The 57,671-nt window shown below is 40.5% G+C and carries 55 protein-coding genes, 4 pseudogenes and 2 riboswitches (1 of these 61 only partly in view); of the genes and pseudogenes, 15 read left to right on the forward strand and 44 right to left on the reverse strand.

All coding sequences use genetic code 11. The features are described 5' to 3' along the window. Positions 1 to 864, reverse strand: an 864-nt coding sequence (locus tag PG766_RS12070; protein ID WP_270590873.1) for a PucR family transcriptional regulator ligand-binding domain-containing protein, incomplete at its 3' end; no start/stop codon positions are given. A gap of 299 nt (positions 865 to 1,163) precedes the next feature. Then, positions 1,164 to 2,039, reverse strand: a complete 876-nt coding sequence (locus tag PG766_RS12075; RefSeq protein WP_243014487.1) for a tyrosine-type recombinase/integrase — start codon at positions 2,037 to 2,039, stop codon at positions 1,164 to 1,166. A gap of 234 nt (positions 2,040 to 2,273) precedes the next feature. Between PG766_RS12075 and PG766_RS12080 the strand changes: the two genes are divergently transcribed. Then, complete coding sequence (locus PG766_RS12080; protein WP_330428640.1) at positions 2,274 to 2,591, forward strand: helix-turn-helix domain-containing protein; 318 nt, start codon at positions 2,274 to 2,276, stop codon at positions 2,589 to 2,591. 329 nt (positions 2,592 to 2,920) lie between these two features. Here the strand turns inward: PG766_RS12080 and PG766_RS12085 are convergent, their stop codons facing one another. From PG766_RS12085 to PG766_RS12270, 38 genes and pseudogenes are all read right to left on the reverse strand, one after another. After that, a complete protein-coding gene (locus tag PG766_RS12085; RefSeq protein WP_270590874.1) occupies positions 2,921 to 4,843 on the reverse strand; it encodes a hybrid sensor histidine kinase/response regulator in 1,923 nt (640 codons plus the stop codon). 224 nt (positions 4,844 to 5,067) lie between these two features. Then, complete coding sequence (locus PG766_RS12090) at positions 5,068 to 8,274, reverse strand: hybrid sensor histidine kinase/response regulator (protein ID WP_118199246.1); 3,207 nt, start codon at positions 8,272 to 8,274, stop codon at positions 5,068 to 5,070. Positions 8,275 to 8,507: 233 nt separating this feature from the next. After that, positions 8,508 to 8,598: riboswitch (cyclic di-GMP riboswitch) on the reverse strand. A gap of 191 nt (positions 8,599 to 8,789) precedes the next feature. Next, positions 8,790 to 9,980: a site-specific integrase gene (locus PG766_RS12095; RefSeq protein WP_003062094.1), complete on the reverse strand. Its 1,191-nt coding sequence runs from the start codon at positions 9,978 to 9,980 to the stop codon at positions 8,790 to 8,792. Between the two features lie 77 nt (positions 9,981 to 10,057). Continuing rightward, positions 10,058 to 10,261 carry an excisionase gene (locus tag PG766_RS12100; protein WP_002322728.1) on the reverse strand — a complete coding sequence of 68 codons (204 nt, stop codon included), beginning with the start codon at positions 10,259 to 10,261 and terminating at the stop codon, positions 10,058 to 10,060. 373 nt (positions 10,262 to 10,634) lie between these two features. Next, positions 10,635 to 10,889: pseudogene (locus PG766_RS12105) on the reverse strand (helix-turn-helix domain-containing protein). 3 nt (positions 10,890 to 10,892) lie between these two features. Next, complete coding sequence (locus PG766_RS12110) at positions 10,893 to 11,312, reverse strand: RNA polymerase sigma factor (protein ID WP_003061815.1); 420 nt, start codon at positions 11,310 to 11,312, stop codon at positions 10,893 to 10,895. Between the two features lie 294 nt (positions 11,313 to 11,606). Continuing rightward, positions 11,607 to 11,891 carry a topoisomerase C-terminal repeat-containing protein gene (locus PG766_RS12115; RefSeq protein ID WP_002326770.1) on the reverse strand — a complete coding sequence of 95 codons (285 nt, stop codon included), beginning with the start codon at positions 11,889 to 11,891 and terminating at the stop codon, positions 11,607 to 11,609. A gap of 145 nt (positions 11,892 to 12,036) precedes the next feature. Next, positions 12,037 to 12,774 (reverse strand): 23S rRNA (adenine(2058)-N(6))-methyltransferase Erm(B), encoded by a 738-nt coding sequence (gene erm(B) / locus PG766_RS12120; protein WP_008687088.1) that lies wholly within the window; start codon positions 12,772 to 12,774, stop codon positions 12,037 to 12,039. Positions 12,775 to 12,898: 124 nt separating this feature from the next. After that, a complete protein-coding gene (locus PG766_RS12125; RefSeq protein WP_001814874.1) occupies positions 12,899 to 12,982 on the reverse strand; it encodes a 23S rRNA methyltransferase attenuation leader peptide in 84 nt (27 codons plus the stop codon). A gap of 20 nt (positions 12,983 to 13,002) precedes the next feature. Continuing rightward, positions 13,003 to 13,845 (reverse strand): FtsX-like permease family protein, encoded by an 843-nt coding sequence (locus tag PG766_RS12130; protein WP_003060411.1) that lies wholly within the window; start codon positions 13,843 to 13,845, stop codon positions 13,003 to 13,005. After that, positions 13,835 to 14,605 (reverse strand): ABC transporter ATP-binding protein, encoded by a 771-nt coding sequence (locus tag PG766_RS12135; protein WP_003061398.1) that lies wholly within the window; start codon positions 14,603 to 14,605, stop codon positions 13,835 to 13,837. Before PG766_RS12135 ends, PG766_RS12130 begins: the two co-directional genes overlap by 11 nt. Before the next feature lie 166 nt (positions 14,606 to 14,771). Then, a complete protein-coding gene (locus PG766_RS12140) occupies positions 14,772 to 15,002 on the reverse strand; it encodes a hypothetical protein (protein ID WP_003060191.1) in 231 nt (76 codons plus the stop codon). 15 nt (positions 15,003 to 15,017) lie between these two features. Then, on the reverse strand, positions 15,018 to 15,347 hold the full coding sequence (locus tag PG766_RS12145; protein WP_003061243.1) for a DUF3784 domain-containing protein: 330 nt from the start codon (positions 15,345 to 15,347) through the stop codon (positions 15,018 to 15,020). A 14-nt stretch (positions 15,348 to 15,361) separates the two neighbouring features. Then, positions 15,362 to 15,571, reverse strand: coding sequence for a helix-turn-helix transcriptional regulator (locus PG766_RS12150; RefSeq protein WP_007286202.1), 210 nt, complete (start codon positions 15,569 to 15,571; stop codon positions 15,362 to 15,364). A 1-nt stretch (position 15,572) separates the two neighbouring features. Continuing rightward, complete coding sequence (locus PG766_RS12155) at positions 15,573 to 15,887, reverse strand: DUF6442 family protein (RefSeq protein ID WP_003061887.1); 315 nt, start codon at positions 15,885 to 15,887, stop codon at positions 15,573 to 15,575. 144 nt (positions 15,888 to 16,031) lie between these two features. Beyond that, the gene (locus PG766_RS12160) at positions 16,032 to 16,943 is read right to left on the reverse strand and encodes a conjugal transfer protein (RefSeq protein WP_003062215.1); all 912 of its coding nucleotides are present in this window, start codon (positions 16,941 to 16,943) and stop codon (positions 16,032 to 16,034) included. A gap of 16 nt (positions 16,944 to 16,959) precedes the next feature. Next, on the reverse strand, positions 16,960 to 17,967 hold the full coding sequence (locus PG766_RS12165; protein WP_003059774.1) for a bifunctional lytic transglycosylase/C40 family peptidase: 1,008 nt from the start codon (positions 17,965 to 17,967) through the stop codon (positions 16,960 to 16,962). After that, positions 17,964 to 20,174: a CD3337/EF1877 family mobilome membrane protein gene (locus PG766_RS12170; protein ID WP_003060083.1), complete on the reverse strand. Its 2,211-nt coding sequence runs from the start codon at positions 20,172 to 20,174 to the stop codon at positions 17,964 to 17,966. Before PG766_RS12170 ends, PG766_RS12165 begins: the two co-directional genes overlap by 4 nt. Further along, a complete protein-coding gene (locus PG766_RS12175) occupies positions 20,174 to 22,624 on the reverse strand; it encodes an ATP-binding protein (protein WP_003060327.1) in 2,451 nt (816 codons plus the stop codon). Before PG766_RS12175 ends, PG766_RS12170 begins: the two co-directional genes overlap by 1 nt. Continuing rightward, positions 22,602 to 23,000, reverse strand: coding sequence for a conjugal transfer protein (locus PG766_RS12180; RefSeq protein WP_003061368.1), 399 nt, complete (start codon positions 22,998 to 23,000; stop codon positions 22,602 to 22,604). Before PG766_RS12180 ends, PG766_RS12175 begins: the two co-directional genes overlap by 23 nt. 107 nt (positions 23,001 to 23,107) lie before the next feature. After that, positions 23,108 to 23,611 (reverse strand): antirestriction protein ArdA, encoded by a 504-nt coding sequence (locus tag PG766_RS12185; RefSeq protein ID WP_002323345.1) that lies wholly within the window; start codon positions 23,609 to 23,611, stop codon positions 23,108 to 23,110. Positions 23,612 to 23,628: 17 nt separating this feature from the next. Further along, positions 23,629 to 24,132 (reverse strand): antirestriction protein ArdA, encoded by a 504-nt coding sequence (locus tag PG766_RS12190; RefSeq protein WP_003062492.1) that lies wholly within the window; start codon positions 24,130 to 24,132, stop codon positions 23,629 to 23,631. Next, positions 24,051 to 24,347: a hypothetical protein gene (locus PG766_RS12195; protein ID WP_008687105.1), complete on the reverse strand. Its 297-nt coding sequence runs from the start codon at positions 24,345 to 24,347 to the stop codon at positions 24,051 to 24,053. Before PG766_RS12195 ends, PG766_RS12190 begins: the two co-directional genes overlap by 82 nt. A 90-nt stretch (positions 24,348 to 24,437) precedes the next feature. Continuing rightward, positions 24,438 to 24,857, reverse strand: a complete 420-nt coding sequence (locus PG766_RS12200; RefSeq protein ID WP_003060053.1) for a nuclear transport factor 2 family protein — start codon at positions 24,855 to 24,857, stop codon at positions 24,438 to 24,440. A 67-nt stretch (positions 24,858 to 24,924) separates the two neighbouring features. Continuing rightward, entirely contained in the window at positions 24,925 to 25,146 is a 222-nt protein-coding gene (locus PG766_RS12205) for a hypothetical protein (protein WP_003060793.1), read from the reverse strand. Position 25,147: 1 nt separating this feature from the next. Continuing rightward, positions 25,148 to 25,282, reverse strand: a complete 135-nt coding sequence (locus PG766_RS12210) for a DUF3789 domain-containing protein (protein WP_003061156.1) — start codon at positions 25,280 to 25,282, stop codon at positions 25,148 to 25,150. A 13-nt stretch (positions 25,283 to 25,295) separates the two neighbouring features. Then, the gene (gene mobT / locus PG766_RS12215; protein WP_003062030.1) at positions 25,296 to 26,492 is read right to left on the reverse strand and encodes a MobT family relaxase; all 1,197 of its coding nucleotides are present in this window, start codon (positions 26,490 to 26,492) and stop codon (positions 25,296 to 25,298) included. Positions 26,493 to 26,675: 183 nt separating this feature from the next. Next, complete coding sequence (locus PG766_RS12220; protein WP_008687115.1) at positions 26,676 to 28,070, reverse strand: FtsK/SpoIIIE domain-containing protein; 1,395 nt, start codon at positions 28,068 to 28,070, stop codon at positions 26,676 to 26,678. A 98-nt stretch (positions 28,071 to 28,168) separates the two neighbouring features. Beyond that, positions 28,169 to 28,933 carry an MBL fold metallo-hydrolase gene (locus PG766_RS12225; RefSeq protein WP_008687118.1) on the reverse strand — a complete coding sequence of 255 codons (765 nt, stop codon included), beginning with the start codon at positions 28,931 to 28,933 and terminating at the stop codon, positions 28,169 to 28,171. 101 nt (positions 28,934 to 29,034) lie between these two features. Continuing rightward, the gene (locus tag PG766_RS12230; protein WP_008687119.1) at positions 29,035 to 29,418 is read right to left on the reverse strand and encodes a YdcP family protein; all 384 of its coding nucleotides are present in this window, start codon (positions 29,416 to 29,418) and stop codon (positions 29,035 to 29,037) included. A 15-nt stretch (positions 29,419 to 29,433) separates the two neighbouring features. Next, positions 29,434 to 29,760: a YdcP family protein gene (locus tag PG766_RS12235; protein WP_008687121.1), complete on the reverse strand. Its 327-nt coding sequence runs from the start codon at positions 29,758 to 29,760 to the stop codon at positions 29,434 to 29,436. A gap of 244 nt (positions 29,761 to 30,004) precedes the next feature. Continuing rightward, the gene (locus tag PG766_RS12240; protein ID WP_113655961.1) at positions 30,005 to 33,049 is read right to left on the reverse strand and encodes an SrtB-anchored collagen-binding adhesin; all 3,045 of its coding nucleotides are present in this window, start codon (positions 33,047 to 33,049) and stop codon (positions 30,005 to 30,007) included. Between the two features lie 420 nt (positions 33,050 to 33,469). Next, the gene (locus PG766_RS12245; protein WP_270590878.1) at positions 33,470 to 36,328 is read right to left on the reverse strand and encodes a response regulator; all 2,859 of its coding nucleotides are present in this window, start codon (positions 36,326 to 36,328) and stop codon (positions 33,470 to 33,472) included. Positions 36,329 to 36,554: 226 nt separating this feature from the next. After that, positions 36,555 to 38,045 (reverse strand): HD-GYP domain-containing protein, encoded by a 1,491-nt coding sequence (locus PG766_RS12250; protein ID WP_270590879.1) that lies wholly within the window; start codon positions 38,043 to 38,045, stop codon positions 36,555 to 36,557. 97 nt (positions 38,046 to 38,142) lie between these two features. Next, positions 38,143 to 39,192 (reverse strand): GGDEF domain-containing protein, encoded by a 1,050-nt coding sequence (locus tag PG766_RS12255; RefSeq protein ID WP_173690397.1) that lies wholly within the window; start codon positions 39,190 to 39,192, stop codon positions 38,143 to 38,145. Positions 39,193 to 39,264: 72 nt separating this feature from the next. Continuing rightward, a complete protein-coding gene (locus PG766_RS12260; RefSeq protein ID WP_270590882.1) occupies positions 39,265 to 39,522 on the reverse strand; it encodes a hypothetical protein in 258 nt (85 codons plus the stop codon). Then, a riboswitch (cyclic di-GMP riboswitch) is annotated at positions 39,504 to 39,579 on the reverse strand. (Overlaps the previous gene by 19 nt.) A 162-nt stretch (positions 39,580 to 39,741) precedes the next feature. After that, the gene (locus tag PG766_RS12265; protein ID WP_270590883.1) at positions 39,742 to 40,506 is read right to left on the reverse strand and encodes a TIGR03915 family putative DNA repair protein; all 765 of its coding nucleotides are present in this window, start codon (positions 40,504 to 40,506) and stop codon (positions 39,742 to 39,744) included. A gap of 53 nt (positions 40,507 to 40,559) precedes the next feature. Next, positions 40,560 to 42,080 (reverse strand): putative DNA modification/repair radical SAM protein, encoded by a 1,521-nt coding sequence (locus tag PG766_RS12270; RefSeq protein WP_270590886.1) that lies wholly within the window; start codon positions 42,078 to 42,080, stop codon positions 40,560 to 40,562. Positions 42,081 to 42,329: 249 nt separating this feature from the next. On the opposite strand from PG766_RS12270, the pseudogene PG766_RS12275 reads away from it, so the two are divergent. The 14 genes and pseudogenes from PG766_RS12275 to PG766_RS12340 form a co-directional block, all read left to right on the forward strand. Then, positions 42,330 to 42,467 (forward strand): annotated as a pseudogene (locus PG766_RS12275) (helix-turn-helix domain-containing protein); the annotation flags it as partial. Positions 42,468 to 42,519: 52 nt separating this feature from the next. Beyond that, positions 42,520 to 42,889 (forward strand): annotated as a pseudogene (locus PG766_RS12280) (TnpV protein). Between the two features lie 366 nt (positions 42,890 to 43,255). Continuing rightward, on the forward strand, positions 43,256 to 45,175 hold the full coding sequence (gene tet(O) / locus PG766_RS12285; RefSeq protein ID WP_095122938.1) for a tetracycline resistance ribosomal protection protein Tet(O): 1,920 nt from the start codon (positions 43,256 to 43,258) through the stop codon (positions 45,173 to 45,175). A gap of 54 nt (positions 45,176 to 45,229) precedes the next feature. Next, positions 45,230 to 45,400 carry a cysteine-rich KTR domain-containing protein gene (locus PG766_RS12290; protein ID WP_004614788.1) on the forward strand — a complete coding sequence of 57 codons (171 nt, stop codon included), beginning with the start codon at positions 45,230 to 45,232 and terminating at the stop codon, positions 45,398 to 45,400. Positions 45,401 to 45,890: 490 nt separating this feature from the next. Then, positions 45,891 to 46,400 carry a sigma-70 family RNA polymerase sigma factor gene (locus PG766_RS12295; RefSeq protein ID WP_024376807.1) on the forward strand — a complete coding sequence of 170 codons (510 nt, stop codon included), beginning with the start codon at positions 45,891 to 45,893 and terminating at the stop codon, positions 46,398 to 46,400. A gap of 95 nt (positions 46,401 to 46,495) precedes the next feature. Next, complete coding sequence (locus tag PG766_RS12300; RefSeq protein ID WP_009265004.1) at positions 46,496 to 46,927, forward strand: sigma-70 family RNA polymerase sigma factor; 432 nt, start codon at positions 46,496 to 46,498, stop codon at positions 46,925 to 46,927. Positions 46,928 to 47,003: 76 nt separating this feature from the next. After that, positions 47,004 to 47,477 carry an RNA polymerase sigma factor gene (locus PG766_RS12305; RefSeq protein WP_009265003.1) on the forward strand — a complete coding sequence of 158 codons (474 nt, stop codon included), beginning with the start codon at positions 47,004 to 47,006 and terminating at the stop codon, positions 47,475 to 47,477. A 150-nt stretch (positions 47,478 to 47,627) separates the two neighbouring features. Further along, complete coding sequence (locus tag PG766_RS12310; protein ID WP_009265002.1) at positions 47,628 to 48,659, forward strand: AAA family ATPase; 1,032 nt, start codon at positions 47,628 to 47,630, stop codon at positions 48,657 to 48,659. A gap of 435 nt (positions 48,660 to 49,094) precedes the next feature. Continuing rightward, entirely contained in the window at positions 49,095 to 50,060 is a 966-nt protein-coding gene (mobV, locus tag PG766_RS12315; protein ID WP_009265001.1) for a MobV family relaxase, read from the forward strand. A gap of 8 nt (positions 50,061 to 50,068) precedes the next feature. Beyond that, a complete protein-coding gene (locus PG766_RS12320; RefSeq protein WP_009265000.1) occupies positions 50,069 to 50,923 on the forward strand; it encodes a ParB/RepB/Spo0J family partition protein in 855 nt (284 codons plus the stop codon). 77 nt (positions 50,924 to 51,000) lie between these two features. Beyond that, positions 51,001 to 51,231 (forward strand): YdbC family protein, encoded by a 231-nt coding sequence (locus PG766_RS12325; RefSeq protein ID WP_039862476.1) that lies wholly within the window; start codon positions 51,001 to 51,003, stop codon positions 51,229 to 51,231. A 70-nt stretch (positions 51,232 to 51,301) separates the two neighbouring features. Further along, entirely contained in the window at positions 51,302 to 51,493 is a 192-nt protein-coding gene (locus PG766_RS12330; RefSeq protein ID WP_009264998.1) for a hypothetical protein, read from the forward strand. A gap of 54 nt (positions 51,494 to 51,547) precedes the next feature. After that, entirely contained in the window at positions 51,548 to 53,491 is a 1,944-nt protein-coding gene (locus PG766_RS12335; protein WP_270590902.1) for a recombinase family protein, read from the forward strand. Continuing rightward, positions 53,404 to 54,585 (forward strand): annotated as a pseudogene (locus PG766_RS12340) (IS30 family transposase); the annotation flags it as partial. The gene PG766_RS12335 and the pseudogene PG766_RS12340, both read left to right, overlap by 88 nt. Positions 54,586 to 54,989: 404 nt before the next feature. Here the strand turns inward: PG766_RS12340 and PG766_RS12345 are convergent. The 4 genes in view from PG766_RS12345 to PG766_RS12360 are tightly spaced (at most 43 nt apart) and all read right to left on the reverse strand, a layout consistent with a single transcriptional unit that may run on beyond the window. Next, a complete protein-coding gene (locus PG766_RS12345; protein WP_270590904.1) occupies positions 54,990 to 55,730 on the reverse strand; it encodes a glycerophosphodiester phosphodiesterase in 741 nt (246 codons plus the stop codon). Between the two features lie 21 nt (positions 55,731 to 55,751). Then, entirely contained in the window at positions 55,752 to 55,949 is a 198-nt protein-coding gene (locus PG766_RS12350; RefSeq protein WP_270590905.1) for a hypothetical protein, read from the reverse strand. Positions 55,950 to 55,992: 43 nt separating this feature from the next. Beyond that, positions 55,993 to 57,405 (reverse strand): glycoside-pentoside-hexuronide (GPH):cation symporter, encoded by a 1,413-nt coding sequence (locus PG766_RS12355; RefSeq protein WP_270590906.1) that lies wholly within the window; start codon positions 57,403 to 57,405, stop codon positions 55,993 to 55,995. 16 nt (positions 57,406 to 57,421) lie between these two features. Then, positions 57,422 to 57,671, reverse strand: the end of a protein-coding gene (locus tag PG766_RS12360) for a TetR/AcrR family transcriptional regulator (RefSeq protein ID WP_270590907.1). It continues 317 nt past the right edge of the window; the window shows 250 of its 567 coding nt (coding positions 318-567); the start codon falls outside the window, past its right edge — the gene reads right to left on this strand; its stop codon occupies positions 57,422 to 57,424.

Below are 57,671 nucleotides of genomic sequence, written 5' to 3' on the forward strand. Positions count from 1 at the left end.
ATGGATAATATCTCTCTGATACTTCTTTTTCACTTCATCCTGTGCAAATTCACTCAAAAATCCATACTGCAAGTTAATAATCGCATTCTCGATTGCCATATAATCAAGTTCTGTCAGTTCTCTATTTTCTTCTGTTATTGTTATATATATTTCCACCTCACTCAATATGGCAAATTTCACTACATATTGAACACAGCTTCCTTTCATCTGCTTCATATATTGAAATTTCGTAATAATATTGGGTTTATATGGCTGAATTTCATCTGACAATATTAACTTGGAGTTGTCCAAGTTTGTTGAAACCATACAATTAAGATTACCATAATACAATACAACAGGATTCTCGATCATGATGCTTAAAAATTTGATAATATCACTTGCTGTATTGCTTGATCCATTATTTTTTAAAATAAACGTATTAAAATTATCATGTGTAATTTTAAAATACTTTAAGCGTGCAGTGTCTTTATCGAATACCTGCATCATAACATGTCGGATAATTCCCCAGTAATATAAATCTCCTGGAATTTCTACCAGAGGAATTTCATATTTTTTGCAGTGTTTTTCTAATAAACTCAATCTGCGTCCTGTAGGATCATATTCTTTTCTTTTCTTTACAATGAATCCACTTATATCACTTTTAACTAAATCTTCAAAATGCTGCTCTACTTCTCGATCACTGCATGATAAATATACCTGAAGACTGGTTATGAGTATTTCACCACCCGTCAGGTATCGCTCCATATCTTCAATTTCGATTATTCGAATGCCTTTCACTTCCAAATCTAGACCTTTTTCACCGCAAAGCAGCTTCATTTTCGGGAACTGTTCTGATTCAAGTAATTTTCTTACAGTATATGCCATCGTTACTCCTTATCCATTGCAAAATCAATACAACATAATATCTGTTATGTTGTTTATGGACAGATTACTTTTCGTACGATATAATGTTAAATAGCACCATGTTATCTGTTATGCTGTTCATATTACATAGTTCCTTTCTGATTTTTTTGGTAGCTGTGCCCTATTTAAGTACCGCTCTTGGGAAATTGGCTATAATCTTTATTATTTTTATTGTTTAAAGTTCTCTTTTTGAGGAAATGAATGACTTGCAGAAATAGGGTAGAACAGGTTAATAGAGACACTGTACAACATAACAGATATTATGTTGTACATTCCAATATTTCCTGTTCGACAATCTTATCCAGCTTCTTTTGGAATACTGTTTCTGTAGTTGCTGTATATATTCTCGTTACATTGATGCTGCTATGTCCAAGTAAATCTGCAAGACCTGTAATATCTTTTGTTACTTTATAATAAATCCTTGCAAATAGATGTCGAAAATTATGCGGGAATATTTTTGATTCTGCTACTCCTGCCTTTTCTTTTAATCGTTTCATTTCTCTCCAAATATTACTTCTGTCTTTTAACTTCCCATTTTTCGTGACAAATATCCAACCTTCTGCTATTTGGTTATTATGGCAATAGGAAAGAAGTTTCCTTTGCAATACCTTCGGCAAAAAAATCCTTCTATATTTTCCTTTATTATAAATCTCTATCTTTCCAGATTTTACACGCTCCACTGTAAAATATTTTATTTCGCTGATCCGAATTCCGGTACATGCTATTGTTTTAATACACAATGCAAGCTGTTCTTTTCCTTCTGCCATAGCTGTTGCAATCAATTTCCTGCATTCTTTTTCTGTCACTTCTTTCTGATCCTGTAAAAAAGACTGCTTCTGCACTTTTATTCTTTTCACTTTCAGATTTCCTACATTCAAAAATTCCAGGAACTGATTCAATGCGGCAAGCATCGAATTAACACTATTGACAGCATATTTTTGAACAAGCCATTCTTTATATTGCAACAATACTTTTTTATTGATCCGCTTATCATCTGCCAAAAAAAATAAAAACTTTTTTATATCTGCCATATATTTATTGATTGTTGCCTTTGCATTTTCTTTCTGGTATAAATAATCTGCAAATTTTTCTATCTCACTTTCTGATACCTCTATTGAAAAATCCATCTGTTCCATAATCATAGTCCTCCTGAAAATTCATTTTCTTTCATTATAGCTGTTCGCTTTTTCGTATTCCCATACACTACTTTTTCTACTTGTTATGCATCCACGATTTTTCAATATTTATCTCTGATAATATATCGTATTGTTGATTTTAGCGAACAGTAGACGCTTATTTTTATCATCTATTGTGGATATAATTTAACAATACGAGAGGAGAGGTTTTATACTAATGTCGGATAACGAATTATGTTTATAGGAAATTGGAAAAAGAATTATGGATCGTCGAAAAAAGCTGGGACTCACTCAAGAAGCACTTGCAGAAAAGGGGAAGTCACTACCCAGTTTGTTTCTTATGCGGAATCAGGAAAACGGGCAATGAGACCTGAAAATCTGTTAAAAATCTCCTCTGCTTTAGAAGTAAGTGCCGACTATTTGCTCACTGGTGAAATTATAGATAAGGATCTGTTGATTTTCTCAGATAAGCTCCGCAAGCTCACACCATCACAGGTACGCACAGTTGAAGCTATTATAGACGAATGTAACAATCTATTTAATCAAAAATAACTCTTCTCTCACGTCAAAAAAGGAATGAAAGCTACCAAAACAGTAACTTCCATTCCTTTTTCAATTATCTCACACAAAAATCAGCTCCTCTCTCCGGCTTATCTTTTCCCTGTTTTTCTTGAATAATCTTCTTATTGATTACAAGAATTACTGAAAAAGCAAAAGACTTGAAATATCATTCGTCAAAATTTCACTGATCTGCTTAGTGAACAAAGTTCACAGATTTACCCTTCTCAACGAGATAATGTACAACTATAAAATGTTTTTCTTTAGTCGACTGATATGTAAGAAGAACACTGACTGCAAAATCAGTGTCCTTCTTTCTTCCTTTACATATATTTCATAATAGTCGGCAATAATACATTCATATCTATTGGTTTTGCAACATGATCATTCATGCCACTTGCAAAAGCCATCTTCTTATCTTCTTCAAACGCATTTGCTGTCATTGCAATAATTGGAATCTGCGATTTGTTACCGTCTTTCAGTTCTCGAATTCTCCTGGATGCTTCATATCCGTTCATAATCGGCATCTGAATATCCATCAGAATCAGACTGTAGTAATTTTGCTTTGCTTTGTTAAGCATATCAATACATGCAACGCCGTTCTCCGCTCTTTCTATCATGATTCCCTCTTCCGTCAAAAGTTCCGTTGCAATTTCTGCGTTCAAGTCATTATCTTCTACCAGAAGAACCCTTTTTCCTTCCAGTTTTTTGATATTCAACTGACCGTCTGCATGTTTCGGATTCCTTTCTTCCTCATTTGCTATTTTTAATGGAAGCGTGATTGTAAAAGTAGAACCTGCTCCCGGTTTGCTCTGAACTGTGATCTTGCCATTCATTAAATCCACCAGTTTCTTCACGATTCCCATGCCAAGTCCGCTACCTTCTATTCCGCTGTCTGACGAAGATCGTTCCTGTGAAAATGATTCAAAAATATGTTTTTGGAATTCTTCTGACATTCCGATTCCGTTGTCTGCTATAATAAGCTCTAATACACTCCAACCTTCTTTTTCGCCGGGATATTGGTTCAATGTACAGCTTATGTTACCGCCTTCACCCGTGTATTTCACAGCATTACTCAAAATGTTAATCGTAATTTCAGATGATCTTGCATCATCCATATACAGGTATGGATATCGAATGTTCTTATTGACTTTCAGTGTTTGATGTTTTTCTTCTATCGGTTTCCTAAACATATCAATACATAAATCAAAGTTTTTAGAAACATCTGTTATTGTTTCATCCAGCGTTGCTTGGTTGTTTTCGATTCGTGCTAATTCAAGAATGTTATCAATCAAATGCAGCATTTTCTTTCCGCACAATAATATTTTTTCAAAGTAATCCTCTAATATAGTTGGCTCCTTTAAATGTTTCTCTCCCAATTCTGCATATCCAATGATTGCATTCATAGGGGTACGAATATCATGAGACATATTAAACAGAAATGTTGATTTTGCTTTATTAGCTGAATCGACCAATCTTGCAGCTTCCTGCAACAGTTTTTGCTGTTTCTGCTCATTTTCTTTTTGCTTCTTATATACAGAATATCCACAGGTACATAATATTAACAAAATACACGCTGTAATGCATCCCAGTACAATACTTAACTTATTCGTCTTCTCAACCATTCCATACGCTTTCTGCATATCCATTTCTATGCAGAAAGCACCTATTACTTCATTAGATTCATCTTCCGCTGTCACAGGATAACAGGCTGTAAAAATAGGTCCCCATGTTGTATCAACAATATCCTGAGAATATACTGTTTTTCCAGAAAGTGCTTTTTCTATATAAGGAACCATCTCCTTTTCAATCGGATCTCCTGGATGTCTGACGTCACCAGCCGATGGATCCAGTCCGTCTACAACGTAAATCAATCTACCGTCTTCATTTCTGGTTGCTGTGTAAATATATCTCGTAGAATTCAGCGTTCTGATTTCATTCATATATGTCGACATATTCTTGAATAGTTCTGTATTCTCATCAGCTTTACTTTTTATTTCATTAAAATCTTTTCGTCCCAGTCTGTGATTTACCAGCTTATGAACCGCATCTGCACTGGAAATATCTCGTTCAATTTCTGTTTTCAGAGCAGTTTGGGTATATGCTTGTTGTAAAATAAAAGTATATGCAACAACAAACAAAATCACCATTGCCAGAAGGAATACCAACCGTCCCTCAAAAATTTTCCAATGATTTACCGGATTTTGATCTTTTCTTTTTTGTTTTATATAGTTATTTTTCATCATCGTATTTCACATGTCTTTTCCCTAATTTTAGTTTAATACAAAAACGCCTCAACTCTTCACGTATTTTGCAAACATGGGTTACATTTCCAGACTCATCCCTTTTTTTACAGTAAAAAGCATCCTGTGCCAACTGCCATCACACATACGGTATTCTGTGGGTTTCTGTCATAACAAAACCCTCTCTATGTTTCCTAGCTGCTTTTCCCATGTATCCAGGAAGTCAATTACAGCCAGTTTTCCAGAACATCATTCAGCTTATTCATATCCAGCGGTTTCGCGATATGTCCATTCATGCCTGTATTTTTGGCCAGCTGTACATCTTCTGCAAAAGCATTGGCAGTCATGGCAACAATAGGCAGTTTACCCTTTTCACCCGGAAGGCTCCTGATTGCTGCAGTTGCCTCATAACCATTCATGACAGGCATTTGGATATCCATAAAAACAAGATCATACAATCCTTCCGGAGAAGCTTCCACTTTTTCAACTGCGATTTTTCCATTTTCTGCCGTTTCCACTTTTGCACCTGTCATCTGCAGAATTTCACCAGCAATTTCTCTGTTCAACTCATTATCCTCAACCAGCAGAATCTTTTTTCCCGTGTAGTCTGATTCTGACAGCTTCTCCAAATAATTTCTTGCTGTTTTTTCTTTTCTGCCTGAAGTAAACTGCCGCAGTGTAGCCGTCAGCCGGGAACGGAACAGCGGTTTTGCAATAAAAGCATCTACACCTGCAGCCTTTGCTTCTTCTTCAATTTCGCTGAATTCATAGGATGTCAGTACAATGATGGTAATCTCTTTCCCGATCCGTTTCCGGATCTGTCTGGCAGTCTCTATACCATCCATATTCGGCATCTTCCAGTCTAAAATAACAGCAAAGTAATCATCTTTCAACTCATGCCGTGCATAACAGCACTCAACGGCTTCCCTGCCAGAGAGAACCCATTCACCCATAATACCGATTTCCTTCAGTGTGGCAACTGTACTTTCACAGCATGTCTTATCATCATCCACTACCAGAACCGGCAGATTCATCAGATTTTTGTCCTGTTCTTTTTCTTGTTCCTGAAGCTCCAGATAAATTGTTACTGTGATTTTAGTTCCCTTATGTAAGGTACTGTCCACTTTAATAGTGCCATTCATCAGGTTCACAATATTTCTGCTGATTGCCATTCCAAGACCGGTTCCCTGAACTCTGGTTGTCCGTTGGTCATCTGCACGGCTGAAAGGATCAAACATGATTTTCTGGAATTCCGGTGACATACCGATTCCATTATCCTCAATCGTAAATTCATAGCATCCAAGTTCTGAAAATCCATTGGGTTTTTCCTCTATCGAAAAAGTAATATTTCCACCATCCGGTGTATACTTGATCGCATTACTCATCAGATTCACAAATACCTGCTGAATCCTCAAGCTGTCACCACAGACAGCCTCATGTTCAATATGATTGATGTGTATATCAAAATTATGTTTATGTTCATCAAGCACCGGTTTCGTAAGTGTAATAAGATTATCTACCAGCTCTGACAGATTGAAATCTTCCTGTGCCAGTGTCATTTTTCCACTTTCAATACGTGCCATATCCAATACTTCATTGATCAGCCCCAGCAGATGGCGGCTTGATTCTGTGATCTTGCTGAGGCATTCAATGACTCTGTCCTGGCTCTCAATATTTGCTCCTGCGATTGCCGTCAGACCCACAATCGCATTCATTGGTGTCCGGATATCATGGGACATATTGGAAAGGAATTCCGTTTTCGCACGATTTGCATTTTCTGCGGACCGGTAAGCTTCTTTCAGTGCCTGACGGGATTCAATCTCTGCTTTCTTTTCCTGTGTCACATCCATGGATGCCAGCAATACCTTTTCCAGCTTTCCATTCTTCCATTCCAAGGGAATATAAGAAGCGATTTTATAAGTCTTTTCATCCAGGCTGCAATACTCAAACTTATAAATATCATTTTCACTTTTCAGTTTTTTCCGAATATTATCCGGGGTTATCAGGATATCTATAGCTTCCAATGGTTCCAGTGTCTTATATTTTTCAAGAACCTGCATCTGAAAATCATGATAAAATCCCAGAGGTTTATATATCATCTGTCCATTCAGATTGTAGAATTCATATCTGTCATTTTCCAGATCACAGACAACAAAGCGGTCAACCAGACGCACAATACTCTGAATCAGCTGCTCCATGGAAGCATTATCCGCTGCCATCTGCAGATGCCGTGCGCTCTCTACTTTTGCCTCTGTGATATCACGCAGAAAGATCATGGCATATTCTGAATCCTCGATCTCGCCACGTATGACCACATTGCGGACCCATCGTTCTTTTCCATTCAGAGTGATACGGCACTCTAAAGCCAATTCGGTTTCCAGACCCTTCAGCCTTTCTGCAATATAACCACGGTCGTAAAAAGAGGATACCGCCTTCTTATCTGTCTCCACAACATAGGAATCCACAAAATGCCGGATCAATTCATCCCACGTATGACTCTGTTCAAAGACGGTCATCAGGGACGGTTCAACCTTAAAGGTATCAAAAGTATTCGCTTCCAGATTCACATAATACTCGCACAAATCTGCTTTCGTAAAAGCCCGGTGGAAAGCAGCAGATTTTTGTGCCTGCATGATTTCTTTTTTCTCCCCATCAATGTTAATAAAAATTCCGGCAATCCTGCTGGCAGAACCATCCAGACGGCGTATTACTTCTGCCGATGCCCGAAACCACTGGTATTGATTATCCTTCATTCTCATACGATACTCTACCTGGTATTTTATCTGGTTCGTCTTATCCTTAATTGCCGCCTGAAGCTGCACCATTACTCTTTCTTTATCCTGTGGATGCAGAAGATCCGACCAGGATTCCAGTTTATTCGGAAAGTCCAGAGTGTCATGATAGCCAAGCATTTTTCGGAATTCATGACTCCAGTTTACATTCACAATCTCACTGTTTTCGTCACAGTCAAAATACCAGAAGCCGGAACAGATAGCCTCATTGAGCAGTGTCAAATTTACATGATCCCAGTTGACCTGTACGGACATAACCCAGATCTGTCTGCCCGCCTCATCTGTCGCATCCTCTTTACAAAGCCGTACATTTTTCACTGTACCGTCTGCTGCAAGGATCTGTGCTTCTCCTGTTCCGTGAAGCTGCAAAAAACGGTCTCGCTCCAGTCTATCTTCCTCGTCATAAAAGAAATTTCTCAATGAGCCTTTTGTCTGTTCCATGAAAGTATCGAATGTATATCCCGTACTATGCAACAGCAGATTATTCACAGACAAAATAGACAGGTTTTGGTCATAAGATCCTGTCATTATACCTACCCCGCCATTATTTTCCAGTGTTTTCTGTACGACCTGTGACATGACCTGTGTCTGCCCCGTTACAGTCTCACCTAAGGAATATATTTTGTCTTCATAATTTTTCATTTTATAAAAATCCTTTCTCCGTCTTATGCCTTCTTCATCTTGCTTTTATCTGTATACAGAAAACCTGTCCCTGCCAGTTTTGTTACCCATTTTTGCATGCAAAAAGGACACTTGCCAAAATCTGCCAGTGTCCCTACTATATTTCTCTAAAATGACACATCTATATAGTATAAAAGGTATCGGAATCTCTTCTGTTCAAACATCTTTTCCATATATTATGATGATATGGAAACAGTGGCAACCGGCTGACATGGTCAAGCTTTCTGACTTTAGTCCCTTCTGGCTTTGCGCTCCTGCCTTTCAACAGGTTTGCCTTTAAAATAATATCTTTTTTTTGTATAAAAACTTACTAAATTTCTGATTATCTTTTCATAAGTTGGTAAATGCCGATATATCCCGTATTTTAGGGCTTTATCGGTATTTTCTTTTTGGAAGATACCTTGCATAAGCTGGCATTTACCAGCATGAAAATGCAACCAAAAGTAGTAAATGAGTAGTAAATATAAGCTCCGATATTAACAAGCCAGTCTTTCCAGTTCTGCTTTTGCAGATTGAAATGTACCGTGTGCATAATAGCCAAGTGTCATGGTTATGTTAGCGTGTCCCATAAGATATTGCAGGGTGTTTGGGTTCATTCCTCTGTTTGCCATATTCGTACAGTAAGTATGTCGGAATGAATGTGGTGTGATGTTCGGTAACTTGTCCGTGTGATACTTGTTATACTTCTTAATTAGTCCTCGCACCATGCCCTCATAGTTTCCTGCAACTTTAGGTAAGCCCTCACGGTTCAAGAATAGGAAATTGCTATAACCACCTACAATCAACGGTTGTGCCTTTCCTCTGTTCTTTAGTATTCTTTGGATTGCTTGATAAGCCCGTTCTGTCAATGGAAGTTCTCGTTTTCCGTTTTTGGTCTTTGGCGTTTCAATATAGTAGCCGATTTCGCTGTCTTTCAATAACTGGTGGTCTATATTGAGTATTCTGTTCTGCATATCAATATGCGTCGTTAGTCCGCAAAATTCAGAAATACGAAGTCCCGTTTCCAGCAGAAGCACAACCTCATCATAATACTTGCTGTAAATCTTATCCTTTTCCATAAAGGCAAGCAGGCGTTCTTCCTGCTCTGGTGTAAGGATAACTTTCTGCTCCGTATCATCTTCCAGAACATCACTTAGCTTAAATTCAAACGGGTTCTTTCTGATACAGTCGTCTTGTATCGCCATGTAAAATGACGCTTTCAAGGAACGCTTGTAGTTATCAATCGTTTTATAGGCGTATCCTTTTTCGCTCATTCTGATAGCCCATTCTTTAGCGTCCGACTGCTTAACAGTATCAATCGCCCTCATACCCAATGGGTCATTTTTCAGAGCGTTCATAAGATACTGTCGTCCTTTTTCAGTAGCCCTCTTGATGTTCTTTCTTTGGCTGTTCTTCTTGTCGTAGAGCTGGCAGACTGTCATTTTACCGCCTGCTGTATCGATACCGTCGTTAAGGTCTTTTTTAATCTGTGTTTCTTTTTCCCTCAACGATATATCATCACGCTTTCCAGCAGGTGTCTTGTCTGTCGGTACAAGTTTCCAAGAATAGATAAATTGTGGCTTTCCGTATATATCGGTATATTTATAAACGTATCTTCCGTCTTTTCGCTGGCTCTCTCCATTACGCAAATTGCGATTTTTACTGTCTTTTCGTTTTACATTAGACATAGTGTAAAGCTCCTTTCCGTCATGGAACGAGCCGTGATACGCTATATTTATTATACCATATCTACGGCTCAATGACATTAGATTTCGTCCAATGTATCTATGATTTTTTCAAATTGTTTTCGCTTAATCTGAATACGGTTGCCGTTCACGATAACCCAGCCAGCGTCAAGATTTTCTTCGGCTAATTTACGCAATTTCTTTTCGCCAATGCGGAAGTATTTGGACGCTTCTTCAACCGTCAGCGTATATTTTTCCCAAATAGGCACATCAGTATTGTTCATAATCTATGCACCCCCCTTTACTGTGTGTCGTTTTTTACAAGCAGGCAGACGGCTTTGGAAAGCTCCATTAGTATCTCAACTATTCCCATTCTTGTGGGCAGAACCGCACCATGCGGACGTATCATTATTCTGTGAGGATAGGTCGTGGCAAAACAACTTTTCCAACAGTCGCTCTCGGATCACTGCGTGGGTCGCTCGCTTTCTTTTGAAAAGGTCGTGGCGTACAGTCCCCGTGGCTCGCCATCTCACAAACGTATCTGTCTGCTTTATTCAGTTGTCAAAGAGCTGTGGTGAAAGCGTGTTGCTTTCATATAAAAGCAGGTGGCAGAGCAGGAAAGAGGGGGATATTAAATCATGCTCCGCTAAAAACTGCTTATTCTTCTGGTTCTAAGTCCATATCTTCAATATCAAAACCTAAAATCATTTTGATAAGTGCTTCTCTGATACGTCCTTTTAATTCCATATCTACAACGATATAAACATTGCCGTATTCATCATAAAGTGAACGCAAACAGCACTTTGATATGTAAGGGTCATAAAATGCCAGTAATTTTTCAATCGCTTTTTCGTTTCAATCCATAGCTGATGAAATCAAGTAATAAGACGGTTTCTTAAATAACTGTTTCATTTTCTAATGTTCCTCCTTGAGTATTTTTTTCATAGTTTCCAAAGCGTGATGTCGGTTTCTAAATACACCGCTTTGCGTGATTTTCTGCAAGTTGGCAATTTCACTTTCTGTCATTTCCAAGAAGTAATACATCAACAGAGTATTGCGTTTTCTTTCTGGAAGTTTCTTCAAGGCTTCTGCCAATTCATCATCAAGGACACGAATATCAATGCCACATACTGAAAAGATTGTATAATCTGTTTCGTAGTCGTCCCAAACAGCCATTTTATCAACAAGGACATCTGGCAATTCGCTGAAAGATATTTCTTTATTCTTACGACGGTTTAATTCCTTGTAATAATCTTTCACGACACTACGGACAACTTTCTTTAAACAACTTTCAAAACGACATTGAACTGTTTTCTGGAAGTCAGACGGTTTCATCAATCTCACCTCCTTTCCTTTATGATTTGAAAAGTGTTTATCCCTCTTTCCGCACCATATAAGGACAGCTAGGTGTGATTTAATGACCTCTTTTGAAAAATTTTTTAAATTTTTTCGGGTATGAAAAAAGCCCGCACAAAACATATAGTCTGTACGAGCCTTTAAAGCTAAAACATAGTAATATTGTATCATTAAGAATCACAAATCACAAGTGATTTGTGATTAATCACTTGTGATTTGTGATAAGTGATTTGTGATTAATATATAAAAGCCCTCTTTAAAGGGCTTTTATGTTTATTTTGAAAAAGAGATAAAATCAATATATCCCTTTTCCCCAATTTTTACAACGGCATTGTAGGGCTTTTTCTCTTTGTTTTTGATTCCTTTTACCAGGGTTTCTTTTCCCTCCAGTAATTCTTTTACATTCGTTTTGGTTAGTTTTTTCTTTCTAAAATGTTCAGCTAAAGTAAACTTACATTCAGGATAATTTGAACAACCATAAAACGATTTTTTTAATACAATATTGTTGCCACACTTAGGACATTTTCCTACAAGGGGTCCCGAGCGCTTAGTGGGAATTTGTACCCCTTATCGATACAAATTCCCCGTAGGCGCTAGGGACCTCTTTAGCTTCTTGGAAGCTGTCAGTAGTATATCTAATAATTTATCTCCATTCCCTTTAGTAACGTGTAACTTTCCAAATTTAAAAAAGCGACTCATAGAATTATTTCCTCCCGTTAAATAATAGATAACTATTAAAAATAGACAATACTTGCTCATAAGTAATGGTACTTAAATTGTTTACTTTGGCGTGTTCCATTGCTTGATGAAACTGATTTTTAGTAAACAGTTGACGATATTCTCGATTGACCCATTTTGAAACAAAGTACGTATATAGCTTCCAATATTTATCTGGAACATCTGTGGTATGGCGGGTAAGTTTTATTAAGACACTGTTTACTTTTGGTTTAGGATGAAAGCATTCCGCTGGCAGCTTAAGCAATTGCTGAATCGAGACTTGAGTGTGCAAGAGCAACCCTAGTGTTCGGTGAATATCCAAGGTACGCTTGTAGAATCCTTCTTCAACAATCAGATAGATGTCAGACGCACGGCTTTCAAAAACCACTTTTTTAATAATTTGTGTGCTTAAATGGTAAGGAATATTCCCAACAATTTTATACCTCTGTTTGTTAGGGAATTGAAACTGTAGAATATCTTGGTGAATTAAAGTGACACGAGTATTCAGTTTTAATTTTTCTGACGATAAGTTGAATAGATGACTGTCTAATTCAATAGACGTTACCTGTTTACTTATTTTAGCCAGTTTCGTCGTTAAATGCCCTTTACCTGTTCCAATTTCGTAAACGGTATCGGTTTCTTTTAAATTCAATTGTTTTATTATTTGGTTGAGTACTTTTTCACTCGTTAAAAAGTTTTGAGAATATTTTATATTTTTGTTCATGTAATCACTCCTGAAGTGATTACATCTGTAAATAAATACAGAAGTTAAACGATTTGTTTGTAATTTTAGTTATCTGTTTAAAAAGTCATAAGATTAGTCACTGGTAGGAATTAATCTAACGTATTTATTTATCTGCGTAATCACTGTTTTTAGTCTGTTTCAAAACAGTAGATGTTTTATCTACATTACGCATTTGGAATACCAACATGACGAATCCCTCCTTCTTAATTACAAATTTTTAGCATCTAATTTAACTTCAATTCCTATTATACAAAATTTTAAGATAACAGTCAAGAACATATCTGCACAAGTTGTAGATATACCATAAATGCTGATAATCAACATGATTACGCTTACCATCAAATAAGTAAGTGTTTCTTGCTTATTAAAATTATCCATAGTACAACGTGAATTCCAGAGAAAAAGAGAAATCGCACCAAGAATAATACTTAAAACAAAAATGACATTTCTTTTTTTACTGTCACGGAACATTTTCTTTTCATTTTGTTTGTCAAAATAAAGAAAATCACGTATCGTCATTTTACTTATTCTTCTTAATAGATTAAGCAAAACCAAAACATAAATAGTTAAAAAATAAATTATCAATAGTCCAATAGAAACGAAATTCAAAGAAATAAAGAGAGTTTTTGGAATACCCAGTAAGTTTACAATTACTAACGACACAAACTGGCTGAATAAAAAGCCAATAGGAATAGCTAATACAAATGCTAAAATTCCCAACAGTATATTTTCAATTACAACTAAGTGGGCAATTTCTTTTTTCTTAATGCCAAGAAGCATATATGTTCCTAATTCTTTACTTCTTTTTTCAAACATAAATTTCGTTGTATAGTTGATCAAAAAGCATATCACAAAAATAATAAGAATATTTACAGCGAACAATGAATTCTTAAATGCATCCATACTGGAACATAACTTTACAATTTCATCAGAATTTGCCACCAAATTAAAAGCAAATATAAGAGAAAAGGATGCAGTAACGGTTATCAGATAAATCAAATAATCTTTAATATTTCTTTTTGTATTTCTATACGCTAACTTACCTAACATTTCCCACTTCACCTCCGAGCAAGGTTAATATATCCAGTATTTCATTGAAGAAATCTTTTCTGCTTTTTTCCCCTCTGAAAATTTCATTGAATATTTTACCGTCTTTCAAGAACAAAATACGTTCACAGAAAGACGCACTAAACGGGTCATGTGTTACCATTAAAATAGTAGCCTGCATTTTCTTGTTGATTTCAGACATTGTTTCCAGTAATAATCTGGAAGCTTTTGAGTCCAAAGCTCCCGTCGGTTCATCAGCTAAAATCAGTTTCGGTTCATTGATTAAGGCTCTAGCACAAGCACAACGCTGTTTTTGTCCGCCAGAAACTTCATAAGGAAATTTCGATAAAATATCACGAATACCCAATTTATCGGCGATAGCATGAACTCTTTTCTCAATATCAGTAGGGTTCTGTTTGTTGATAACCAATGATAAAGAAATGTTTTCTCCAATCGTTAAAGTATCTAAAAGGTTGAAATCTTGAAAAATGAACCCTAAATTTTCACGTCTGAAATCAGCAAAATCTTTATCCTTGATTTTGGTAATATCTTGATTATTGACTGTAATGTGTCCGCTGGTTACAGTATCAATCGTAGAGATACAGTTTAATAGGGTAGTCTTTCCAGAACCACTAGCTCCCATGATTGCGACAAATTCGCCCTTATCTACATACATAGAAATACCGTCTACTGCCTTTGTGATATTTCCAGAGTTACCCCCGTAGTATTTTTTTACTTGCTCTAAATTTAAAATGTGTTCCATTAAAAATCGCTCCTTTCTTCCTGCCACATTTATTTGTTTTGGAATACAATTAAATTATAGCAAGGGCAGTATTCAATTACACTTACAGTTTTGAAAGTAAACAGAGAGTAAAAGAGCCGTGATAATGCAGATCACAATTTTGTGAAGCATTTCCACGACCCTTTTATTATAATTTTGCCTTTGTCTTTTTCGTAATGATATAAATATATTCTTCTGGTGTAGGGCGTTTATTCCCAAAATACTTTTTGAAATTTGCCTGCACCTCTGGGTCGGTGCTATTCATAGCTTCATCAATCGTAGCTTCAATATCCGCCCGAACATCAGCCAATGATACACCGCCAGCTTTTGCACCAGCTTTCAATGCCTTTTTTATATCTCTTTTGTTCAGTCCTATCATATTCATACCTCAATTCTACTTTTTAAAGCTAATAAGTTTTCCATTGTATTTTACAATGATGAATATGATATAAAACACTCCTACAACAATCAAAATAAGACCTATGTAATAGCCTAATTCAGAATGAGAGATTAAATTGATAATCGGCATAACAAGAATACCAATACTAACCAGTAAAGTGCCTATTCCTATTTTTTTTGTAAACACCTTTTTATCTTTAGGGTCAAGTTGTGTATAATGATAACCATGTAATAAAGTAATATTCTCTTTTATACCTATTTGATAAGATGTAAAAAGTAAAAACAATCCTATAACTATTTCAACAATCAATTCCTCTAATTCCATAATCGTTCTCTCCTTTAATCAAAATAAAATAATTCTTCAAATTTTTTATCTAAAGCTATACAAAGCACTAATGCCAATTTTGCTGTTGGATTAAATTGTCCAGTTTCAATAGAACTAACTGTATTCCGAGAAACCCCGACTAGTTCAGCTAATTCTGTTTGTGATAATTTTTTTTCTTTTCGTACAGTTTTTAATCTGTTTCGCAAAATTAAATGTTCGTCCATTCTATAAACCTACCATTAAAAATTTATAAAAGTAATACCCCATAAATAGAAAAAAGAATAAAGCAATAACAAATTTGGATTTATTTTTTGAAATATGTGCTTCATAACCCATAGAGCCAAATGCCACAGACCCAATAATTGTCATTATGTCATAGTAAGGTTCTTTACAAACTGCTTTAATGAAAAGAATTAAAATGCAGATAAATAAAACAAACATTAAGCCAAAAGATTTCCCTTGAAGTTTAATATGTTTTTCGTATTCATCAAGATATAGATTCTCTTTTTTGTTTTGTGATAGTATTTTTTCTTTATCCATTATATAACGCTCCCTTCAAATAATACCAAGTACACTTGTCATTTATATTATAGCATTCGGTCATTACAAGTCAATATTTTTGCACAGTTTTCTTGTCGTTTTGTAAAAGCGTGCAAATCTGATAGGAAATGCACGCTATATCATTTATCCTACAATCTTCCAGTTACTATCCTTATGTAGCACAAGCTCATACTGCGATACCTGCGTCGCTTTTGTCTGATTATCAATGAATTTTACCGCAACCTTGACTTTCACATTGTCGCCGTCCTTTATAAAGATAGGGTTTACCAGTTCAGAATAAAGGTAGTCCCTGCCGATAGGTTCAATCACATTTCCCAATACATAGTAAGCAAGCTCTTTTTCCGTCGCTGTTGGGTACAGCTTAAAGAATGTTTCCAGAAAAGCGGTAGCGTCATTTACCGTATCAGCGTCCACGCTTGCGTCTGCTTCTGGTGTCTTAGGCTCATAGTCTGATTTTTCAACTGCTGGTGCAAGGGTAGGGTTTTGAACGATTACCATATCCCCGTCTGCGTCCACATAGACTTTTACAGTATAGGTTGCTTTCACATTGCTTGTCTGTTCTCCCTCTTTTATCTGCTGATCTACTTCGTAGGTAGCAGAAAAAGTGTCCGCTCCCGATTGCTCGATATGCCATACAATCACATCTGTAACCGTGGAGCTGGTCGGTATATCGGTTCTAATGGTGTCTACATTTAAGTCCTGCAATTCCTTTGTCAGATAACCGCTGATTGCCTGCGTCCTTGCTTCGATAGCTTCTTTGCTGTTATCCCATGTGTAATAGGACTTCGCAAAGTTTTTCACGAAATTTTCTATCCCGTTGGTGTCCTGCAAGCAAAGTTCAATGATTTCTTTTTCATGGGTGGTGTGCTGGTCGATAGCCGTAAAATTCTTATACACCCCAAAGCTCACGCTTGCGACAAGCACCACCCACAACGCAATCACGGTTTTCTTATGTGTGCCTACCTTGACAGTACGCACCTTTTTTTCTTTTGGTTCTTTGATAGTTTCTGTCTGTTTCTTATTCTTCTTAAACATATTTTTCAAGTCCTTTCTATTGTTTTACTCGTCCTGCACCGATTAAGTGCTGTTGCCAGTAACTACTACTTAGGTCTGCATATCCTATCGGGTCGCCTGCGTGGTACATCTGTGTCGGCGAAACAAGAATACCGACGTGTGTTACATACGAACCAGCGTTATAGGTGGAATGGAAAAACACCAAATCGCCTGCTTTTGCCTGCGAGAGTGGCAGATGTTGGGTTGCGTCATACTGTGCTTGTGCTGTTCTCGGTAAGGAGATACCAGCTTTTCCATAGCACCATTGCGTCAATCCCGAACAATCAAAGGAAGTATTCGGGTTACTGCCACCATACACATACTTCCAGCCTTGATATTTCAACGCTTCATTCATTACCTTTTGTGCCAGTTCTCCCGATACCTGCGGAACTGCTAAATACTGATTGACTACTTCCACATAGAACATATTTCCATAGCCATACCGCCAGCCCCCATTCTTAGCAACGGCTATCGGGTTGGTGTAGGTTACTTTCTTTCCACCCGATTTCTCACGGGCGAAGCTCTCTGCAAGATTAAAAGTGTGTTTTTTTCCTTTTCCTGCCACATATCCCACATAGCCACCGCCATAGTTATAAGACTGTATCGCTACATTCAAGTCGTCGATACCTTGATTTTTGCAGGAAGAAAGCAGGGACGCAAAATACTTACACCCCTGCTTGATTGAGCTTTCCGTATCTAAGGAATTAGGCGGTAAACCAAGACTTTCCGAACTCTGCATAACATCTTCTGCCGTACCGCCACTTTCTACTTGAATGATAGCAAGTAACACATTGACATACTCGGAGATACCGTTTTCTCTGGCGTATTTTTCTACCATAGGCTGATGTTTCAAGACTTCTGCGGATAGGTTCATACCCGTAATGCCAGAAGAAAAATTGCTGTTCTCGTCGTCGCTGTCCGCACTAATGAGGACGCCAAAGAAAAGCACCAGAGAAAAGAGGATAGGAAACAGACTGCCAATGATAGCGATATGTTTCAGTTTCATTTTTTCTTCTGTCCTTTCTTCGTTACAAGGTTACGGGTTTTCTCTATGGTCTGCTGGTTCTTCTGGACGCTCTGGGTCTGCTGAACCTTTATCCTGCGGTCTTTGGTGTCATTCTGGCGTGTTTCCTGCGATACCACTTTTTCTACATTCTGCCTATGTACTGTCTGTGTAGGCTGGGGTGCTTTCTTATCAGAAGCACCAGAAGATAACGGACGCTCTTTGATAACATTTGTCTTGACTGGCTCACTTGCTTTCGGAGTTGGAGCTGTGGCTGGGCGTTTGACTTCCTGCATTTTTTCAACACTCGGCTTTGGAATGGTTGAAGCTGTGACTGGTCGCTCATGGGGACGGGTAGCTCCCGTTGTCGCTGATCCGTCAGCCTTTCGCTGTACCTGCCTTGCTTCTTGTGCCTTTTGAAGCTCCATACGTTTGTCAGCGATATTTTTCTTACGCTGTTCCTGCTTTTCCAAGCGTCCCGTCTGTCTGGACTGCTGTTCCTGCACCATGCCACGCTTGAAGTCGGACACGCTGGACTTTGCCTTTTCCTTTGCGGAATACACCGCATAAGCGGTCTGTGTCGGCATATCCTTGATATTCTCTTTGACAGCGTTTGCCTTGTCTTTCACTTTATTTTTCGTATCTAAAACAGCACCGACTTTTGAACCTGCACGCTGTCCCATGCTGGAAGTGGTATTGCCCCGATTTTCTTTAGAAGCCGTATTTTTTCTTTCGGCTCTCTTGCCAGCAACGGCACTTCCAGCCACCGCACCAGCTACACCGCCCGAAATACCGCCAGCACTTACCGCCCTTGCAATACGGTGTTCCATACGCCTAGCCCGATGTCGCATAAACAGATACGGTCTGCGGAATATGCGTCGTCCCATGCTTTGACTGTCGCCAGCATTAAGTGAGAACATACTCATTAAGTCGCCCAGCTTCATGTAGATACCAGCGAAACATACTATCTGCAAGAACGCCACCATAAAGAATGGGTAGTCTGTGGAAATGTTGTAAAACATACTGGAAATACTAAATGCCACCGTTACAATGAGCGTTATTCCTGCCCGTGTCATTATGGTATTAAATACTCTCACGATTGCCTGCTTTGCCATGCTTTCATAGCTCGGTATCATGGAAAGTAAAAAACTGATAGGTAAAAACATTGCAAAGATAATAAAAAGTATCTGGCTGAACAACATCATGCCCGTAAGCAAGAATACAAATATCGTGATACCCAAGTTAAAGAACAAGAGGAAGAACACCATACCCAAACGGTTCACGACCTGCGGTATTGTCAGATTGTTATTGTCGTTGTCCTCGATTTCTGTTTTCACGACTTCCTCTCTGGTTTTCCCGTCCTCGTCCTCTGGACTTGCCGATACGAGAGCTTCTACACGGTCTGTCCCGATTTCTTCTGCGTTGCTGTTCCCGAATTGAAGCAAGAGCCACGGCTGTTCCACTTGAATAGAAAATAGGCTGTCCCGTATCAAGTCCACGCTGTCCTTACCCTCGCTGTCGGAGTTAGGGAGCATGATTTTTGTTCCCAAATCCAAAGAAGCGGTACTGATGTCTGATGAAAATTCATTTATCTTCTTGATATAGTCGGGAGCATAAGCAATAAATGAAGCGGACAGCACGAACACCACCACAAAGTTGATAACAGCGTGAAGTGCTTTGCTGGTTTCCCGTTTTATCAGTCCCGTATAAGCAACGTACATTCCCACCACTAAGATAATGAGAAGCAGGAAACCAACATAGAAGCCCGTAGAAGAAAAGCCGTTCTCGGTAACGCCTGCAAGGGTCTGTATGCTCTTTCCGATACTGTCTGCCATATCATTGATGAAGTCCAGCTTATAGGCTTCCTGCACCACATAGCCCGTTGCATTACTCAAATACAAACTGATAGTCCAGACAAAGTTGGTAATGCAGTACAGCCCGTATTGTACCGATTTTCCGATACCGTCGAGCCAGTTCCACGGAAGCCACGACCAGCTATTATCGACGAAAAAATCAAGCTGGTAGTTGGAAAGGGGATATTTTGAATAAAGATTTTCTGCGTTTATGGTATCGTCTACAAGCCCCGTCGCATGAGCCACCGTCCCCAAAAGTGAAAGCAGGATAAGGGAGAGTGCCACCACGAACAGAGCCATTTTGAGAAAGTGGAAAATCTTCTTTTTTGTGAACACACCTTTTATCCTTTCTTTCATCACTCCACCTCATTTCTCTGTACGGGCGGTCTGGTATCAAAGGCGTGTAGCAGTTCTTCAAAGACTGGGTGTATCTGCACCACACCGACACGCCCGTATAAGTCCTGCAATAAGCATTGTCCGTTCTCCAAATCACGCAAGCGTTTCTGGTTGTTCTCATCGTCCTTGTCGATACCGAAAAACTCTAAGGTCTGCTTTATCTCGTTTATATCCGTGCTTCTAAATGCAAACTTTAAGCCGATATTGTTTTTCAGACTTTCCTTTGACACGTCATAGGCAGACTGGGTAACGAAATAAACGCCTGCCTGCATAGCTCGCCCAGCACGAACCAGCTTATTTGATAAGGTTTCTCCTTGTGCCACATTTAAGAACGCCCACGCTTCGTCTAAATCGACAATCTTAAAAATGCTTCTGTCCGAATGGATAAAATCAAGGGCAAAGGTACTAATCACAATCAGCATAGACACAGACAACAATTCAATGGTCGTGTATTCTTCAAAAGTGGTATCTTTATCTGGCAGTACAAGGTCGGCTACTTGAATGATATTGAGCTGATTATCCAGACTGATAGCATTTTCTACCGTACCGTCTGAAAACAGCAGGTGTGCAAAGTCGTAGTCCGTGAAGCTGTCGATATGGTCTGCGATATTTCTTGATATGGGCGTATCTTCACGGCGTAGCTCGTCTATCACATGGAGCAAGCCCCGACTGTCGCTCTGGGTAACGGAGCGTACTGCCTTACGAAGTACGGGGAATTTTTCGCCGTCCCTTGAAGAAATACCCGTAAGGAATGTTAAGATGTCGATTGCCAGACTTTCAGCGTCTTTTACATTCTTCATAATCACAAACGGGTCAAGAAGCCCTGCATTGTCCTTATCGCTGGTAAGATTTACGATATTGATTTCATGTGCAATCTCTGGGAGCGTTTCTTTCCAGTTACCACGCTCACTTTTAGGGTCTAACAGAAGTGCTTGACCGCCAAACAGCACCGCATAATATACCAGAAGATTGTTACAGAACGATTTCCCACCGCCAAGCGAACCGACAAAAGCAGACGCTAAAGCGTTGGTAACTGTACCTTTTACACCTTGACTGGCAAGGGACGGTTGCAGGTACACATTTCTTCCCGTATCAACAGAATAGCCCATATAGATACCCGTAGTTTCTCCTAACTGCTGTGTCGCACCAAAGCCAAGCCCAGCTAAAAAATCTGATTTTACATACTGCACATAGTCATTGATATATCGCTTGCTGGCTGGTAAAAATTCAGAATGAAGCCCCAGCATATCCCCAGCAGGACGCACCAGCTTTACATTGAGGTCGTCGTAAAAGTCCTTGACTTCATCACAACGGCGTTTCAGCTCGTCAAGATCGGGTGCAGACACCCGTATGACGTAGCTTAACTTATACATACTTTCTTTTGTCTGGTCTAAATCAGTTTCCAGCTCGTCCACGCTGTCTAAAGCGTCCACCACATTTGAGCTGGTTTCACTTCCTGCTTGATAGGCGTGATTATCAAGGTCTTTCAGTTCCTTTTTCTTGTTGCGGACGGTCGTTAATGCTTTCCGATTTTCCACGATTTCTACATTCATGCTCGTATCAACGGGGAATGTGAATTGCTGTTGCTGGAAATAGAAGATTTCAGACGACGGAAAATCAAGCTCTCCTACAATCGCATTGACGGTAAAATAGGACACATAGCTTTCCTTGTCCTCATGTTCCAATCGTAAATACCGCTGGCTTTCCTCAATCACACACCTTGTCGGACGGATAAGGTCGTAGTATTTTATCAGCGTCTCTTTGTTCAATTTTTTCTTTGGTAGCTGGTACTCATAATCTTCATAAGCGATACCGTCCCTGCCGTAAAGATGTTCCATGAGATACCCAAAATCATGGATTTCCAAGCGACGCACCTTAAAGCGACGGGAGATTTTATTTTCCAGTAACTTTTCCATTTTTATGTAACGGTTGATTTCATCATTCGGCATGGAAACAAAATCATTCATCAGCGTGTGGTTCACTTCATGGAGAAATTCTGTGAACGTCAGCCACACCGATTTTTTGATGTTCTTCAGATTGAGCTGTTCTTCCGTAACCATGAGCTTAAAGCCAAGAAAAAAGCGGTAGTCCACTTGATTGTCCCCAATCATAGATACTAACGCTTCGGTCTGTTCGTCTATCTTCTGGCAGGCAACTTCCTTTAATTTTCCAGTTACCAGCTTCTTTGACTGTTCCTGCATACTGCGGATTGAGCTTTCTGTGGCAATCTGCAACGCATGAATTTTACCCTCACGGGACTGTGCGATAAGCTGTCGGAAACTGTCATGCACGATAAATTTCTGCTCTGCGGATAGAAAAGAATAGTTGTATGGTATCAGCTCATAGTAGGCGAACACCTCATTGTCCTTGTTCCAGACAAGGTTATTGTCAATATATTTTATCGGGAACATAGTTCACACTCCTTACTGCCGTGATTGTTTCATTCAATATCTGCTTATGCAGTTTTACGGCTTTTCCTGCATAAGTGATTTTTGGTCGCAGGGCATAGGTTATCTGTGATTTCAAAAAGCTGTACGGCTTCTTTCCGTCAAAGGTTTTCTGCGACATGAACCAAGTGAGAGCAACGGGAATACCAAAGTATTTGAGAAATGCTCCCTCAATCATGGAAAGTGGGGGAATATCCCCAAACAGAATGATGATAAATTCCGTAATCACAAACCATGTAATCTGTGTAAAAGTAACGGGAAAGGGTAAGTTAAAGTCATTGATTGCATACAAGACTTTTTCCACGTTCCAGATACCCGTGTAGCTTTTAATCTTTTTCAAGTTCTTTCAGCTCCTTTCAAAATAGAAAAGGACAGCCATTTTCAGACTGTCCCTTAAAGAGAAATACGCTGTCAGTAGCAACAATGCTTGTCGCTGATCTTCCAGCGTTAATATGGTATCTCGCACATACCTCGGCTTGTTTCAATAAAGCAACCGCCCATATCCAAATCTCGCCCGTAGGCTTCATAGTCAATGTAATTCTGTAAGCTGGGTGGAATGTCCCCAAGTGCCTGCAATTCGTCTATGTAGTAGTAGGCAACATCTGTCATGGTTTCACAGTCGGGATAATAGTAAATATCGTCCTTATGTTCCACGACTTCTTCCAGCGTCCCATAGTGGCTGATAAATTCGTCCAGACACTCTACAATATAGTCGGGAAGTTCCTCTATCATTTCATACATCTCATTGAGTTCTTCAATGGAAACATACTCGCCAATCGCAATGGGAAAGTTGTCGGTATCATGGATAGCGTATTCCTCATACTGTTCATTCAAGCCGATTTTTTCTTTCACATCTTCCTCGTCAATGGGGAACGTGAACCAAGCACCGACTAAATAGCCCTCATTGTATTTGCCAAGATTAGCAATATAAACCGCCATATCATCAATCATAAGCACCACCTCATTTCCTACTCTGGCAGTTCAAAGATACCGTGTTCTGTTACTAAAAATTTCCCGTGTTCCTGCAAGTGAGAAGCGTAGGCTTCAAAGTCAAAGTAGTATTCTTGACAGTCCTCGGATAAATGCTTGAACATCGGGTCGTTCATCAGCTTTTGCCTTGCAACATCTATCATGCTTTTACAGTCGGGATAAACAATAATCACGTTCCTGCAAATATAAAGTGCTTCTAAATTTTCAAACACCGTAAGTAGTGATACATATTCTTCCTGCATATCACTTGAAAGCTGGCGGTACATAAAATCTAATTCGTTGAGCTGGTACACGCTGGTGTGTTCGTGGACTTCATCAGCATAAGGCAACACCTTTTCGATAATACGATAATCCCCACTTTCTGCACCGATACCTAACTTTTCTTCAAACTCGGCAACATCTATCGGCAGGTCGAACCAGTATGATATTGTTTCTTCGCCAGTTGTTCCTCTCGTTTCCACCAGCACCCTTGTTTCCTGCATTGTTCCTCACGTCCTTTCTGTTGCTTCATCACATCTTTTAAGCTCTGGTACGACATACCAAACACATACTTTGAAAAATCTTCTAACTGTTTTATATCATAATTCGTAAGCGGTAATCGCTTCATTTCATGCCACACTTTACGCTTGTAAGAGGGCAGGTTAGAAATATAATCACAGCCGACGTTTGCCTGCATATCCTTAAAAATATCGCTCATTTCATCACTCCAATCTGATTTTAGGTAAGAAAAAAGCAGTCAATCCTAAGACTAACTGCTTTATGTATATGGATATAATTTGATTAAGTTTTAAAACCAGTTTGTTTTTTCATCTCTAAATTGAGGGTTATCGCTGTGTTGATATGGATTATAGTTATTCAGATTGCAACCATATTCTTTTAATGATTTGATTTTGTTATCTTCTGTCCATTCAATTAAGGAAATACCGTCAAATTCTTCAACGCTTCCCGTATTCATTTCATTTTTAAAATACCATTCTACGACAGTTTGATTTTCTTTATGAAAGAACTGTTTAATATCCCAAATAATGACTTTACCACGAGTATTCCATTCATTAAACCAATGTTTTACTGTTTTAAGATTTTCATATTTAGGACACCAGCTTTCCGTATAAACAACATCTTCTGTAAAAATTTTATCTATTCCTAAGTCTTGCTGTTTCAACCACATATCAAACCATAAACGAATAATTTTTTCTCTCTCATTCAAAATAGAACACCTCGATTACTTCTTTTTTCACATTATAGCACCCATACATCAGCCCCACAATAAAATTTTATGCACCGATAATCTTATTGAACAGCTCTAACAGTACATCTTTCACACCGCCAGCATTGAATACCAAGCCGACAGCAATCAAGGCAACTACCAAGAAACCGATAAGTTTTGAAAACTCACGCTTGAACCCTAAGTAGATACCGATAACCACAATCGACATAAGCACTAAGCTCTGTGCGTTGCTTAAAAACCATTGATACAAATTTTGCCCGAAATTCATGTTATTTGTCCTCGCTTTCTTTTAATTTCTTCATTTCATAGTCAGCTCCTTTGCCAACACTTAAAATACACATCAAGGCTACGCCGATACCCGTTCCAACAGATACCAGCAGGAAGTCTTTCAATAATTCCCACATTTTTTCATCACTCCTAACTTTCTACTAAATCTTTTGCAGGGGTCGTCTGCTGTTTGATTATCATTTCATGCTTTTCTGTGAGCTTTGCCTGCTGTTCGATAGTTTTCATGTAGTCTGTTCCGTTTCCCTTATCAATCCTTTTCAGCATTTTCAAGGTCGGTGCTACCTGCCGTTGTACCCACCGCAATGTACGGTCTAAGGTGTAAGGCTCTGGCTTTGTCGTCAGCTTCAAGCTCTGTCTGTTATCGCCGATAAACCACGCCCAGCGGTCATTGAGTTTCCAGTCATTTTTTCGCTTGTCTGCTTCTTCATCAACAAACCGCACATACTGGTTGATGATAGAAAAGGCAGTCTGCTCTGCGTCATAATAGGTCAGCAAATCTCGTACTGCATAATAGGCACGTTCATTTCTAAGCCGTATCTCAAAACGGTTGATAATGTCGGCTTCTTCCAGCGGTGTCCCTAACTTGACGTACTGCTCATAGTCCTTTTCATAGATACAGAAATACACATCTGATTTTAGCGAACCAAGATAAAGGGTGCGTCCCATATATTCTCTGTCGTCCTCTCTATGCTTGATAAGCTCGCCCGACTGATAAAACTTATAACTTCTGGACTTTCCGATATATTCCCGTTTCCTGCATTTTTCCGCAAGCTCTGGAATATCCAAAATACCCGTATGGTCGTTGATAGCAAGGTCGATACGCTTCATCACGCCACCGTCTATGAGTGCGTCCATGAGAAAGTCATACCAACTTCTTTGTTGTGCCAGCAGGTAACTTTCAAACTGTCGGCAACCACGCCCCTTTAACTCTAAAAGGACACCTTTTTCTTCGTCAGCCGACGTATAGATAAAGATGTCCCCTAAAGAATAATGCTCCGTATAACTGTAATGTCCGTAATCTTCATGGAGCATATAATTGATATTCAGTTTTAATATATCTTTGATGATGTGCTGTATATCCAGCGTGGGAAAACGAATTTTCACATAATCAAACAGCATGGTAAGCGGTACTTCTGGATTGAACCTTGCCAGTTCCTTATGCAGAGTTTCCAGAAGTTCCTTTGACGGCTTCATTTTTCCGCTTTCTATCTTGTTGAAATATTCCCTTGTGATACCAGAAGCCACCGCCAGCCTGCCTTGTGAGATACCGTAAGCAATCCGTTTCTCCCGTAATTCTTTTATCCGTTGTTCTTCATTCAGAACCATACCCCCAATCTGTAAAGTGTGAAGTTTTTTAAGGCGACTTCACAGCCGATTTTTGCTAGAAAACCATGCCAGAAGCCTTATGTTTCCTATGTTTTTTGTCTATTGTCTATTTGCAAACGTACCCCTCTGTTAGATACCGAGGGGTTTTACCTGCTGGCGTGGCTTACGCCACACCAGCAACGGCTAGTCCGTGCCGTCGCCTTTCGCTTCGCACGTCGCCGTCCCGTCCTGCCTTGCTTGTGCAAGAGAGCCGATAGTCTGCAAAAAATCATGTCCTTTCGGGACTAAAGGCGTGTAAAATTCGCTGATAACACTTGTTCCCACATCACAATAGCCACGCCCCTTGATACGCTTCTGGAAAAACTGCTTTTTCACATCTGAACCGAACAGCATACCGTAGCCTAATTCGCTGATACGCCCCAATCCCACACGGAAATTAAAGTTATCCCTTATCCCGTCCGAGAAATACTTTGCGTCTGGGCGCTGGCAGGCGACAATAAGGAAATAACCTGCTTGTCGCCCTAACATAACGATTTTCTTTAGCTGGCTAAGTAAGCTCACGCTTTCTTTTGTCCCCAGCATTTCAAAAAACGCCACATATTCATCAAAGATAAGAAAGCAGGGTGGCAGTCCCAGATAGGCGTAGTTTTCGCCCGTCTTATAGTTCGGGTGTCGCTTCATTTCCTCGCTTCGTTGTACCATGCCCTCATAAAAGGCATTGACACAATCAATCATTTCTTCTTTGGTATGATACACATTTCCCATGACTGTTCCTAAGTCTGCTAAGTCCGCATTTTTCGGGTCTAAGATGTAAAGGACAGCGTTGGTATGCAGTAGGGCTTCAATGAGCGTCAGCAGAAAATAAGTTTTACCGCCACCCGTTCCACCAGCGATAAGGGCGTGTGGAAGTGCGTCATATTCCCAGACAAGATTTTTCATCAGTCTAAGACAGCCGTTCTCTGCCCGTACTTCATCAATGGTAATGCGGTTCGCTATCATATCATAAAGTAGGGTATATTCGATATAACCGTCATGCAGGGTCTTGTCTGTCAGCTCACAATACAAGCCACTTTCCAACTTATCCTCCAACCGTAAAAGCTGGTCTTGATATTTTCCCAGCGTAATTTCACAGCGGATATGAAGAAGTCCTTTTTCCATTTGATAATAAATCTTTGGAAACCAGACGATTTTTTCCCTTGATCTGCTTTGCAGGTCAGTAAAAAAACCGCTGTCTTGTACGGTATCGGCTTCATACCACTTATTTTCCAGTATCATTCTTGCCAGCTTTTGACGGTGCAGTAGCTTCTTGAAACTGTCGTAACAGAAGCGGTAATACCCAAAAGCGACCAATGCACAAACACCAGTCGCTATCAATATGGTTATGAAGTTGTAAGGGGAAAGCGTCAAGCCGTTTTCTAACAAGCTGAAATGCTCCCAGTCGGTACGCATGAGCTGTTTGCTATTCAGTAGCAGGAGAACTGCCACGAACACAAACAGAAGCGTCTCTATGGAAAAATGATAAACAAGGTGCTTGTCGCTGGCTCTGATACGGTGTCCTTTGTTCCAAATCATACGCATAAATCAATCACTCCTTTCTGGGTATGAAAAAAGCAGTCAATCCTAAGACTAACTGCTTTGTGTGTAGGGATATAAAATTGTAAAACTAAGATTGCATTTCAGATATGGATTTGAAACCCCTCATAGCTGAATATACCATTCCCTTGTTTTAATTTCCCTTCATTTGACAAGTTGTGAAAAGCTGTCTCTATCTTGTCAATTATAGTAACTGGAATAGATAAATGATGATGTCCTGGCAAAATTCGACTTATCTTTAAAGATTGAATTTTTCTAACAGACTTCCAAAATTCTTGTGGGTTTGTTGATGGATAAAAAGCATCAAGGCAACCGCTATATATCAAATCGCCGGAATACAGATATTTTCTATCCGCTTCATAGAAACAACAATGTCCGGGAGAATGACCGGGCGTGTGAATAACTACCAACTTTCTGTTCCCTAAGTCAATACAATCTTCATCATGTAAAATCATTTGCGGAACCCCTTGAAAAATCTGATATTTCTCTACCTTAAAATCCGAGGGGAAATCACATGGATTGCACATAATATTGTTTTTTACCACTTGCAAAGGTATAGGGAATTTGACCGATAGCCATTCTTTTTCTGCTTCATGAACTGCAATAGACCGAAAATATTTATGTCCACCGATATGATCCCAATGAACATGAGTAGTGATTACTGTAACGGGCAGTTTCGTCAATCCATCAATAACCTCTCTGATGTTGGAAACACCTAAACCTGTATCAATCAGAATGGCTCTTTTTGTCCCACACAATAGATAACAATGTGTTTCTTCCCAGTGTTTGTATTCGCTGATGACGAATGTATCTTGGTCTATTTGTTCGACGGTAAACCAACTGTCCATATACTATTCTCACTCCCTAAAAATTTTAATTTGTCGCTTTCTTCATACCCATATTATAACAGTTCCGTATATCCTCTACAACGAAAATCTATTCAGCAAGTCTATTTTTTCGGTTGTCCCTGCGGTGTATGGTTCTGTGTATTGCCTGCGTTCTGGTTGCTTTTATTCTTCAATACAATATCCTCTGCCTTTACATACCAGTCCACATCTGCACCCGTATAGGTTTTTCTTGATACCGTATCGGCTACTGGATTGACAAGCTCCACAACTGCATTGTAAGGAAATTCCCTTAACGGTACTTCTGGCGGTACAGACACGGGGATAATTCCACCGTGCAGACTGCACTTCAAATCATAGATACGCTTTTTAAGCTGGGTACTCGGTGTCCCGTCCTCATTCTGCAAGAACACATCACGTACCGCTGTAAATTTTAATTCTCCAAATGTTTTCTCTTTGTCAATAACAAACCCGTTTGATAATCTCATAAATTTTCCACTCCTTTACTTTTCTTCAACTGCTACAATATCATCAGCAACTAATACATAATCGGTATGTCCCATATCCCCGATTGCGTAACCTCTGCCGTATAACTTCGGATTGACAAGTTTTACTTTCTGCTCATACTTGAAATGCTTTTCGCCAGCCTGCACAGGAATTTCCACCACAACATTTTCGCCTTTCTGTATGTCAGAATAAAGGTTATAGCTTCGTCTGGCTATGACCTTGCGATTGTTTTTATCTCTTTCAAAGATAGGCTCGCTTTCCCCTGCAAATTCAAGAGTTCCAAAAGACTGTGCCATATCTGGCACGACATATTTCATTTCCATATTGTTTTACCTCGTTTCTTTCTATTTTGATAATTGATAAGTTAATTGATTGTGATTTCTTATTCTAGCGGTTTGGGAAGTACCAGCAATCCCACAGATAGTAAAGGGTAAAATCAATGCTTACGCACCCTTGACTATCCGTGTTCTTGCAGGTTGTTGGCAGACAAGCCAGAATAAGCAAAAATCTGCCGTTTGACCGCTTCGGCGGAGAACGTGATTTTTCTTTCATCATACCGTTACCGCCTTATGATTTTTTCATTTTACGGAGTTTGTAAAGATATGTTCCAGCCAGTCCACCAGCAGACGCAAGCAACATCACGATAAATGCCATTACATTTGTACTGTCGCCCGTTTTTGGACTGTCGCTAGGTCTGTTAGGCTTTTCCGGTGTCGGTGGTGTTTCGGGTTTCTCTGGTTCTTCTGGCTTTTCCTTAAAAGTAATCGTCTGTCCCTCGTCCTCAATATCCTTATGCTCGGTAACTTTCTTCGGCTCGTCTGGATTGCTTAAATCGTATAATTCCTCAAAAGTTACAAGCTGTTTTCCGTCAAGGGAAGTAGCGTCAAAGGTAAAGACAACTTCCACTTTCATGTTTTCGCTGTCAGCAGTAAAGGTGTAATCACTTTCCACACGTTTTCCATTGATAAGAAACTCTGCATTTTCTTCTTTCAACATCTGCCAGCCCACAAGTTTGTACTGTGTACCGACTTCTAAGCCCTCTAAGGTTACGGTATCAATGATTGTAACGTCTTTTCCTGCTTCAATCTCTTTGTTGCCGTCCTTATCGGTAGCAGTCGTATGAATTTTGATGATACGCTCTGTGATAAGTACCGTCTGCCCGTCGTCCTCAATGTCCTTGTGTTCCGCAACTTTTACGGGTTCGTCTGGATTGCTTAAATCATACAATTCCTCAAAGGTAACAAGGTTCTTGCCACCTAAAGCAGACGCGTTGAATGTATAGGAAATTTCCACTTTCATTTCTTCATCATCAGCGACAAAGGTATAATCGTTTTCTACACGTTTCCCGTCAATGATAAGCTCGGCGTTTTCTTCCTTTAACATCTGCCAACCTTTGAGCTGGTATTTTGTGCCTTTTGTAAGTCCGTCTAATTTGACAGTATCAACAATCGTAACCTCTTTTCCTGCAAGGATAGTCTTTTCGCCGTCCTTGCTGGTTGCTGTGGTATGGATAGAGATTTCTTTTTCGTATTCATCAGTCAAAGTCCCTAAATCAATCACAAGATTATTTCTTGATACCACGATTTCAAAAGGTGGGATAAGTTCAAAGCCTTTGTTACTGTTGCAACGCATTTCTTCAATGATGTAGGTATCATAAGGCAATGCACCTTTGCTGTCGTCTGGTTCAGAAGTTCCAAACCACACACCGTCCTCGCTGGTCTTGCCTGCGTTAGTATTGTGCTTGTGAGAAGCCCAGTCAGCAGAAGTGGAGAATTGCCCGTTATCATCAGTTACCACCACATGATTTTCGCCCGTCGTCTTGCTTGTGATCCTAAAGGGAACATCAGCAAGACGCTTGTGTGTGCCTGCACCGATTTTTACGCCCTCAATATCGCCACGCTTAATCTGATTATAGATAGAATGGGCTTCGTCGATTAAGTCCACGATTTTTCCGTTTTCTGTGATTGCAAAATCAATCGGTTTTGCACCGTCTGTCAAATATCCGTTTGGAGCTTCACTTTCAGCGATACTGAAATTTCCATAAGGTAAAAGGTCAGCAGAAGTGGAAGCGACACCCTCAAGGTTTGTATGAATAGTCTTTACGACTTCATTTTTCTTGTAGAGCTTGCCCTCAACCAATACCGCATTATCATTTAAGGAAATGATGTCAAAGGCAGTATCTTTCAAAGTGGCACTTCCTTGTGGTTTGGTATCGCCCGTTTCTAAATCTCGTTTCTGAATTTTGACACCGCCACGGATAACCTTGTCTGATACGGAAAACTGGTTACTTCCAGATAATACGGCAAGGTCGCCGTCCTCGGTAATCTGTGTTACATATAAGCCTTTTATCTGTTCGGACTTATCGCCAGCCTGCATATATGCACCCTCTAACAAGTAGCCGTTTGGAGCTTTTGTTTCTTCTACGGTTAGCGTCCCAAGTGGAAGAACCGCTTTGCTGTCCTGCATATAGAAGCTGTCGCCAGATACCTTGTATGCGTCCGCTAATTTTGTAATGTAGTGGGCTGTCCCGTCGCTGTCTGTTTCAGCGATTGTCTTTGTAACCCATGTACGAGTAGCTTCGGCAGGGAGATTGTCTTTATTATAGAAGCCAGCATAATACTTCCATGTAAATTCCGCGCCTGCTAGAGAAGCGTTCCCTTGCGGATTGTTTTTCTGTGTTTCCATGTCAATCTTGAAAAGCTCAATCAAAGTGTCCGTTACTTTTGGCGTATCAGATACTTTCAAAGTCGCTGTCTTTCCAGCTTCAACCTTTAAGGAATATACAGTTTTATCTACCTTATATCCTGCTGGTGCGGATAATTCCTTGATATAGATTGTGCCTGCTTTTACCTCTACAACATCTGTATTTCCGTTTTTATCAGTCGTAAGGGTGGCAAGCTGTTTTGTGCAGTCCTTATCAGCAAAGACACCGTATGTTGCACCAGCAATAGAGTAATTTTCGTTACCGTCTGTAATGCCGGTATTACTGGAAGTCTTTTGAAGTGTAGCATTTCCGACATTCAACTTCGCCCAGAATTGCCCTAATTCCTGTCCCTCGCCAGAGTAGATATAACCTCCACATTCATAGCGTCCTTTATTTTCTTTGACAAAGGCTCTTGCACCAGAGAAAACTTCGTCCTGCGTTGCCTTTGGAATTTCATCATAAGAAGCTCGCACGTTATCACATTGCCAGCCGAGATGTACGCTCAATCTCTGCCAGACTACACATTGTTCCAATAGATAAACTTGTTTGTAGTTCAGTTCCTTGTGGGCTTCGCCATACTGTTTGACATATTCTAAGGATAACGCCACATCTGAAATCTGGTCGGCACTCATGCGTGAGCTTGCGTCAGCTCTGGTCTTGTAGCCATTCTTAAAATCTGTATTGATGTCGATACAATAGGCAGTTTCGCCCTCAACTTTCATCATGCCCTCATTGAATGTAGAACCAATAGAACCGTCATTCATTACTTTTTCAATGATACCGACACGCTCTGCACTTTCCGTCCAGTATTGCTTACTTTCTGCATGAACGGGTGTAGTCGGTAAAGCAGTAACGACAGTTGCAAGAGCTAAGAAGCCCGTACACAATCGTTTTAATATCTTTTTCATAAATCTAATGCTCCTTTCATTTTGGGTAATAAAATAGCCGTCCAATAAGAACGGCTGAAAATAGAAAAGGAACGTCATTTTAGGCGTTCCATAGTCTATGAAATATTCAATTTTTTCTTGTTTCAATACTGATGTGCTGTACCATATCTTTGCATATCTAGGAAAACTTGCGTATCAAGGCTCATTCGTTGGTAGTAAATAAGTAGTAAATTGATGAGTTTGTTTCCTTGAAAATGCTGATAGATACTGTATTTTAGCGGATAATCAGATTTTTATTGTGTTTTTAGAAATAAAAATACCATAAAAATTTTTACACGTCAATAATGTTGGATAGAAAATCTGTGTATTTTACGTATGCCAGCCTGCATTGTCATCTTTTAGCCCTTCTGTCAATTGTATTCCACTAATTCATGAACCCTGCTAATCATTATGAACATACCTTAAAATCGTTTTTATAACTTCCTCAATCACAATCGGCTTTGACAAATGTGCATTCATTCCTGCTTCCATACACTTTTCTGCATCTTCCCTAAACGCATTTGCAGTCATAGCAATGATAGGGATTGTTTTTGCATCCTGCCGTTCCAGGGATCTTATTGTTTTTGTGGCAGTAAGCCCATCCATCACCGGCATCATGACATCCATTAAAATAACATCGTATGTTCCTGATTCGCAGGCTTCAAAGTGCTGAACAGCTTCTAACCCATTTTTCACTGTTTCTACTTCAGCCCCATTTTCCATCAGCATAAATTCTGCTATTTCCGCATTCAGCTCATTATCTTCAGCCAATAATATCCGGACACCTGATAGATCTGCATTGAAATCTTCTTTTTCTTCCGGCCGTGCATTCGTATCAATTTTAAATGGAAGTATTACAGTAAAACAGCTTCCTTCACCAAGCTTGCTTTCAACTGTTATGGTTCCGCCCATCTTTTCTACAAGTTGTTTCACAATAGGCATTCCCAGACCTGTCCCATTATAATCAGAACGTGGGGAATTATCTGCCTGTACAAATGGAGTAAACAATTCATTTTTTATAAATTCTTCTGACATTCCAATTCCATTATCTTTTATTTTAAATTCACATGTCATGTGATCTTCTGATCTTTCAATCGTTCTCATACTCATGTAAATAGAACCATTCACCTTATTGTACTTCATACTATTTGTAAACAGATTCATCAATACTTTTTTCAGATGAACTGCATTGCTCCAAACATATATACCACTGTAATCATCATGTTCTCCCATAACATGAAGTCCTTTTTCTTCTGCCTGAAAGTATAGCGACTCCGTGATTTCTTTACATACCTGATCCAGATTGATGGATTCATCACTAAAAACCACGGTATCCGATTCTAACTTTGCCATATCCAAAACATCATTTACCAAGGATAATAGCAGTTTCGAAGACTCATTTATTTTATTCAGGCAATCTTTTGCCCGCTCACCATCATTTCCGCTTTTTTCAAGAATTGTAAGCATGCCCATAATGCCATTGATCGGTGTCCTGATGTCATGAGACATGTTATTTAAAAAGGAAGACTTAGCCTTATTGGCACTCTGTGCTTCTACAAGTGCATTTTGTAATTCCTGCTGTTTTTCTTCAAGCTCCTGATTCAGCTTCAATGCCTGCTCAGCAGACTTCTTGGATTTTTCTTCCGCACGTTTTGATTTTTTCAAAGAATCAAGAATTATACACAGGGCAACAAAAATAGAGATTCCAACTATGAGTGAGACAACCAGTAAATTGTCCTGAATAAACTCCTTCGCTGTAACTTTTCGTGAGGAAACATTATACGAAACTACTGCACCTGAAAATTGAGTTGTAGGCATAGATGTCAGTGTTTTATTCAGAATGGACAAAAGAACCGATTCTCCCTGCTGAACAGCAAATGAAACATCAGCTTCTTTTGTCAGGAAAACACTATGAAGCTTATTATTTTTCAAATAGTCTGAAACAGTACCTGAATTGCTTACAATACAATCTGCTTCCCCTTTCTGCATTGCTTTTACTGCTGCATCTGATGTCTCATATTCCACAACCTCCCATTGCGGATAATTGTATGAAAGATATGCTTTCAATGCAAAATTATCTTTTTCAACGGCAACTATATTCTCTTTATTTTCATCAAAAGAATCCTTTGCCGTAATTGCTGCCATATTGAGAGTCAATAGAGTATCCGACAAAGCAAATCCATTTGTTTCTGCAAAGTATGGATTCTGGTTTGCATGAAAAATCAAGTCTATTTTTCCATCCTGCAATGCCTGAAGCAGTTCACTTCTTGTATCATATCCATTTAATTCAAATTCCAGAGTCTGACCTTGCAGACAATTTTCTGCAAGATCCACATAATCTGTGATAACACCTGTCAATTTGCCTGTTGATGGATCTACACTGCTGATACCTCCATCCTGATTCAGATACCCTATCCGGATTGCTCCATGCTGCCCGATCCATTCCCTTTCTTCTTTTGAAAGAAAGGAGCTGCTCTGTGCAGAAAGATAACGCCTGTAGAGATCATCTGTGTAAAATGGGTTGTCATCCTTGATTCTGCGCATAGCACTATCCAGTGCTTCTTTGATATCCGGACGTTTGGGATTTATAGCGAAATAGATTTCTGTCTCTCCAATACTTGTAATCGGCGAAATCTCCGATTCTTCCCAACGGGGTTCTTCTACCGAAACGAAGCAGTCAATTTCATGTTTCGACAGTTTGTCCATAACTTCTGCGGTATTAGAAACATTGACATGCTGCGTATGCAGACCATACTTTAACTCCCATTCGTTAAGCACATCCTCCGTTATATTATCTTTAAACACACCAATATTTTTTCCCTCAAAAGAATCCAAATTTCCTGCTGTAAGATCTATATTGGATGCATCCGTATAGATGTAATATTTCTCTTCCCCCATAGGCATATCGGAAAAAAGCATTTTTTCAGCACGTTCGTCTGTATAGGAAATACCACCAAGAATGTCAATCTCTCCATTTTCCAACTGTGTAAAGCAGTTTTTCCAATCACTTGTTATGTATTTATATGTCCAACCTGCATAACCTGCAATATCTTGAAGATACTCATAACCATATCCGCTTCTTTCTCCCTTTTCATTGACTACATTATAAGTTTCCTCAAAAGATCCTACCCGGATAACATTGTCAGAGTTTTCTTTGGCAAATATAGGAACGGATAAAACAATAAAACATATAATTGTGCAAAATATAATGTAACAAAATTTGAAATTCATTATATTCTGTACTAATTTGCACTTCTTCATCTTTCTCCCACCCTCCAGGCTACAGTCGCTTGCTTACTTCCAGATTTTAATTTTACATTCATTTAATGTTCAATACCCCCACAACATTTTTATAAATATCTTTGCGACAGCTTCTGCTGTACTTTTACTATAATTATACTCTACAGCCAACTTGTGTCAATTTACTAACAGAGTAATTACATTATCCTTTTTCTTATTTCGATATATCCAAAAATAATATCATCAATCAAGAGAGATATCCGACAATTCCTATATATCCATCTTTCTTTAAAGGAGACCATAAGGTATGCAGTTTCAGATCATACATCTGCTTTTTATTTTCCACCTTTGCCATTAACTGCAATGAGATTTCTGTATTCTGTATTGATGTTTGGTCCAGTAACGCTCTGATATGTTGAATATCTTCACTGCTTACTTCGAACAGTTTGAATATATCAAATTTCGAATCATCTCTCTGACACAGTATCTGCCGGTTTCCGTTAATTATAATCAGCCGACCTGAAATTGCATTATACTCAATGGAAATTTTGCCACTGTCCATTTTAAAAAACTCTATCTTTTCCTGCATGAGCTTAATGACATGCTGCGAATAATTTTTACGGGGTAAAGACTTTTCCTTTAGTATTTCGTCAGAGAGCCTCTGTGCTTCATAATACTGTTTATTATCATTCGTTTCATTCGTATACATCTTGGAAAACTGAAGGCTTAGTTCTTTCAGGCACTTAAGAAGAACCGGATTGAACTGCCCGCATTGCCCGTCCAGAATCATCTTGATTGCGGTATCATGCTCAAATGCTTTCTTATAACATCGTTCACTGGTAAGAGCATCATAAACATCCACAATAGACACCACCTGTGCAGAAATTGGTATTTCTTCACCTTTCAGACCATCCGGGTAACCCTTTCCATCCCATCTTTCATGATGCCATCTGCAGATTTCCCATGCGGTATGTACCAGTGGATGATCTTGTAAAAAATGCATATCCCAGATCATGGATGCTCCAATCTCACTATGAGTTTTCATAATTTTAAATTCTTCATCGGTTAGTCTTCCGGGTTTATTCAGTATTTCTTCCGGAATGCGTATTTTACCAATATCATGAAGCGAAGAAGCGGTTGTGATTATAGCAATATCGGTCTCCGTCAGATGATAAGCATCCGTTGTTTTTAACAGTTGTCTCAGCATCATTTTCGTCGCAGTACGGATATGTAAAATATGTTCACTGCTCTCACTGTTGCGTGACCCTAATACATTGCTCAGAATCCTGAGCATAATATCATTGTTTTCTTCTTTTTCATAAACCTGATCAACAACCACATTAATCAGACGCTTTTGGTTCGCATAAAGTTCTAGGGTATTCTGGACTCTTTTCTTTACAATAACAGAATCAAAAGGTCGTGTAATATAATCTGTAATTCCCATTTCATATGCTTTACGCATAACATCAACAGATTCTTCAGCAGAGATCATAATAACTGGAGTTTCATCAATACACTGGCTTCTTTTCATTATTTCCAAGACTTCAAAACCATTCATCTGTGGCATATTGATATCTAAAAGCATCAGATCAATTCCAATATTTTCTCCTATCATCTGGATTACCTGATTTCCATTTTCAGCTTCCAGATAATCATAGGTTTCTCCAAGAAATTCTTTCAATATATCCCTGTTAAACTTTGCATCATCGGCAATCAGTATTTTTTGTCTTTTATTCATATTTTCTATTTCCTTTATTCTTGTGGTCTTTAGAAATCCTATAAATTAAAAAAGGCACTTCCTATCGATAGTTTTTTAATCACTTTCCTTAAGAATGCTAATTATATTTCTTGCATAACTGTTTATTTTTATACATATTAGCATCTGCATCATCCAATAACATCTGCATTGTACACGACATATTATCGGAGGATAATGCCCATCCGCATGCATAGTCGATTGGTATTTGATTTTCATAACTATTTAATCTATCTTTTTCTCTGTACAAACCTTTTAATATTTCCTTAATTTCCGCCTCATTTGTATGATAAATGACTGCTATAAACTCATCTCCGCCATATCTTCCAACAAAATCCTTTTCTGGAATAACACTTCGCAAAAACTTTGAGAAATTCAATATTAACTGATCTCCTGCGGAATGTCCCATTGTATCATTTACAGTTTTTAGATTATTTAAATCAAACATTATGCATGCTGTAGAACCTGTAATTATATCTTTTTTATTAAGAAGCTCATTACAGGCATTTTTATTTGGCAGCCCAGTATGGGCATCTACGAATGCTTTCTGTTCCAGCAATCTGTTTTGCATTGCCATCTGCATTGCCTTTAGAGTCTGCATAATAACCAATATCACCAGAATCAACATATCAAGTGCCGACAAAAGCTCTATAGTACGAATCTTTATAGCGATCTTTTCTGAATAGCTTTCTGCGGCAGAGACAGTTTCATCTGCCATCGTAAAATATATTTCACTCATATTAACAATGTCTGTATTTTCGTATCCCTTGTTTCTTACTGCTTCAATTTCTGTTTTCAATTTATCCCAGTAATCACTCTGGATTTTCAATTTCCCCTGATATTCTTCGTCATTGAGTTTTACCAGATTATAATGTCCATCCTGATATCTCAATCCAAGAAGAATGTCATCCAAATATTTAATTAATTCATCATTTTGGTTTCCTGTAATTTCTAATTTTACTTCGCGCTGTGTAGCTCCACGTACCAGACCTGCATAATTTATTACGCGTGCTGTCCCCTGCAGCCTGCTAATCTGAATCATCATAAAAATAATAAGAACCACTAATATCAATATAAGGAAACTCTGTATAATACCTATTATATTTTTATTTTTCTTGTTTGTCTGCATTTCACCATTTATCCCGAATCTCAAATAATATTCATTTCAATAACTATGCAATTCATTTACTTTCTCCCTATATTAGGAACAAATATCTTTGATAGTATTTTTCATCTTTTCAATATCCAGAGGTTTTGCCAAATTTGTAATATCAATTCCTCTCACGATATCAGCCTTCATATGATCTGCATACGTTACTGCGTTTAATTCAGCTCTTGACCTTGTCAAATCCCTTTGACTGCTATCTGCACGAATGCCTATATTCACCAGGACAACCAAACCGAAAAAGAGCATTGTCATTGCAGACAATGCATCTTTAACGTGGCAACTGGCTACCATTTTACAGGCCCTATAGCTTTGCGTCGCAGACTTTCATCTGTTTTGCCGTTTTTCTTATTATAGCTTTTAAACATATGAAAAAAACTGAGTTTATTATACTCTAATGCTCGACTATGTACAAGAAAAACATTACCGTTTTTACGCCTAAAAGCAAAAAAAGAGTTTCCTGTTCATGATTTTTAACCGGAGTTATTCTTTGCTGCTTTTTAATTTCTGCGATTATTCTTTAAATTCCACAGCATGCTTCCTCTTCCAGATCGGAAAAAGATTCCTCTGACAGACATAATTCTCCCGCTCTTTGATCCCGATCGTATGGAAAAATGTCTTCCACATCCCAGTGTATTCATCTTCGTACTCTTCTATTTTCCGAAGTGCCTCAAACTCTCCGTCCGTCAGATAACGAAGATAATTTTCTCCGTCTTTTGGATGGACACAGACGGTCTTCCGGTTATCGTCAACGATCATCCAATATTCCGATGGCATACGGTCTGCGAAATGTCTTCCAACCAGCATGATCACATCACTTTTGGGTTCCAGATGGCTGACATACACACGCCCGTCGAGACTTTGAAACCGGGCGAATTCACGGAAATGATGGCTTTCATTTCCAACATTACGATATAATTCCATAATCCGCATCACATGTGGGTTCGTATAATGTTCAAGTACATCTGCTCCTATTGCAAATCCAACTCGTAAAAAATTATAGATTATCTGCAGTGCGTCTTCTTCTGCTGAAAGGGATGCGTAATACACATACAGATATGCTCTGGAAGAAATATCTCTGCGGATAGACCGGGTGACTTTTTCTGCTTTGAAGCTGTCCCCATCTACATGGATATATTCGTCCAATAATGTTGTCTGGAAAATCGGTTCTTTTTTCAACTGTATCTGATCATGACCGATTAGCAAAGCATCTGCCCATGCATCATAGATGCATGTCATGATGTCTTCTAACCGGTCCTTGCAAGTATATATCTTCATAAATTTCCTGCTTTCTCATATTGCTATAAGTATTTTCTGCCCTAATGATGTAACTATCCAATTCCGAAATCAGCAAGTGTCATCTGTGAAAATCCTTCATTTGCATGAGCCATTTCCCAGGATTCCTTCCGGTCTACGCTGACCAGCTGTCTTGTGATATAAGTTTCTTCAAGTGGTGTGTGATACATCTGTTTTCCGCCACAGGTGATGAAATAGTGCGCTCTTTTCAGCACAACTCCCATTTTCTTCAGACTTGTGAAATCCATTCTGCCATATCTTCGTGCATTTACAATACGGCTGGCTGATTTCGGTCCGACTCCGGGTACGCGGAGGAGTTCTGCATAGCTTGCCGTTTCTACTTCAACGGGAAATAATTCCAGATGGCGTAATGCCCAATCACACTTCGGATCCAGAAGTTCGTTAAAATTCGGTTTCTCTATGGTTAAAAGTTCATCTGCCTGAAATCCGTAAAACCGGAGCAGCCAGTCTGCCTGATAAAGCCTGTGTTCACGCAAAAGCGGCGGTGGAGTTCCAATCTCAGGCAGAACAGGATCTTCATTCAGCGGGATATATGCCGAATAAAAGACACGTTTCAGATCAAATCCCTGATAAAGCTGCTGTGTGGTCTGTAATAAGGTATAATCGCTTTCACCTGTCGCTCCGATGATCATCTGGGTGCTTTGTCCTGCCGGTGCAAAGCTGCGTTTTAATCTGTACATATCATGTGGTGCAAGTTGATATGCCTGATTCCAGGTGAAGGAAGAATCCAATAGAGCAGGATTTGACTGTGCAGTAATTGAGGATACATCTGCTGCTTTTTGCAGCGCTGCCCTGCTATCCAGTTTCCTTTGGAACTGTTGTTTGGAAGTATCAGAAAAAATTCCGTTATGCAGGAACTGATTTCCACGACTTCTTTCCATATATGATGATTTTCCGATTGCCATGCGATGTGCGGCAATGGTATTCTGCACCTTTCCCATCGGACTTAGGATTGTCTGCATAGTCTTGTTCGGTGCCAGCTTACGAAGTCCCTCAGAAGTTGGCAGTTCCAGATTCACGCTGACACGGTCTGCCAGATAACCGGCAGCTGCAAGTAATTCATCCGAAGCCCCCGGAATCGTCTTCACATGAATGTATCCATTAAAATGATATTTGGTGCGGAGAAGTAACAATGTCTCGCATATCTTTTCCATCGTATAGGTTGGATTTTTCAAAATACCGGAACTTAGGAAAAGTCCTTCTATATAATTCCGTTTATAAAATTCGACTGTAAGATTACAGATCTCTTCCGGAGTAAATGTAGCTCTTTTTACATCATTGCTCGCACGGTTAATGCAGTATTTGCAATCGTAGACACAATGATTGGTCATTAAGATCTTAAGTAAAGAAATACATCTTCCGTCTGCCGCAAAGCTGTGACAAATTCCACATGAAACGGCATTACCGAGTTCTCCTTTCTGTCCCCGGCGGCTTGAGCCGCTTGATGTACATGCGACATCATACTTTGCAGCATCAGCAAGAATATGTAATTTTTCCTGTATTGTATAATGCTCATTTGTCATTTCTGTATTCATATTTCTATTATACAAACATATGTTCGGTTATGCAAGTGTTTTTTACAGTTAAAACAGAGGCAATCAAGAATTACTTAAATGAAAACTTAAATGAAAAACTAAATTCCGGTTTTGGACCAAATGCAAGAGTAAATTCCATATAGGTCGAAGTTATTTTTGCACACATATTTGCCATATTGTCTTTGATAATCATTACTCCGTATAATGTACTTGCAGCTGATTGCCTGCCTGTGCAGATTGGAGATAATTATGAAAAATAAAGGCAATCAGAAACATTTAACATTTGAACAGCGTGTTGATATCGAGAAAGGTCTTACTGAGAATAAAAGCTTCACTGAAATTGGACGAATTATTGGTAAAAATCCATCTACTATATCAAAGGATGTAGGACGGATTTTGCGGACATTCAAAATAAAAAAGAATGTGGAGGTAACAGACAATGGCAAAATCATTATTTGAGGAACTGGGCGGCAAATACGAAAGGCAAGGGGATTATTTGATACCGTGCTTAACTGTACCCGCCGAAGAAGAACAGGCAATAGGCATCTGGGGGCAACGGCATTTAGATTATCTAAAACAGTACTGTAAAGTTACATACGCCAATCTTCTTACAAGCGGCAGGCTAAACGCCTACCTTGCCGACATCAACAGACAGGCACAGGAACGCTTTGAAAGGCTCATAGAGGGTATGAAACAGGCACAGGGCATAACGGCTAAAGGCAGAAAACGCCTTAGAATGGACAGGATGCCTCAATAACATAAGGGCTTGTGCGAGGGAGATTGTGGAAAAGGAAATTATTTTTGCATAAACAGATGATTAGTGGCAGGGGGAAATCCTGCCGCTTTTTCTGCTTTAGTTTGTCAGCTTGACAAATAAAGGGTTAAGGAATATAATTAGATTCAGTATTATACAAGGAGTTAATAAATATGCGGCAAGGTATTCTTAAATAAACTGTCAATTTGATAGTGGGAACAAAAAGTAGCAGTCCCGTTTCACTTTTAATATGGGGCTTGGTTTTTTGTACCCAGTTTAAGAATGCTTTTATCATGTAATTTTATATGCCCGAAAACATATAAGTGTTTTGGGGCTATTGGAGTTATTTACCCAGTGATAGGAGTATTTATCACTGGGTATTTTTATGCCCTTTTTTGGGTGTTGATAGGAGGAAAATCACATGAAAATAATTAACTTAGGCATTCTGGCTCACGTTGACGCAGGAAAGACAACATTAACGGAGAGTTTATTGTATACCAGTGGTGCAATTGCAGAACCAGGGAGCGTAGATAAAGGCACAACAAGGACAGATACAATGAATTTGGAGCGTCAAAGGGGAATCACTATCCAGACAGCAGTGACATCTTTTCAGTGGGAGGATGTAAAAGTCAACATTATAGATACGCCAGGCCATATGGATTTTTTGGCGGAAGTATACCGTTCTTTATCCGTATTAGACGGAGCAGTATTATTAGTTTCTGCAAAGGATGGCATACAGGCACAGACCCGTATACTGTTTCATGCACTACAGACAATGAAGATTCCGACAATTTTTTTCATCAATAAAATTGACCAAGAGGGGATTGATTTGCCAATGGTATATCGAGAAATGAAAGCAAAGCTTTCTTCGGAAATTATAGTGAAGCAAAAGGTTGGGCAGCATCCCCATATAAATGTAACAGACAATGACGATATGGAACAGTGGGATACGGTAATTATGGGAAACGATGAACTATTAGAGAAATATATGTCAGGGAAACCGTTTAAAATGTCAGAACTGGAACAGGAAGAAAACAGGAGATTCCAAAACGGAACGTTATTTCCCGTTTATCACGGAAGCGCTAAAAACAATCTGGGGATTCGGCAGCTTATAGAAGTGATTGCCAGTAAATTTTATTCATCAACGCCTGAAGGTCAATCTGAACTATGCGGGCAGGTTTTTAAGATTGAATATTCAGAGAAAAGGCGGCGTTTTGTTTATGTGCGTATATATAGCGGAACATTGCATTTGAGGGATGTTATTAGAATATCTGAAAAAGAGAAAATAAAAATCACAGAGATGTGTGTTCCGACAAACGGTGAATTATATTCATCCGATACAGCCTGCTCTGGTGATATTGTAATTTTACCAAATGATGTTTTGCAGCTAAACAGTATTTTGGGGAACGAAATGCTGTTGCCGCAGAGAAAATTTATTGAAAATCCTCTCCCTATGCTCCAAACAACGATTGCAGTAAAGAAATCTGAACAGCGGGAAATATTGCTTGGGGCACTTACAGAAATTTCAGATGGCGACCCTCTTTTAAAATATTATGTGGATACTACAACGCATGAGATTATACTTTCTTTTTTGGGGAATGTGCAGATGGAAGTCATTTGTGCCATCCTTGAGGAAAAATATCATGTGGAGGCAGAAATAAAAGAGCCTACTGTTATATATATGGAGAGACCGCTTAGAAAAGCAGAATATACCATCCACATAGAAGTCCCGCCAAATCCTTTCTGGGCTTCTGTCGGGTTGTCCATAGAGCCGCTCCCTATTGGAAGCGGAGTGCAGTATGAAAGCAGAGTTTCACTTGGATATTTAAACCAATCGTTCCAAAATGCGGTTATGGAGGGGGTTCTTTATGGCTGCGAGCAGGGGCTGTATGGATGGAAAGTGACAGACTGTAAAATCTGTTTTGAATATGGATTGTATTATAGTCCTGTAAGTACCCCCGCAGACTTTCGGCTGCTTTCCCCTATCGTATTGGAGCAGGCTTTAAAAAAAGCAGGGACAGAACTATTAGAGCCATATCTCCACTTTGAAATTTATGCACCGCAGGAATATCTCTCACGGGCGTATCATGATGCTCCAAGGTATTGTGCAGATATTGTAAGTACTCAGATAAAGAATGACGAGGTCATTCTGAAAGGAGAAATCCCTGCCAGATGTATTCAAGAATACAGGAACGATTTAACTTATTTCACAAATGGGCAGGGAGTCTGTTTGACAGAGTTAAAAGGATACCAGACAGCTATTGGTAAATTTATTTGCCAACCCCGCCGCCCGAATAGCCGTATAGATAAGGTTCGGCATATGTTCCACAAGTTAGCTTAACAGCTTGCAAAAGTCATATAAAATGAGATTTGAAAGGATTAGAGACTAATTATGATGAAATGCGAATGGATATTGTGTCCTGTTTGTGGGAGCAAAACCCGTAATAAAATTAGGAAGGACACTGTTTTGGAGAATTATCCCCTTTATTGTCCAAAATGCAGACAAGAAAGATTGATTAAAGTTGACAACTTGAAGATAACTGTCATCAAAGAGCCAGACGCTTAAGACGCAGAGCCGATGAAATTGTGGAACAATTCACGAATCATCGGCTCTTTTTGTTTCGTATTTGAAAGAACAAACTCACCAAATAAAAAAAACGATATTCGGGTGGGTTATTTTGTTATACCCTAAATTACCCTCTGAATTTGTTTTTAAATTTGGAGGGATTTTTTTATGTCCTTTTTTCGGGCAGTTATCTATCTGCTCATACGAAGCAAAATTTATCAATACATAGCATATCAGAGAACGGCAGGAAACCAGTTAAAAAAATTTCTGCCAGTGCAGCGGTACTTCCTGCCTTGAAAGTAGAAGTACAATCTCCATACAATAGAATTACTATTTCCTATAACCGTAAAGGTCACAGAGCCTTTGCGGTTTTTCTTTTGTCGATTTTTGTTGGAAAGTGCCGTAGGGCTGTTTCTGATATGCGGTGTCGTTCTCCGCCTCTCCATCTGGATTTTTTACATTTCAAAAATTCAGATGGGAGGTATTTATGGTGAAATATGCACCAAGAAAGGTATTTATCAAAGAAAGCGGCAGATATGTGGAACTGTCCTACATGGATTTCTGCCGCCGCAGGGAATCCGACCAGACCTACATGGACAAGCTGTTTATTCCCGTTCAAGGCTGTCTGCTTGAAGTCGTGAGGGAGCAATACACGGACTTCTACCGAGATAAGGAACGGTGGCGTTATCTGAAAAAATTAGATACGAAGAACAGCCTGCTTTCTCTGGATGGATTTACGGACAGCGAGGGGAAGCCTTTAGACTTTATCGCTGATGAAGCGGCGGACATTGCGGAAACCGTTGTCAATGCGGTTATGGTGGACAGGCTGAAAGCCGCCCTGCCTTTGCTGTCGGATAGTGAACAGGAATTGATACAGGCAATCTTTTTTGACGGACTTTCTGAGCGTGAAGTCGGGGCGAGGTTCGGCATAACCCAGAGCGTTGTGAACAAACGCAAAGCCAGAATCCTAAGAAAACTAAGAAAGATAATAGAAAATTAAAATTTAAGGCGTTCAGCCCCCTTGTTTTTTCCTTTGGGAAAATGAGGGGGTTTTTCTCTGCCCTCTCAATCAATTCTGATTGGAGGAAAAGAAGCATGGCATATAACCACGGACGGGAGGACAGGAAATGGCGTATCTGGAAAGAAGCGGAGGAAAAGCTGCTGCGTGAGTGCGGCGTTGATGAAGCGACCATTGAGCAGATACGCATTGCGGACAGGGCAGACTTCAATTCCAACAGGCGGTTTTACCGATGGACGAATGACGTTGCGGAATACCTTGAGGACATGGCAGACAGGGAGCGGCAGACGGAGGTGGGTACGGTTGCGGAGTTACTGGACGAGATTGAGAGCGAAAATCTTTATCAAGTATTAGTCACGGTGGACGGACGTACCTTGAAAATCGTCCTGCTGAAAATGCAGGGGTATTCCACAAAAGAAATTGCCCCGCTCGTGCATTTGACGACTGGTGCTATTTACGCAAGGTTAGACCATCTGCGGAAGAAGCTACGAAAATTTTATAGCGTCTAAAACAGCCTGCCGTCCTGCGGGCTACTGGGTGAGGGATGGAAATCCCCTCACTCATTTTTTGCAGGAGGTAAGCAGGATGACATACAGAGTTAAGGCATACACGCTTCGGGAGGAATCTACGGAAAGCAGCACAAGGTATTTTATCAGCTTTAAGGACGGGCAGGGCAAATCCCACGAGTTGGAAGTGTCGGAACAGTTCTTTATGGAGTTTCGGCAAATGGAACGCAGGAACAGGAATCTTCTCCAATGGGACGAGCGGCACAGGGAGTTTTCGGAAGTATGGGACGAAACGCTGAACAGGCGGGCGTTAAAGCTGCCTAAGAGCATTGAGGAACAAATGATTGAAGCAGAACGGGCGGAACTGCTTTGTAAAGCGGTTGACAGACTGCCAGAGATACAAAGGCGGCGTTTCCTGCTCTACTACGAGTACGAATTTAATTTTTATCAAATCGCTGCGATGGAGCATTGCACCGCTTCGGCAATACAGAAATCTGTTGCGATTGCAAAGGAGAAAGTAAAGGCGGAAATGAAAAAGTATCTCCAACCGTGACCGACACCGCCCGAAAAAGAAATCCGTTTTTTATTTGTACGGGATTGGCGGCATTACATACTCTCATTTTTTTCATGGGAGTAAATCTATTTTTAAGGAGGTCAACGCTTATGTGCAACAACAAGATAACTGCCCGAAAGGAGGAAAGCCATGCAGAAGTTACAGACAGTCAACGCCGAAACGCTCCTTTATGAGCCGCTTGAGAAGCCGTCCTTTGTGGTGGACAGTCTTATCCCGACAGGCTTGTCGCTGTTCTGCGGCTCACAGAAGATAGGCAAGAGCTGGCTCATGCTGAAGCTATGCCTATGCGTGTCGCAGGGAATCCCTTTATGGAACATGCCGACAATGGAGGGCGATGTGCTTTACCTCTGCCTTGAGGACACGTTCTGCCGCATACAGGACAGATTATTCCGCTTGACGGATGAAGCAAGCGGGCGGCTTCATTTTGCCGTGGCAAGCTGCAAGCTGTCAGACGGTCTTATCGTGCAGTTGGAAGATTATCTGAAAGACCATCCAGACAGCAGGCTCATTGTGATTGATACCTTGCAGAAAGTCCGAACCGCATCCAAAGACAATGCCTACGCAAGCGACTATGGGGACATCTCCCTAATCAAAGATTTTGCCGACAGGCACTCTCTGGCGGTCATTGTCGTACACCACATCCGAAAGCAGAATGACAGCGACGTGTTCAACAAGGTGTCTGGGACGACAGGCTTAACGGGGAGTGCAGACGCTACCTTTGTGTTGGAAAAGGAGAAACGGGCATCCGACACCGCCAAGCTGTATGTGACGGGCAGGGACACGCCTTATCAGGAATACACGCTGCGTTTCCGTGATTGCAGTTGGGAACTTGTGGAGAGAAAAACACAGGAGCAGCTTGCGAAAGAAACGATACCAGACGTCCTTTTTCGGTTGGTGGATTTTATGAGGGATAAGGAAGAATGGGCAGGCACGGCAACGGAACTGTTAGCCGCTATGGGGGAAACGGAAACCATACCCACAGTGATTACGAAATGGCTGAATGAATACCGCACCACATTTTTAAGCGAGAACCGTATCTGCTACCAGTACAGCCGCAGGAAAGACGGCAGGCAGATTGCCCTTGCAAGGAGGGCGGGTGACAGCGGTGACGGTGGTGACAGCAGTTTTGGGATACCCCCTGTTACTGTCATTGACGCTTAAAGCCATGTAAAGTTGGCGGTTCTGCCCTGCGGGTGACAGCGGTGACGGCGGTGACAGTGATTTTAGGATACCCCGCCGATGTCATCCCTGCGGGAGAACACCCCGCAAACGCAAAATGCAGGCGTGGGATTCACCCGCCCTTTTCGGGCGTGTAAAACCACCCCTGCGGTCAGAAAAATCTCTCCGATTTTTCCGACTGCGTTTGCAGGGTGTAACACACTACACTTTGCCCTGCAAAGTCGTGTGCCAGACGTTCCCTCTGGACTCCCTTAAAGCAGGGCTGTCGCCCTGCTATCCTGCGCCTTGCGGCTTCGGATAAAAGAATATCGGGGTGACGGTGACGGCAATAAGGGGGTATCCCAAAACTGCTGTCACCGCCGTCACCGCTGTCACCCAAAGGGCAGTTACTCGCCGAAGAAAGGAAGATGATGGATTATGCCCTATGCAATCCTGCGTTTCCAGAAACGCAAAGCGGGCGGCGTTGCGGCTTGCGAACGCCACAATGAGCGGAAGAAAGAAGCCTATAAAAGCAATCCAGATATAGATATGGAACGCTCGAAAAATAACTACCACCTTGTAAAACCGCCACGTTACACCTACAAGAAAGAGATTAACCGCATGGTAGCCGAAGCGGGGTGCAGGACGAGGAAAGACAGCGTGATGATGGTGGAAACGCTTATCACGGCTTCACCAGAATTTATGAACAGCCTGCCGCCAGAGGAACAGAAAGCGTATTTTACGATGGCTCTGGATTTCATTTCGGAACGTGTCGGGGAGAAAAATATCCTCTCCGCTGTTGTCCACATGGACGAGAGAACGCCGCATATGCACCTCTGTTTTGTGCCGATTACGCCAGACAACAAGCTGTCAGCAAAGTCTATTTTAGGCAACCAGAAATCATTATCCGAGTGGCAGACTGCCTACCATAAGCGGATGTCCTCACGGTGGAATCAGCTTGAACGGGGTCAGTCCTCAATGGAAACGAAACGGAAACACGTCCCCACATGGCTCTATAAGTTGGGCGGCAGGCTTGATAAACAGTATGAGGAAATCGTGTCTGCCCTGTCCGACATCAACGCCTTTAATGCAGGGAAGAAGCGTGACAAGGCACTGGAACTGATTGCGGCATGGCTCCCAGACGTGGAGAAATTCTCAAAGGAAATCAGTAAGCAGAGTGCCTATATCGACAGCCTAAAGGAGCAAATCGGACAGGAATCAGACTATGCGGGGCGTATGCGTGATGAAAAGTATGAGCAGGAACTAAAGGTGCAGAAAGCGAATCAGAAGATATTTGAGTTGCAGAGAACCAACGAGCAGATGGGGCGGCTGCTGTCAAAAATACCGCCAGAAGTGTTGGAAGAATTGCAGAAAAACCATAAAAGCAGAGTGAAAGAAAGGTAGATATGTGAATGAAGAAACAGGATTTTAAGGTGTTAAAGACCAAAGACTTGTACCCGTTTCCCGACAATCCGTTTCATGTGGCAGAGGATGAAACGTTGTCAGAGTTAGCGGAAAGCATCAAGGAATTTGGCATTGTCACGCCGATAATCACACGCCCGAAAGAGGACGGGAACGGCTATGAAGTGATTGCAGGACAGCGGCGTGTCCGTGCTTCTGAGCTTGCAGGGATAAATACCGTGCCTGCGTTTGTCCTGCCCTTAGACCGTGACCGAGCCATCATTACCCTTGTAGACAGCAATTTACAGCGTGAAAATATCCTGCCGAGCGAGCGGGCGTTTGCCTACAAGATGAAATCCGAAGCCATGAAGCGGCAGGGTTTCCGCACGGATTTAACCTCGTCACAAGTTGTGACGAAGTTGCGGACGGACGACAAAGTGGCACAGGGCTTCGGCGTGGGCAGGATGACCGTACAAAGATTTATCCGCTTGACGGAATTGATACCGCCGATTTTGCAGATGGTGGACGAGGGGAAAATCGCCCTCACTCCTGCGGTGGAGCTGTCCTTTTTGAAGAAAGACGAGCAGGAAAACCTCTTTGCCACGATGGAGAGCGAAGAAGCAACGCCCTCACTCTCACAGGCACAGCGGATGAAACAGTTAAGCCAGAGCGGGCAGCTTGACATGGATACGATATTTGCGATTATGACCGAGGAAAAGGGAAACCAGAAAGAAACATTGAAAATCAACACAAGCAAGCTGAAAAAGTATTTTCCGAAGAACACAACGCCGAAACAGATGGAGGAAACCATCATCAAACTTTTGGAGCGTGAGTTGCAGAGGAAACGGGGCAGGGACAGCCGCTAATCTTCTCTTTTCGGAAAGTAAATATGAAACTCTGGACGGATAAAAACCAGAAAGCCAAGACAGAAAAGGGGCAGGGAATGAAAGAAATCCAATATGAGATTGTAAAGGAAATCGCCGTATTGTCTGCGAGTGACAGCGGATACACAAAGGAAATCAATCTTATCTCATGGAACGGGAGAGAGCCGAAATATGACATCCGCAGTTTTTCACCGAACCGTGAGAAGTGCGGAAAGGGTATCACGTTGAACGCTGATGAAGCGGCGGCACTCCTTAAAGCATTACAGAAGGAAGTAAACAGCGGGGATTGATGGTATCTGATTGACAGGACGGGGCGTTTCCAGACGTTCTCCTGCCCTGTCTGGAAAGGAAGATTTAAGTATGGGTGAGGATAAGAAAACAGATAAAAAGAGAAAGCGTGTCGTGCCGAAAGCACCAGTGCAGATGATAATCAGCCGTGAATATGTCGGCACACAGACAGTCACAGAAGCATTTATCCCGATTATCTCCGAGGATATTCGGAAGAAGATTGCCGAGGGTGACACCTTCGACAATGAGGGGATATCCGCTTAGAATGTACGCAATGGGACATGAAAACAGATAGGACAGATACGGAGGTTTTACAGTATGGCAGGAATAAGAACGGAGAACAAGATTTATGAAGTCGGCATGTACTGCCGCTTGTCAAAGGACGATGGCACGGATAACGAGAGTGCGAGCATTGCGACACAGAAATCCATCCTCACGGATTATGTGAAAAAGCAGGGATGGCACTTAGCAAAAACGTATGTGGACGATGGTTACTCTGGTACGAATTTCCAAAGACCAAGTTTCCAGAACATGATTAAGGACATTGAAAACGGTCTGATAAACTGCGTGATTACGAAAGATTTATCACGTCTGGGGAGGAACTATCTTGACTGCGGACTGTATCTGGAAGTGTTTTTTCCAGAGCATAACGTGAGGTATATAGCGGTCAATGACGGCGTGGACACGCTCAATAAATCAGCGATGGACATCACGCCTTTCCGCAACATCCTAAACGAAATGTACTCTGCCGATGTGTCGGTCAAGATAAAATCGGCGTACCGAGCGAGGTTTCAGCAGGGGAAATTCATGGGGACGACAGCACCATACGGATATGTCAAAGACCCCGCCGACCATAATCACCTGCTGATAGATGACAAGGTTGCCCATGTGGTAAGGGAGATATTCGACCTTGCATTAGCGGGCAACGGAATCGCCAAAATCCGCAAGCACATCAACAAACAGCATATCCTACGCCCTGCCGCTTATGCAGTGGAGCAAGGGGCAACAGGCTATGAGCGGTACTTTGAGGGTAACGAGGAAAACCGTTATATTTGGAGCGAGAACAGCGTAAGGGGCATTTTAAGAAGCCCGATATATGCGGGAAACCTTGCAGGCTACAAGCGGATTGCCGCCAACATGAAAAGCAAGAAACGCCCCTCTAAGCTGCCCGAAGAATGGGAAGTGATACCAGACACCCATGAGGGGATAGTCACGCAGGAGGAATTTGATACCGTACAGCAGCTTATTACAAGCCGCAGATTACCAGAAAACAAGGGCGGCTTTGAGAACATCTTTGCAGGCGTTATTAAGTGTGCGGACTGCGGTTATGCCATGCGGGCTATGAGTGCCAACAGGAGGAAACGCCCCGACATCATCGACTGCGTACAATATTCCTGCAATAATTATGGCAGATACGGTAATATCATGTGTACCGCACACAGCATTGAAGCGAGGGACTTGTTCAACGCTGTCCTCACCGACATCAACCGATTTGCGGATATGGCGGTCAATGATGAAAAGGCGGTGAGGGCGATTGAAAAGCGGCTCACGGAAACAGACCATAGCAGGGCAAAGGCACTGGAAAAGGAGCAGAGAAAGCTGAACAAACGCCTTGCGGAACTGGACAGGCTGTTTTCTTCCCTTTATGAAGATAAGGTGATGGAGCGTATTACGGAGCGGAATTTTGAGATGATGTCGGGGAAATACCAGAAAGAACAGCTTGAAATTGTAGCAAGGCTGAAAGAGGTAACGGAAACGCTAGGCGACAGCTATGAGAAGTCGCAGGGTGTCCGTGATTTCCTCTCCCTAATCCGCAACTATCAAGGAATTAAGGAACTGGACGCAACCATCATAAACGCACTCATAGACAAGATACTTGTTTCGGAACGTGAGAAACTTGCAGACGGGACAGTAAGACAGGAAATCAAGATTTATTATAAATTCATCGGCTTTGTCGGTGAATTACATATCACGCCCACAAAGCGGTGGACAGCGTTAAAGCCTAAGAATTGTACGGTGTGCGGTGTTGAATATGTTCCCCGCTCTGGCATATCGAAGTATTGTCCTGCTTGTGCCAAGAAGATACAGAGGGAGAAATCAAACGAGAGCAAACGCAGGAGCAGGGAGCGAAACAGACAGGCATGTATTGAACTGTCCGCAAAAAATGACCGACTGAAGTACGTCTCCACGCACATACAAAAGAACGTCCGGATTCAGGTTACACTCACCCGCCATGTATTCATCGTAAGAACTGTAAGGTGACATGCTTGTGTGATAAGATGTGTGGCATTCATTGTAAGCTTTGCAGAAAACCATCCTTTCGCTGCACTGATATATGTCCCGCATATGAGACAGCTGAATGTGAGAAACTGAATAAACCACCCTACGTATGTAATGGCTGTGGTAAAAAGACCCATTGTCTTATGCCCAGAAAGTTTTATTCATCCAAATATGCCCATGATGAGTACCGTAGCGTGCTAGTCGATTGCAGAGTCGGCATTAACCAGACTCCGGAAAGCATTCAATCCATGAATGATTTATTGGTTCCATTGATCAAGGAGAAGCATCAGTCCATCGGTCATATTTATGCTACTCATGCAGAAGAATTGGGTTGCTCCAGAAGAACACTTTACTCCTACATCAATGATTGTGTATTCGATGTCCGCAATGGTGACTTAAGGCGTTCTGTACGTTATAAGAAACGCAAGAAACCTACACAGACCAGTGCAAAAGATCGTTCTTATCGTCAAGGTCATAACTACGAAAATTTCCAGAATTATATGAAAGATCATCCAGATATAAATGTTGTGGAAATGGACTGCGTGGAAGGAATGAAAGGCGAAAGCTGCGCCCTCTTGACCTTTACATTCCGCAACTGCAATCTTATGCTTATGTTCCTGTTGGAATATCAAGACCAGGAATGCGTGTTAGAGGTCTTTGTATGGCTTGAAACAGTGTTAGGACAGGATGCATTCAAAAAGCTTTTTCCGGTGATCCTCACGGATGGAGGTTCAGAATTCTCAGCTCGTGAAGAGATGGAGGAATTCTGTGACGGAAGTAAAAGCACGACTGTCTTTTACTGTGATCCATACAGCTTTTGGCAAAAAGGTGCCTGCGAAAAGAACCACGAGTATATCCGCTACATCCGTCCGAAAGGGAGTTCATTCGCTGATTTAAATGACGAGAAAGTCAGACTTATGATGAATCACATAAACAACGAAAAAAGAGACAGTCTTAATGGACATAGCCCATATGAACTCTCTCTTTTACTCTTGGACAACAAATTGCACAAAGCATTAGGATTAAAGGCAATCGCACCTGATGATGTTATGCTTAGTCCAAAACTTATAAAATAAAATAGTAAAGCACAGGCAGATTTCACTGCACCAGAATTTAGTCTTGCACATAAGGCATGTGGAATTTAGTCTCGCACACTATTTTCAGATGCCCGGTTAGTATGCATAAAAACATAAATCATGAGTGCTTACAGGTTTATTATAAGACAAAAAACTAGAATTGTTAAGGTGCATTACAGAATTTAATCCCGCATAGTTACTGAGATAATCCACAGCTGGAATTTAGTTTTTCATTTAAGTGCAATCAAGAATTGACCTGAATATACAGACAGGGTATGTACAGCTTCATTTGCCATACATACCCTGTTTTAGTAAACATATTTTCTTTTTATTTAAGAAATACTTTTGATCCATGCTTCATGCAACTCATCAACGGATGACATTATATAATCCGGTTGATGTTCTTATACTTCCGCTTCTTTTTTGATCTGCACTGCCATGTCTGGATAATTGGTGATAATTGCAGTTACTCCTGCATCGATCAGCCATTTCATATCCGCTTTTTCATTGACTGTCCAGACACGGACATTCAGATTGCTGCCCAGATATTCTTTCAGGAAATCTGCCATTTTTACATGATATACTGCCGGATGCAGTCCGTCTACTTTTGTATTCTTCGCATACTCTGTAACATTCAGGATCACATCACTGTACAGATAAGCGGTTTCTGCTTCCGGCACAATTTTCTTCATCTGCTGGATGCTGTAATGGTTAAAGGAAGAATAAATCACCCGCTCTTCCATTCCGGCTTTTTTTACAAGATCCGCAACCTTCTGCTCGATTTCCGGATACCAGTAAATTCCTGTTTTCAGCTCAATATTGACCTGGATATCGGATGCTTTTACCGCATCCAGTACTTCTTCCAGGGTTGGGATCTTTGCTACGGAATACTCCGGGAATTTGTTTTTCAGTACTGTAAGCTCTTTTAACTCTTTTAAAGTATAATCCTTGACCCATCCCTTTTTTTCTGTAACTCTGTCGATGGTTTCATCATGGATCACAACCGGGATTCCATCCTTTGTAAGCTGTACGTCAAGCTCGATTCCGTCAGCACCCTGTGTGATTGCCAGTGCAAATGCTTCCAACGTGTTTTCCGGTGCATATCCGCTTGCACCTCTGTGTGCAAATATTTTTGTTTTGCTCAATGTTTACTACCTCGATTCTTTTTAATTATTTACAGTATTGTAGTCAGTGATCGCTTTGTTGATCGAATCTGACATTTTCTGTACTGCTGTGTCGACATCTTCTTTTCCATTCAGCGTGCTTTCGATTTCAGACTCAACAGTTGCTCTTGCTTCCGGAGAGATCAGGAATTTTACGAATTCCCATGTTGCACGGAGTTTCTTTTGATCTTCAGTCCGCAAACTGTCCCACTAAAATTTCGTTATAAAATTATAGGTATAAATATTATGCTCTCTTCCGGTCTTCCAGTGTTCTGGATATTTCTTCTGTCTTTTCATCTGTTAATATGTAATGTTTTCGGAACACAAGTAATCCGATCAGCAATACAAGAATCGGAATGATCGTCATACACATCCGAAGTCCCAGCCTGGAAGCCGGTGCGATTACCGTCAGTACTTCTGCCGTTTCATCCTTCTTGATCTGGAAGATCTGAATAACGATCGAAGCCGCAAGTGCAGCCACGCCAGATGCCAGTTTTACCACAAAGGTCTGCATCGAAAAGATTACCGATTCGTCACGCCGGTTATTTTTCAATTCCCCGTAATCTACCGTATTTGCAAGGAAAATCGTCACAATAACATTCAGCATACCAATTGCCGACATAATAAGGAATGACGGAACCAGAAGCAGATAAACACTGGTACTTCCGGAGAATGCAATCACAAGAAGGATCAGATATCCTGCAAATGCCATGGAAAAGCTGACATAAAAAAGATTTATCGTATTCATAAATTTCCGGAACAGCGGAAACAAAATCATCATCGCAAGAATCTGGAATGCACCACCAAAGGTATTAAAAAGTGTATAATTGCTCTGCCATGCTTCCGGACTGAAATCATATTTGAAAAAGTAAATGACCAGATTCGATGTAATATATAATGCGGTATTGATCATAACAATTGCCACAACCATGGTCAGTGCCTGGTCATTGCGAAACAGTGCCCGGAACATTTCTTTTACCGTTGCTGTTTCCATATTTACCGAAGATTTTTCTTTAATAGAAAGGCAGGTAATCGTGATAAAAATGAAAAATAAAACTGCGATAATCAGCGCAAAATAGCGGTATCCAAGCCGTTCAATTTCCGATGCACTTTCCCCTCCTGCCAGTTTGCCAAGTGTGGATACGGAAAGTACGGTGATGATCGTGATAATTGCAGAACCAACGCCGGCACAGGAACGTGCCATTGCAGAAAGATTTTCGCGCTCTTTTCCACTTTCGGTAAAAGCAGGAATCATGGACCAGTATGGAATGTCCATCATCGTATAAGTTACGCCCCAGAGTATGTAGGTTACAGCCGCATAAGCAACCAGTCCTCTGCCTGAAAGAGAGGGCGGTGCAGCAAACATCAGATACAAAACAATGGCATTTGTCAGTGTACCGATAAAGAGCCACGGTCGGAACTTGCCCCATCTGGTTTTCGTCTTTGCTACGATGATTCCCATGATCGGATCATTAAATGCATCAAAAATTCGGGCGATAAACAGGATCACCCCCATTGCCACAGCACTGACACCCATGATGTCCTGGTAATAATAAAGGACATAGGACGCTGACAGCATATAGACCATATCTTTCCCTACAGCCCCGATTCCGTAGGCAAACTTTTCTTTTCCTTTTAGTTTCTGTACTTCTCCCATAATAAATTCACCCTTGTCAGATTGTAATGCCATCGATCAGAATGGATACGACTTCATCTAATGCCTCATGATAAGAAATTCCATTCTGGACCAGCACATCTCTCTGGAAAAACTGTTCTAATGTGGCTTCTATCATGGTTTTTAAAATTGGAATCTGGATATTTCGAATTTTTCCTTCTGTGATGCCCTGTTCCAGTAATGAAATCGTACTCTCCCACCCGGTTTCCAGACGGGATTTTACTTTTTCATAAACTTCGGGATACCTC

Source organism: Coprococcus sp. LG101-27 (assembly GCF_027695515.1).
Classification (GTDB): Bacteria; Bacillota; Clostridia; order Lachnospirales; family Lachnospiraceae; genus Allocoprococcus; species Allocoprococcus comes.

Bases quoted from the DNA above. Each gene is read 5' to 3' on its own strand.
- PG766_RS12075 (WP_243014487.1), bottom strand. From the start codon at position 2,039: ATGGAACAGATGGATTTTTCAATAGAGGTATCAGAAAGTGAGATAGAA.
- PG766_RS12080 (WP_330428640.1), top strand. From the start codon at position 2,274: ATGTTTATAGGAAATTGGAAAAAGAATTATGGATCGTCGAAAAAAGCT.
- PG766_RS12085 (WP_270590874.1), bottom strand. From the start codon at position 4,843: ATGATGAAAAATAACTATATAAAACAAAAAAGAAAAGATCAAAATCCG.
- PG766_RS12090 (WP_118199246.1), bottom strand. From the start codon at position 8,274: ATGAAAAATTATGAAGACAAAATATATTCCTTAGGTGAGACTGTAACG.
- PG766_RS12095 (WP_003062094.1), bottom strand. From the start codon at position 9,980: ATGTCTAATGTAAAACGAAAAGACAGTAAAAATCGCAATTTGCGTAAT.
- PG766_RS12100 (WP_002322728.1), bottom strand. From the start codon at position 10,261: ATGAACAATACTGATGTGCCTATTTGGGAAAAATATACGCTGACGGTT.
- PG766_RS12110 (WP_003061815.1), bottom strand. From the start codon at position 11,312: ATGAAACCGTCTGACTTCCAGAAAACAGTTCAATGTCGTTTTGAAAGT.
- PG766_RS12125 (WP_001814874.1), bottom strand. From the start codon at position 12,982: ATGTTGGTATTCCAAATGCGTAATGTAGATAAAACATCTACTGTTTTG.
- PG766_RS12130 (WP_003060411.1), bottom strand. From the start codon at position 13,845: ATGTTAGGTAAGTTAGCGTATAGAAATACAAAAAGAAATATTAAAGAT.
- PG766_RS12135 (WP_003061398.1), bottom strand. From the start codon at position 14,605: ATGGAACACATTTTAAATTTAGAGCAAGTAAAAAAATACTACGGGGGT.
- PG766_RS12140 (WP_003060191.1), bottom strand. From the start codon at position 15,002: ATGATAGGACTGAACAAAAGAGATATAAAAAAGGCATTGAAAGCTGGT.
- PG766_RS12145 (WP_003061243.1), bottom strand. From the start codon at position 15,347: ATGGAATTAGAGGAATTGATTGTTGAAATAGTTATAGGATTGTTTTTA.
- PG766_RS12150 (WP_007286202.1), bottom strand. From the start codon at position 15,571: ATGGACGAACATTTAATTTTGCGAAACAGATTAAAAACTGTACGAAAA.
- PG766_RS12155 (WP_003061887.1), bottom strand. From the start codon at position 15,887: ATGGATAAAGAAAAAATACTATCACAAAACAAAAAAGAGAATCTATAT.
- PG766_RS12160 (WP_003062215.1), bottom strand. From the start codon at position 16,943: ATGTTTAAGAAGAATAAGAAACAGACAGAAACTATCAAAGAACCAAAA.
- PG766_RS12165 (WP_003059774.1), bottom strand. From the start codon at position 17,967: ATGAAACTGAAACATATCGCTATCATTGGCAGTCTGTTTCCTATCCTC.
- PG766_RS12170 (WP_003060083.1), bottom strand. From the start codon at position 20,174: ATGAAAGAAAGGATAAAAGGTGTGTTCACAAAAAAGAAGATTTTCCAC.
- PG766_RS12175 (WP_003060327.1), bottom strand. From the start codon at position 22,624: ATGTTCCCGATAAAATATATTGACAATAACCTTGTCTGGAACAAGGAC.
- PG766_RS12185 (WP_002323345.1), bottom strand. From the start codon at position 23,611: ATGATTGATGATATGGCGGTTTATATTGCTAATCTTGGCAAATACAAT.
- PG766_RS12190 (WP_003062492.1), bottom strand. From the start codon at position 24,132: ATGCAGGAAACAAGGGTGCTGGTGGAAACGAGAGGAACAACTGGCGAA.
- PG766_RS12195 (WP_008687105.1), bottom strand. From the start codon at position 24,347: ATGAGCGATATTTTTAAGGATATGCAGGCAAACGTCGGCTGTGATTAT.
- PG766_RS12205 (WP_003060793.1), bottom strand. From the start codon at position 25,146: ATGAATTTCGGGCAAAATTTGTATCAATGGTTTTTAAGCAACGCACAG.
- PG766_RS12210 (WP_003061156.1), bottom strand. From the start codon at position 25,282: ATGTGGGAATTATTGAAAGACTTCCTGCTGGTATCTGTTGGAACGGGT.
- mobT (WP_003062030.1), bottom strand. From the start codon at position 26,492: ATGGTTCTGAATGAAGAACAACGGATAAAAGAATTACGGGAGAAACGG.
- PG766_RS12220 (WP_008687115.1), bottom strand. From the start codon at position 28,070: ATGCGTATGATTTGGAACAAAGGACACCGTATCAGAGCCAGCGACAAG.
- PG766_RS12225 (WP_008687118.1), bottom strand. From the start codon at position 28,933: ATGGACAGTTGGTTTACCGTCGAACAAATAGACCAAGATACATTCGTC.
- PG766_RS12230 (WP_008687119.1), bottom strand. From the start codon at position 29,418: ATGAGATTATCAAACGGGTTTGTTATTGACAAAGAGAAAACATTTGGA.
- PG766_RS12235 (WP_008687121.1), bottom strand. From the start codon at position 29,760: ATGGAAATGAAATATGTCGTGCCAGATATGGCACAGTCTTTTGGAACT.
- PG766_RS12240 (WP_113655961.1), bottom strand. From the start codon at position 33,049: ATGAAAAAGATATTAAAACGATTGTGTACGGGCTTCTTAGCTCTTGCA.
- PG766_RS12245 (WP_270590878.1), bottom strand. From the start codon at position 36,328: ATGAAGAAGTGCAAATTAGTACAGAATATAATGAATTTCAAATTTTGT.
- PG766_RS12250 (WP_270590879.1), bottom strand. From the start codon at position 38,045: ATGAATAAAAGACAAAAAATACTGATTGCCGATGATGCAAAGTTTAAC.
- PG766_RS12255 (WP_173690397.1), bottom strand. From the start codon at position 39,192: ATGCAGACAAACAAGAAAAATAAAAATATAATAGGTATTATACAGAGT.
- PG766_RS12260 (WP_270590882.1), bottom strand. From the start codon at position 39,522: ATGGTAGCCAGTTGCCACGTTAAAGATGCATTGTCTGCAATGACAATG.
- PG766_RS12265 (WP_270590883.1), bottom strand. From the start codon at position 40,506: ATGAAGATATATACTTGCAAGGACCGGTTAGAAGACATCATGACATGC.
- PG766_RS12270 (WP_270590886.1), bottom strand. From the start codon at position 42,080: ATGAATACAGAAATGACAAATGAGCATTATACAATACAGGAAAAATTA.
- PG766_RS12290 (WP_004614788.1), top strand. From the start codon at position 45,230: ATGAAATGCGAATGGATATTGTGTCCTGTTTGTGGGAGCAAAACCCGT.
- PG766_RS12300 (WP_009265004.1), top strand. From the start codon at position 46,496: ATGGCATATAACCACGGACGGGAGGACAGGAAATGGCGTATCTGGAAA.
- PG766_RS12305 (WP_009265003.1), top strand. From the start codon at position 47,004: ATGACATACAGAGTTAAGGCATACACGCTTCGGGAGGAATCTACGGAA.
- PG766_RS12310 (WP_009265002.1), top strand. From the start codon at position 47,628: ATGCAGAAGTTACAGACAGTCAACGCCGAAACGCTCCTTTATGAGCCG.
- mobV (WP_009265001.1), top strand. From the start codon at position 49,095: ATGCCCTATGCAATCCTGCGTTTCCAGAAACGCAAAGCGGGCGGCGTT.
- PG766_RS12320 (WP_009265000.1), top strand. From the start codon at position 50,069: ATGAAGAAACAGGATTTTAAGGTGTTAAAGACCAAAGACTTGTACCCG.
- PG766_RS12325 (WP_039862476.1), top strand. From the start codon at position 51,001: ATGAAAGAAATCCAATATGAGATTGTAAAGGAAATCGCCGTATTGTCT.
- PG766_RS12330 (WP_009264998.1), top strand. From the start codon at position 51,302: ATGGGTGAGGATAAGAAAACAGATAAAAAGAGAAAGCGTGTCGTGCCG.
- PG766_RS12335 (WP_270590902.1), top strand. From the start codon at position 51,548: ATGGCAGGAATAAGAACGGAGAACAAGATTTATGAAGTCGGCATGTAC.
- PG766_RS12355 (WP_270590906.1), bottom strand. From the start codon at position 57,405: ATGGGAGAAGTACAGAAACTAAAAGGAAAAGAAAAGTTTGCCTACGGA.